The organism is Actinokineospora sp. PR83 (genome assembly GCF_021056305.1).
GTDB lineage: Bacteria > Actinomycetota > Actinomycetes > Mycobacteriales > Pseudonocardiaceae > Actinokineospora > Actinokineospora spheciospongiae.
Genome location: NZ_JAJCXD010000043.1, coordinates 1 through 56799, shown reverse-complemented (window position 1 = coordinate 56799; position 56799 = coordinate 1). Strand labels below are relative to the sequence as shown.

The 56799-nt window shown below is 72.9% G+C and carries 55 protein-coding genes and 1 pseudogene (1 of these 56 only partly in view); 27 read left to right on the top strand and 29 right to left on the bottom strand.

Features of this window, described 5'->3' with window-relative positions:
- The 3 genes in view from L6E12_RS16345 to L6E12_RS16335 are tightly spaced (at most 5 nt apart) and all read right to left on the bottom strand, a layout consistent with a single transcriptional unit that may run on beyond the window.
- Nucleotides 1-68: the start of a VOC family protein gene (locus L6E12_RS16345; protein WP_236228776.1), read on the bottom strand. It extends 343 nt beyond the left edge of the window; only the first 68 of its 411 coding nucleotides appear in the window; it begins with the start codon at nt 66-68; its stop codon lies beyond the left edge, outside the window.
- A gap of 5 nt (nt 69-73) precedes the next feature.
- Nucleotides 74-523 (bottom strand): helix-turn-helix transcriptional regulator, encoded by a 450-nt coding sequence (locus L6E12_RS16340; protein WP_035277719.1) that lies wholly within the window; start codon nt 521-523, stop codon nt 74-76.
- Nucleotides 504-1532, bottom strand: coding sequence for a YafY family protein (locus tag L6E12_RS16335; protein WP_236228775.1), 1029 nt, complete (start codon nt 1530-1532; stop codon nt 504-506). Before L6E12_RS16335 ends, L6E12_RS16340 begins: the two co-directional genes overlap by 20 nt.
- A 61-nt stretch (nt 1533-1593) precedes the next feature.
- Here L6E12_RS16335 and L6E12_RS16330 point away from each other — a divergent pair, with 61 nt between their 5' ends.
- From L6E12_RS16330 to L6E12_RS16320, 3 genes are all read left to right on the top strand, one after another.
- The gene (locus L6E12_RS16330; RefSeq protein WP_236228774.1) at nt 1594-1938 is read left to right on the top strand and encodes a DUF664 domain-containing protein; all 345 of its coding nucleotides are present in this window, start codon (nt 1594-1596) and stop codon (nt 1936-1938) included.
- A gap of 5 nt (nt 1939-1943) precedes the next feature.
- Nucleotides 1944-3056: a winged helix DNA-binding domain-containing protein gene (locus L6E12_RS16325; RefSeq protein WP_236228773.1), complete on the top strand. Its 1113-nt coding sequence runs from the start codon at nt 1944-1946 to the stop codon at nt 3054-3056.
- A gap of 100 nt (nt 3057-3156) precedes the next feature.
- Nucleotides 3157-3732 (top strand): DUF3558 family protein, encoded by a 576-nt coding sequence (locus L6E12_RS16320; protein ID WP_308074921.1) that lies wholly within the window; start codon nt 3157-3159, stop codon nt 3730-3732.
- A 91-nt stretch (nt 3733-3823) separates the two neighbouring features.
- Here the strand turns inward: L6E12_RS16320 and L6E12_RS16315 are convergent, their stop codons facing one another.
- Complete coding sequence (locus L6E12_RS16315; protein WP_236228772.1) at nt 3824-6853, bottom strand: glycine--tRNA ligase; 3030 nt, start codon at nt 6851-6853, stop codon at nt 3824-3826.
- Between the two features lie 409 nt (nt 6854-7262).
- On the opposite strand from L6E12_RS16315, the gene L6E12_RS16310 reads away from it, so the two are divergent.
- Both L6E12_RS16310 and L6E12_RS16305 read left to right on the top strand, forming a co-directional pair.
- Nucleotides 7263-9035 (top strand): ABC transporter ATP-binding protein, encoded by a 1773-nt coding sequence (locus L6E12_RS16310; protein ID WP_236228771.1) that lies wholly within the window; start codon nt 7263-7265, stop codon nt 9033-9035.
- A gap of 232 nt (nt 9036-9267) precedes the next feature.
- Nucleotides 9268-9963, top strand: coding sequence for a DUF5710 domain-containing protein (locus tag L6E12_RS16305; protein ID WP_236228770.1), 696 nt, complete (start codon nt 9268-9270; stop codon nt 9961-9963).
- Between the two features lie 211 nt (nt 9964-10174).
- Here L6E12_RS16305 and L6E12_RS16300 read toward each other — a convergent pair whose 3' ends face one another.
- Together L6E12_RS16300 and L6E12_RS16295 are read right to left on the bottom strand one after the other, a co-directional pair.
- A complete protein-coding gene (locus L6E12_RS16300; RefSeq protein ID WP_236228769.1) occupies nt 10175-10576 on the bottom strand; it encodes a hypothetical protein in 402 nt (133 codons plus the stop codon).
- Between the two features lie 296 nt (nt 10577-10872).
- Nucleotides 10873-12249: an MFS transporter gene (locus tag L6E12_RS16295; RefSeq protein WP_374201889.1), complete on the bottom strand. Its 1377-nt coding sequence runs from the start codon at nt 12247-12249 to the stop codon at nt 10873-10875.
- Nucleotides 12250-12381: 132 nt separating this feature from the next.
- On the opposite strand from L6E12_RS16295, the gene L6E12_RS35115 reads away from it, so the two are divergent.
- The 3 genes from L6E12_RS35115 (at nt 12382) to L6E12_RS16280 (ending at nt 17029) form a co-directional block, all read left to right on the top strand.
- Entirely contained in the window at nt 12382-13053 is a 672-nt protein-coding gene (locus L6E12_RS35115; protein ID WP_304523888.1) for a hypothetical protein, read from the top strand.
- The gene (locus L6E12_RS16285; RefSeq protein WP_236228767.1) at nt 13050-16412 is read left to right on the top strand and encodes an ATP-binding protein; all 3363 of its coding nucleotides are present in this window, start codon (nt 13050-13052) and stop codon (nt 16410-16412) included. The genes L6E12_RS35115 and L6E12_RS16285 overlap by 4 nt, the downstream gene beginning before the upstream one ends.
- Before the next feature lie 119 nt (nt 16413-16531).
- The gene (locus L6E12_RS16280; protein WP_236228766.1) at nt 16532-17029 is read left to right on the top strand and encodes a DUF4240 domain-containing protein; all 498 of its coding nucleotides are present in this window, start codon (nt 16532-16534) and stop codon (nt 17027-17029) included.
- A gap of 133 nt (nt 17030-17162) precedes the next feature.
- Here the strand turns inward: L6E12_RS16280 and lysX are convergent, their stop codons facing one another.
- The 4 genes from lysX to L6E12_RS16260 form a co-directional block, all read right to left on the bottom strand.
- The gene (gene lysX / locus L6E12_RS16275; RefSeq protein WP_236228765.1) at nt 17163-18662 is read right to left on the bottom strand and encodes a bifunctional lysylphosphatidylglycerol synthetase/lysine--tRNA ligase LysX; all 1500 of its coding nucleotides are present in this window, start codon (nt 18660-18662) and stop codon (nt 17163-17165) included.
- Nucleotides 18663-18753: 91 nt separating this feature from the next.
- On the bottom strand, nt 18754-18909 hold the full coding sequence (locus tag L6E12_RS16270) for a DUF397 domain-containing protein (RefSeq protein WP_236228764.1): 156 nt from the start codon (nt 18907-18909) through the stop codon (nt 18754-18756).
- 2 nt (nt 18910-18911) lie between these two features.
- The gene (locus tag L6E12_RS16265; protein WP_236228763.1) at nt 18912-19742 is read right to left on the bottom strand and encodes a helix-turn-helix transcriptional regulator; all 831 of its coding nucleotides are present in this window, start codon (nt 19740-19742) and stop codon (nt 18912-18914) included.
- Between the two features lie 287 nt (nt 19743-20029).
- Nucleotides 20030-20647, bottom strand: coding sequence for a TetR/AcrR family transcriptional regulator (locus tag L6E12_RS16260; protein ID WP_236228762.1), 618 nt, complete (start codon nt 20645-20647; stop codon nt 20030-20032).
- A gap of 92 nt (nt 20648-20739) precedes the next feature.
- Between L6E12_RS16260 and L6E12_RS16255 the strand changes: the two genes are divergently transcribed.
- A complete protein-coding gene (locus tag L6E12_RS16255) occupies nt 20740-21693 on the top strand; it encodes a DAPG hydrolase family protein (RefSeq protein ID WP_236228761.1) in 954 nt (317 codons plus the stop codon).
- Nucleotides 21694-21916: 223 nt separating this feature from the next.
- On the opposite strand, the gene L6E12_RS16250 is transcribed toward L6E12_RS16255, so the two are convergent.
- Genes L6E12_RS16250 through L6E12_RS35745 form a run of 3 tightly spaced genes read right to left on the bottom strand, consistent with a single transcriptional unit; the run spans nt 21917 to nt 24212 of the window.
- The gene (locus L6E12_RS16250) at nt 21917-22447 is read right to left on the bottom strand and encodes a hypothetical protein (RefSeq protein ID WP_236228760.1); all 531 of its coding nucleotides are present in this window, start codon (nt 22445-22447) and stop codon (nt 21917-21919) included.
- Nucleotides 22444-23553 (bottom strand): ImmA/IrrE family metallo-endopeptidase, encoded by a 1110-nt coding sequence (locus L6E12_RS16245; RefSeq protein ID WP_255683230.1) that lies wholly within the window; start codon nt 23551-23553, stop codon nt 22444-22446. Before L6E12_RS16245 ends, L6E12_RS16250 begins: the two co-directional genes overlap by 4 nt.
- 26 nt (nt 23554-23579) lie before the next feature.
- Entirely contained in the window at nt 23580-24212 is a 633-nt protein-coding gene (locus tag L6E12_RS35745; protein WP_374201888.1) for a thioesterase II family protein, read from the bottom strand.
- Here L6E12_RS35745 and L6E12_RS16235 point away from each other — a divergent pair.
- A complete protein-coding gene (locus tag L6E12_RS16235) occupies nt 24100-24909 on the top strand; it encodes an MMPL family transporter (protein ID WP_236228757.1) in 810 nt (269 codons plus the stop codon). The genes L6E12_RS35745 and L6E12_RS16235 overlap by 113 nt on opposite strands.
- Nucleotides 24910-25098: 189 nt before the next feature.
- On the opposite strand, the gene L6E12_RS16230 is transcribed toward L6E12_RS16235, so the two are convergent.
- Entirely contained in the window at nt 25099-26598 is a 1500-nt protein-coding gene (locus L6E12_RS16230) for a hypothetical protein (protein ID WP_236228756.1), read from the bottom strand.
- A 197-nt stretch (nt 26599-26795) separates the two neighbouring features.
- The gene (locus L6E12_RS16225) at nt 26796-27719 is read right to left on the bottom strand and encodes an NmrA family NAD(P)-binding protein (protein WP_236228755.1); all 924 of its coding nucleotides are present in this window, start codon (nt 27717-27719) and stop codon (nt 26796-26798) included.
- Between the two features lie 95 nt (nt 27720-27814).
- On the opposite strand from L6E12_RS16225, the gene L6E12_RS16220 reads away from it, so the two are divergent.
- The 6 genes from L6E12_RS16220 to L6E12_RS16195 all read left to right on the top strand — a co-directional run bounded on the left by L6E12_RS16220 (nt 27815) and on the right by L6E12_RS16195 (nt 33666).
- Nucleotides 27815-28381: a TetR/AcrR family transcriptional regulator gene (locus tag L6E12_RS16220; RefSeq protein WP_236228754.1), complete on the top strand. Its 567-nt coding sequence runs from the start codon at nt 27815-27817 to the stop codon at nt 28379-28381.
- Between the two features lie 269 nt (nt 28382-28650).
- Nucleotides 28651-29430, top strand: a complete 780-nt coding sequence (locus tag L6E12_RS16215) for an SDR family NAD(P)-dependent oxidoreductase (RefSeq protein WP_236228753.1) — start codon at nt 28651-28653, stop codon at nt 29428-29430.
- Nucleotides 29431-29881: 451 nt separating this feature from the next.
- The gene (locus tag L6E12_RS16210) at nt 29882-30655 is read left to right on the top strand and encodes a HisA/HisF-related TIM barrel protein (RefSeq protein ID WP_236228752.1); all 774 of its coding nucleotides are present in this window, start codon (nt 29882-29884) and stop codon (nt 30653-30655) included.
- On the top strand, nt 30652-31923 hold the full coding sequence (locus L6E12_RS34765) for an MFS transporter (protein WP_236228751.1): 1272 nt from the start codon (nt 30652-30654) through the stop codon (nt 31921-31923). Before L6E12_RS16210 ends, L6E12_RS34765 begins: the two co-directional genes overlap by 4 nt.
- A gap of 80 nt (nt 31924-32003) precedes the next feature.
- On the top strand, nt 32004-33311 hold the full coding sequence (locus L6E12_RS16200) for a trehalose-6-phosphate synthase (protein ID WP_236228787.1): 1308 nt from the start codon (nt 32004-32006) through the stop codon (nt 33309-33311).
- Nucleotides 33312-33510: 199 nt separating this feature from the next.
- A complete protein-coding gene (locus tag L6E12_RS16195; protein WP_236228750.1) occupies nt 33511-33666 on the top strand; it encodes a hypothetical protein in 156 nt (51 codons plus the stop codon).
- Between the two features lie 133 nt (nt 33667-33799).
- Here the strand turns inward: L6E12_RS16195 and L6E12_RS16190 are convergent, their stop codons facing one another.
- Nucleotides 33800-36049: an MMPL family transporter gene (locus L6E12_RS16190; protein ID WP_236228749.1), complete on the bottom strand. Its 2250-nt coding sequence runs from the start codon at nt 36047-36049 to the stop codon at nt 33800-33802.
- Nucleotides 36050-36468: 419 nt separating this feature from the next.
- Here L6E12_RS16190 and L6E12_RS16185 point away from each other — a divergent pair, with 419 nt between their 5' ends.
- Complete coding sequence (locus L6E12_RS16185; protein ID WP_236228748.1) at nt 36469-37092, top strand: DUF6801 domain-containing protein; 624 nt, start codon at nt 36469-36471, stop codon at nt 37090-37092.
- Between the two features lie 392 nt (nt 37093-37484).
- A complete protein-coding gene (locus L6E12_RS16180; RefSeq protein ID WP_236228747.1) occupies nt 37485-38285 on the top strand; it encodes an MOSC domain-containing protein in 801 nt (266 codons plus the stop codon).
- Here the strand turns inward: L6E12_RS16180 and L6E12_RS16175 are convergent.
- Entirely contained in the window at nt 38254-38988 is a 735-nt protein-coding gene (locus tag L6E12_RS16175; protein ID WP_236228746.1) for a carbonic anhydrase family protein, read from the bottom strand. The genes L6E12_RS16180 and L6E12_RS16175 overlap by 32 nt on opposite strands.
- 128 nt (nt 38989-39116) lie before the next feature.
- Between L6E12_RS16175 and L6E12_RS16170 the strand changes: the two genes are divergently transcribed.
- The 4 genes from L6E12_RS16170 to L6E12_RS16155 all read left to right on the top strand — a co-directional run bounded on the left by L6E12_RS16170 (nt 39117) and on the right by L6E12_RS16155 (nt 41734).
- Nucleotides 39117-39347: a DUF2630 family protein gene (locus L6E12_RS16170; RefSeq protein WP_236228745.1), complete on the top strand. Its 231-nt coding sequence runs from the start codon at nt 39117-39119 to the stop codon at nt 39345-39347.
- A gap of 113 nt (nt 39348-39460) precedes the next feature.
- A complete protein-coding gene (gene sigJ, locus L6E12_RS16165) occupies nt 39461-40327 on the top strand; it encodes an RNA polymerase sigma factor SigJ (RefSeq protein ID WP_236228744.1) in 867 nt (288 codons plus the stop codon).
- Nucleotides 40324-40782, top strand: coding sequence for a carboxymuconolactone decarboxylase family protein (locus L6E12_RS16160; protein WP_236228743.1), 459 nt, complete (start codon nt 40324-40326; stop codon nt 40780-40782). The genes sigJ and L6E12_RS16160 overlap by 4 nt, the downstream gene beginning before the upstream one ends.
- Nucleotides 40783-40828: 46 nt before the next feature.
- Nucleotides 40829-41734, top strand: a complete 906-nt coding sequence (locus tag L6E12_RS16155) for a hypothetical protein (RefSeq protein WP_236228742.1) — start codon at nt 40829-40831, stop codon at nt 41732-41734.
- Between the two features lie 332 nt (nt 41735-42066).
- On the opposite strand, the gene L6E12_RS16150 is transcribed toward L6E12_RS16155, so the two are convergent.
- The 4 genes from L6E12_RS16150 to L6E12_RS16135 form a co-directional block, all read right to left on the bottom strand.
- Nucleotides 42067-42657, bottom strand: a complete 591-nt coding sequence (locus tag L6E12_RS16150) for a class I SAM-dependent methyltransferase (protein ID WP_240013027.1) — start codon at nt 42655-42657, stop codon at nt 42067-42069.
- Nucleotides 42658-42770: 113 nt separating this feature from the next.
- Complete coding sequence (locus tag L6E12_RS16145) at nt 42771-44405, bottom strand: adenylate/guanylate cyclase domain-containing protein (RefSeq protein ID WP_236228740.1); 1635 nt, start codon at nt 44403-44405, stop codon at nt 42771-42773.
- Nucleotides 44406-44475: 70 nt separating this feature from the next.
- Complete coding sequence (locus tag L6E12_RS16140; RefSeq protein WP_236228739.1) at nt 44476-44955, bottom strand: DUF6328 family protein; 480 nt, start codon at nt 44953-44955, stop codon at nt 44476-44478.
- 71 nt (nt 44956-45026) lie between these two features.
- Entirely contained in the window at nt 45027-45278 is a 252-nt protein-coding gene (locus L6E12_RS16135) for a hypothetical protein (protein WP_236228738.1), read from the bottom strand.
- Between the two features lie 137 nt (nt 45279-45415).
- Here L6E12_RS16135 and L6E12_RS16130 point away from each other — a divergent pair, with 137 nt between their 5' ends.
- A complete protein-coding gene (locus L6E12_RS16130; protein WP_236228737.1) occupies nt 45416-46684 on the top strand; it encodes a sodium:proton antiporter in 1269 nt (422 codons plus the stop codon).
- Nucleotides 46685-46688: 4 nt separating this feature from the next.
- On the opposite strand, the gene L6E12_RS16125 is transcribed toward L6E12_RS16130, so the two are convergent.
- The 3 genes from L6E12_RS16125 to L6E12_RS34760 form a co-directional block, all read right to left on the bottom strand.
- A complete protein-coding gene (locus L6E12_RS16125) occupies nt 46689-47615 on the bottom strand; it encodes an NAD(P)/FAD-dependent oxidoreductase (RefSeq protein WP_236228736.1) in 927 nt (308 codons plus the stop codon).
- Nucleotides 47616-47629: 14 nt separating this feature from the next.
- A complete protein-coding gene (locus L6E12_RS16120; protein ID WP_236228735.1) occupies nt 47630-48367 on the bottom strand; it encodes a maleylpyruvate isomerase family mycothiol-dependent enzyme in 738 nt (245 codons plus the stop codon).
- 365 nt (nt 48368-48732) lie between these two features.
- Nucleotides 48733-49383 (bottom strand): LuxR C-terminal-related transcriptional regulator, encoded by a 651-nt coding sequence (locus L6E12_RS34760; RefSeq protein WP_236228734.1) that lies wholly within the window; start codon nt 49381-49383, stop codon nt 48733-48735.
- A 123-nt stretch (nt 49384-49506) separates the two neighbouring features.
- Here L6E12_RS34760 and L6E12_RS16110 point away from each other — a divergent pair, with 123 nt between their 5' ends.
- Nucleotides 49507-50088 (top strand): TetR/AcrR family transcriptional regulator, encoded by a 582-nt coding sequence (locus L6E12_RS16110; protein WP_236228733.1) that lies wholly within the window; start codon nt 49507-49509, stop codon nt 50086-50088.
- A gap of 64 nt (nt 50089-50152) precedes the next feature.
- Nucleotides 50153-50662, top strand: coding sequence for a hypothetical protein (locus tag L6E12_RS16105; RefSeq protein WP_236228732.1), 510 nt, complete (start codon nt 50153-50155; stop codon nt 50660-50662).
- A gap of 48 nt (nt 50663-50710) precedes the next feature.
- On the opposite strand, the gene L6E12_RS16100 is transcribed toward L6E12_RS16105, so the two are convergent.
- From L6E12_RS16100 to L6E12_RS16090, 3 genes are all read right to left on the bottom strand, one after another.
- Nucleotides 50711-51061 carry a PRC-barrel domain-containing protein gene (locus L6E12_RS16100; RefSeq protein WP_236228731.1) on the bottom strand — a complete coding sequence of 117 codons (351 nt, stop codon included), beginning with the start codon at nt 51059-51061 and terminating at the stop codon, nt 50711-50713.
- Nucleotides 51062-51103: 42 nt separating this feature from the next.
- Nucleotides 51104-51457 carry an STAS domain-containing protein gene (locus tag L6E12_RS16095; RefSeq protein ID WP_236228730.1) on the bottom strand — a complete coding sequence of 118 codons (354 nt, stop codon included), beginning with the start codon at nt 51455-51457 and terminating at the stop codon, nt 51104-51106.
- 71 nt (nt 51458-51528) lie between these two features.
- Nucleotides 51529-52005: an ATP-binding protein gene (locus tag L6E12_RS16090; protein ID WP_236228729.1), complete on the bottom strand. Its 477-nt coding sequence runs from the start codon at nt 52003-52005 to the stop codon at nt 51529-51531.
- 257 nt (nt 52006-52262) lie between these two features.
- Here L6E12_RS16090 and L6E12_RS16085 point away from each other — a divergent pair, with 257 nt between their 5' ends.
- Nucleotides 52263-54263, top strand: coding sequence for a tetratricopeptide repeat protein (locus L6E12_RS16085; protein ID WP_236228728.1), 2001 nt, complete (start codon nt 52263-52265; stop codon nt 54261-54263).
- A gap of 102 nt (nt 54264-54365) precedes the next feature.
- On the opposite strand, the gene L6E12_RS16080 is transcribed toward L6E12_RS16085, so the two are convergent.
- Both L6E12_RS16080 and L6E12_RS16075 read right to left on the bottom strand, forming a co-directional pair.
- The gene (locus L6E12_RS16080; protein WP_236228727.1) at nt 54366-54968 is read right to left on the bottom strand and encodes a DUF6801 domain-containing protein; all 603 of its coding nucleotides are present in this window, start codon (nt 54966-54968) and stop codon (nt 54366-54368) included.
- Between the two features lie 582 nt (nt 54969-55550).
- Nucleotides 55551-56477: an LLM class F420-dependent oxidoreductase gene (locus L6E12_RS16075; protein ID WP_236228786.1), complete on the bottom strand. Its 927-nt coding sequence runs from the start codon at nt 56475-56477 to the stop codon at nt 55551-55553.
- 6 nt (nt 56478-56483) lie between these two features.
- Between L6E12_RS16075 and L6E12_RS16070 the strand changes: the two are divergent.
- A pseudogene (locus L6E12_RS16070) lies at nt 56484-56799 on the top strand (hypothetical protein); the annotation flags it as partial.

The following is a 56799-nucleotide window of genomic DNA, read 5'->3' as shown; positions in this document are numbered from 1 at the left end:
CGGTAGAAGGCCAGCGAGGCCTCCGGGTCGGTGTGCGGGAGGAAGCTGGAGTGGATGGTGATGTCCATGGCGCTCACGCTAGGTGCGGCTCGGGCACCCGCGCTTCTCGATTCCTGACCGGTCTGGTGACCTGCTTCGCCACGCACGACGGCATCCCCGCCGTCGCCTGCGCCGCCTGCCGCCGGTAGGTGCTCGGCGGCACCCCGACCAGCTCGGTGAACCGGGTGCTGAACGTCCCCAGCGACGAGCACCCCACCGCGAAGCACACCTCGGTCACGCTGAGGTCACCGCGGCGCAGCAGCGCCATCGCCCGCTCGATCCGCCGCGTCATCAGGTAGCCGTACGGCGACTCCCCGTAGGCGAGCCGGAACTGGCGGCTGAGGTGCCCGGCCGACATGTGCGCGCCCCTGGCCAGCGCCTCGACGTCCAGCGGCTGCGCGTACTCCCGGTCGATGCGGTCGCGGACGCGGCGCAGCCGCGCGAGGTCACGCAGGTGCCGCGCTTCATCGGGTCTGCTGGTCACGGGCGAATCCTGCCACGTCGTGGCCCGGGGCGGCACCGTCCACAGGCAACCGCCGCCGCGGGTCCCCGGCGTGGGCGTAGCGGCGGGCGAGGTGGGCGAAGGCGTCGCGCAGCTCGGGCGGGCCGACGACCTCGATGTCCGCGTCGAACCGGCCGAGCGCGGCGGCCAGGCCGGTCCAGGACCACGAGCCCAGCAGGAGCCTGCACCGGTCCGGGCCGAGTGCTTCCACGACGCCGTCACCGCTGTAGGCGGACACCACGGAGGCGGGCAGGTCGAGGACGACCTCGCCGCGGCAGGGCCGGCCGCCGGTGGTGTCGGAGCCGCGGAAGCGGTTGGCCACGAAGGCGGGCACGTCGCCGCCGGGCAGGTCGCGGGGGGTGAAGCGGGGGCCGGTGGGGGTGCGCGGGGTGATGCGGTCGGCGCGGAAGGTGCGCCAGTCGTCGCGGTCGAGGTCCCAGGCGAGCAGGTACCAGCGGCCCGCGCGGGTGACGAGGTGGTGCGGTTCGACCCGGCGCGGCGGGGCGTCGGTGCGGTCCGGCGGGTAGTCGAAGCGCAGCACCTCGCGGGCGTGGACGGCGGCGCTCAGCGCGGTGAGCACGGCGCTGTCGACCCGGGCGTCGGACCGGTCGACGGCGGTGACCCGCAGGGTGTCGATGCGGTGGCGCAGCCGGGCGGGCATGACCTGCCGGACGGTGTTGAGCGCCCGCGCCGCCGCTTCCCCGATGTCCGCTCCGGAGGCGGCGGCGAGCTGGAGGGCCACGGTGAGGGCCACGGCCTGGTCGTCGTCGAACAGCAGCGGCGGCAGCTCCGCGCCCGCGTCGAGCCGGTAGCCGCCGTCGGGGCCCTTGACCGCGGTGATGGGGTAGCCGAGTTCGCGCAGGCGGTCGACGTCGCGGCGCACGGTGCGCGCGCTGACGTCCAGCCGCTCGGCCAACAGCGCCCCCGGCCAGTCCCGGCGTGCCTGCAACAGCGACAGCAGTGCCAGCAGGCGGGCGGAGGTTTTCGGCATGTTCCCATCCTGCCCGCAGAAGAGGACAGATCCTGTCCGCCACCCCTGCCACTGTTGCCCCATGCCGAACGACGCGGAGACGACCGCCACCCCCGACGCCGAGCGGGTCGACCTGCTCGCCGCGCTCGCCAAGGCCCGTGCGGCCCTGATCGCCACGACGAGCGGCCTCGACGACGAGCAGGCGGCCGCGCGCCCGACCGCAGGCGAGCTGTGCCTGGGCGGGCTGGTCAAGCACGTCACCGCCGTCCCCGACCTGTCGGTCACCCACCCGCTGCCGGACGCGCCGTGGCACGAGCCCGCCGGGGGCGTGCTCAGCGCGCGCGGGGCGCTGCTGCACGTCCTCGCCGAGACCACCCGGCACGCCGGCATCCTCCGCGAAGCCCTCGACGCGCGGAAGTCGAGCTGAGCGCCGTGAAGACCGATGGAAGCGCCGTGTTGGGCACCCGGGCGCTCAACCGCGCCACGCTCGCCCGGCAACTGCTGCTCGACCGCGCCGACGTGCCGGTCCTCGACGCCGTCGCGCACCTCGGCGGGGTGCAGGCCCAGGAGCCGCAGGAACCGTTCACCGGGCTGTGGTCCCGGCTGCGCGGGTTCAACCCGGCGGCGCTCTCGGACCTGGTGACCGGGCGGGGCGTGGTGCGCACCCACCTCATGCGCCGCACCGTCCACCTGGTGACCGCGGCGGACGCCCTGGCCTGGCGCACCCGCCACGACGCCATGTTGCGCCAACGGGTGCTCGGCACCTACCGCCGCGAACTCGCCGGGGTCGACCTCGACGCCCTCGCGGCGGCGGGCCGCGCGGTCCTCGCCGACGGCGAACCCCGCTCGATGGGCGACCTCGCCCGCGCGGTGGTCGAGCGCTGGCCCGCCGCAGGGGTGCGGCCGCTGGGGGAGGCGCTGGTCGCCGCCCTCGTCCCGGTGGTGCAGTTGCCGCCGCGCGGGCTCTGGCGGGTGCGGGCGGGCGCCCGGTACGCGCCGATGTCCACCTGGCTGGGGCGCGAGGTCGACCCGCTGCAGGATGGCCCCGACCTCGTCGGTCAGGCCCTGGTCCGGCGCTACCTGGCCGCTTTCGGGCCTGCTGCCACGGCTGACGTGCGGGCGTGGAGCGGCCTCGCGGGCCTTCCGACCGCGGTGAAGGCCCTTCGCGGGGAGCTGGTGGCCTTCCGCGATGAGCGAGGCCGGGAACTGCTGGACCTCGCCGACGCCCCGCGCCCCGATCCGGACACCCCGGCACCGGTGCGGTTCCTGCCCGCGTTCGACAACGCCCTCCTCGGCTACGACGACCGGAGTCGCATCGTGGACACCGCGCACCGGGGCCTGTCGGTGGCGGGGGAGCGGGCGGTCCTGGTGGACGGGCGGGTCGCCGCGACCTGGGTGGTGGAGGCGGGCACGGTGGTCGTCAACCCACTGCGCGGCTTCTCGCGGGCCGAGCGGGACGCGGTCGTCGAAGAGGGGCGGGAACTGGCCTTGTTCCTGTCCGACAAGGAGAGTGACCGCGTCCGGATCACCGACGTCGCAGGCTGAGCGCTGCGTCGGCTGCGGTTCGGCAGCGGTCGGTCCGCCATGAGAACTTTGCCGAACAGTGGCGTGACCTGTTCGCCAAGGGAAAGGGGAGCACAAGCGCGTGGTGCTTGCGGATCGGCTGGAGGCCGTGATCGGCCGGTGGGTTGTCGTCGGGCTCGTGGTGGTTGTGGCCGGGTGTTCGCCTGCGGAGACCGATCGGCCGGAGCCCACTCGGGGTGAGACCGCGGCACGGCCGGTGCCGGTGGTGCCTCCGGCCGGGGATGTCAGGCCGTTCGTCGACCGGGCCTGTGAGCTGTTGTCCGCTGAGGTCGCGGTGGGATTCGGGTTGTCCGTGCCCGGTGAGCAGAGCAGCACCCCGGACGGCGGTCTCTGCGTGTGGCAGGGGGAGGTGCGGGTGGGCTTGCAGGTCCGGCCCGGCGGGGATCCGCTCGGCGACAGCTACCGGCGCAGCGGCACCTGGCAGGTCTTCACCCCGCTGACCGTCGGCGGGCAGCCCGCGGTGCTCACCGGGACCGCTGATCCGGGTTCCGGCTGCCACCTCGTCGTCGGGACCGCGCCGGGGCAGGGGCTCGACGTCGACCTGGCCGGGCGGGAGGTGGGTGTCGACTGGTGTCGGCGGCTTATGGGCATCGGGGAGGCGATGATCGCGGAGGTGCGCAACCAGGCAGGAGGGTGAGCGCTCCTCCGCAGGGGTGACGCGGGATCGTGCCGGTCGTGCCGGGCGCGGGCGAGGCGGCACCCGGTCTGCGGGTGCCGCCTCGGGCCGCCTACAGCGCCTTCCAGTCCACCACGCCCTCGGCCAGGGCGGTGATGGTGGCCAGCAGGCCCAGCCGGGCGGCGCGGAGGCGCTCGTCCTCGGCCATCACCATGACCCCGTCGAAGAAGTCGTTGACCGGGGTGACCAGGGGGGCGGCCAGGGTGGTGAAGTCGGCCAGGTCGCGGGGGCGGTCTGCCAGGCGGGTGGCGACGGCGGTGACCACCTCGTGCAGGGCCAGTTCCACCGGTTCGACCAGGTCGCCCGCGTCGTACCGCGCCGAGGTTCCGGTGGGGACGATGCGGCGGGCTCGCTGCAGGACGGCGGTGAGGGCGGCGAAGTCCTCGTCGCCGATGCGCTTCTCCAGTTCCGCCAGGGTGGTGTCGGCGGTGGCGGGGGTGTCGGCGAGGGGGAGGACCGCCTGCACGAGGTTGTGCTCGTGGCCCGCGTCGAGGAGTTGCTGCTCGTAGCGGCGGATGGTGAACTCCCTGGCGTCGGCCAGGGCGTCCTCCTTCAGCTCCACGCCGTGGGCGGTGATGCGGGCGGCGGCCGCGGCCAGGCCCTCGGTGAGGGTGATGGCGGCGACGGCGGGGGTGGCGCGCAGGATGGTGACGACACCGCCCGCCGCGCGGCGCAGGCCGAACGGGTCGGAGCTGCCGGTGGGGGTGGCGCCGATGGCGAACAGGCCCGCCAGCAGGTCGAACCGGTCGGCCAGGGCCAGGACCGCGCCCGCCGCGCTCTCCGGGGGGGTGTCCGACGCGCTGCGGGGCTGCTCCATCTCCGCCAGGGCCTGGGCGACCTCGGGGGTCTCGCCCGCCCGGGCGGCGTACTCGCGGGCCATGGTGCCCGCCAGGCTGGACAGCTCGACGACCATGTGCGAGGCCAGGTCGAACTTGGTCAGGGCGCCCGCCCGCCCCACCGTGGCCCGGTCCTCGGTGGACAGGCCGGCCAGCTCGGCCAGGGTGCCCGCCACCGAGGCGATGCGGTCGGCGCGGTCGGCCATGGAGCCGAGGCGCTCCTCGAAGGTCAGCTTGACCAGGCCGAGGCGGTGCTGCTCCGGGGCGATCTTGAGGTCGGCGCGCCAGAAGAAGGCCGCGTCCTCGTAGCGCGCCCGCAGCACCGCCTCGTTGCCCGCGCGGACCAGGTCGCGGTCGCAGTCGCCGTTGGCGACGGCCACGAAGTGCGGGAGCAGGCCGTTCTCGCCGCGCACCGGCAGGTAGCGCTGGTGCTTGCGCATGACCGTGGTGAGGATCTGCTCGGGCAGGTCCAGGTACCGCTCGTCGAAGGAGCCGAGGATGGTGTTGGGTTCCTCGACCAGGTTGGTGACCTCGTCGACCAGGGCGGCCTCCGCGGTGGTGTCGACCGTGCCGCCGACGGTGGCCGCCAACTCGGCCGCGTCGGCGACGATGCGCTCCCGGCGCTGCCCGGCGTCGGCGACGATGCCGTGGCCCGCCAGGAACTCCAGGTAGCCCTCGGCCGACGGGACGCGGACCTCCGGCTCGGCCGCCGTGCGGTGCACGCGGGTGGTGGTGCCGCTGCGCAGCGACGACACCGCGACCGGCAGCTCCGCCTCGCCCAGCATCGCCAGCAGGTAGCGGACCGGGCGGCTGAACGACAGGCCCGGGTCGCGCCAGCGCATGTTCTTCTCCGCGCGCAGCTCGGTGACCACCTGGGCGAGCACGTCGCTGAGCACGGTCATCGCGCCCCGGCCCACGTCGGTGCGGACGACCGCGACGTGCTCGACGCCGTCGACGTCGACCCGCACCAGGTCGGCGGGGTCGACGCCCTGGCCCCTGGCGAAGCCCTGCGCGGCCTTGGTCGGGTTGCCGTCGGCGTCGTAGGCGGCGGTGACGCGCGGGCCGCGCACGGTGCGCTCGGCGTCGGGCTCGGCGGGCTGCACGTCCCGCACCAGGGCGATGATGCGGCGCGGGGTGGCGTAGCCGCTGATCTCGCCGTGGCCGAGCCGGGTGGCGGCCAGCTTGCCCGCCAGCACCTCGCGCACCCAGGTCGCGGTGGCGGTCACGTCCGAGTGCGGCATCTCCTCGACGCCGATCTCGAACAGCAGGGTGGCGGGCGCGTCGACCTCCGGCAGCGGTGCGGGCACCGAGGCGGGCGCCAGCGGCGCGACCACGCCCAGCGGGTGCTCCAGCTCCTGCCTGCGCTCGGCCCAGAGCTGGGCGGCGCGGCGGGTCAGGGTGCGCATCTGCCCGAACGACTTGGCCCGCTCGGTGGTGCTGATCGCCCCGCGCGCGTCGAGCACGTTGAACGCGTGGCTGCACTTGAGGACCTGCACGTACGCGGGCACCGGCAGGCGCACGTCGAGCAGCCTGCCCGCCTCGGCGGCGTGCTCGTCGAACATCCGCTTGGTGGCCTCGACGTCGGCGTCGTCGAGGTAGTAGCGGCTCATCTCGTACTCGGCCTGCCCGAAGATCTCCCCGTAGGAGATGCCGTCGGCGTAGGCGATGTCCTTGAAGTGGGCCACGCCCTGCAACGCCATCAGGATGCGTTCGAGCCCGTAGGTGATCTCCACCGACACCGGGTCCAGCACCAGGCCGCCCGCCTGCTGGAAGTAGGTGAACTGGGTGATCTCCAACCCGTCGAGCCACACCTCCCAGCCCAGGCCCCAGGAGCCGAGTGCGGGGGAGGCCCAGTTGTCCTCGACGAAGCGGATGTCGTGGGCGCGGATGTCGACGCCGAGCGCCTCCAGGCTGCCCAGGTACAGCTCCTGCGGGTTGCCCGGGTCCGGCTTGAGGATCACCTGGAACTGGGTGTGGGTCTGCAACCGGTTGGGGTTCTCGCCGTAGCGGGAGTCGTCGGGGCGGACGCTGGGTTCGACGTAGCCGACCCGCCACGGCTCGGGGCCGAGCACCCGCAGCATGGTGGCCGGGTTCGCGGTCCCGGCGCCGACCTCGGTGTTGAACGGCTGGGTCACCAGGCAACCTCGCTCGGTCCAGTAGCGCTGCAGTGCCAGCAGCGCGTCCTGCATCGTCGGCGCGCTGTTGGTGCTGTCCACCCGGACGTCGTGCTCGTTGCTGTCGGTCACCGGTTCCGAACCCCTCGTACGACCTGGTCGGTTGAACCTCTCGGTTCATTCAGGAACGGCATTCTGCCACGTGGCGGATCGCCTCCCGGCGCCCGCCGCTGCCGCGCCCGAGCCGGTCACCACCGCCCCGACCGGGGACAACCGACGTCACCGCATCGGACGACCCGGTTCCCGCGGGCGCCACCGCGCGCAACGCCACGACCCGGCGGACCTCGCCCCACCCGGGCACCGCCGCCGGTCCTCGCGCGGCCGGGCGGATCGACGTGGCCGGGCGCGGAGATCCTGTGCCACATTGGGTGGTGCGGGGTTCCCCGTCAGGCCCGACGGCCCGAGCGCCCGGCCGATCGAGCCCCTCGGCCGCACCCAGCGGGCAACCCGCCCACCGACCTCACTCACCCCGAGGACCACAGTGACCACCCGCACCGACAGCCCGTCCGCCCTCAGCGTCCTGGTCGGCTACGCCCGCCCCCACCGCGCGGTCCTGCTCGGCAGCCTGCTGCTGGTCCTCGTCGCGGGGGCCGCGGGGCTGGTCCAGCCCCTCGTCGCCCAGCACGTGCTGGAGTCGCTCGGCACCGAGGGGGCCGTGCTGCCGTGGGTGCTGTTCCTGGCGGCGCTGGTGGTGGCGGGGGCGGTGCTGACCGGCGTGCAGTCCTGGTGGCAGCAGCGGACCGCCGAACGGGTGGTCCGCCACGTCCGGCAGGACCTCGTGTTCCGGCTGATCCGGTTGCGGGTCCCCGAGCTGGACCGCCGCCCGCCCGGCGACCTCACCGCCCGCATCACCTCCGACAGCACACTGGTGCAGAACGCCGCCACCGAGGGGCTGGTGCAGGTGGCCAACGGCGTCCTGATGACCCTCGGGGCCGTGGTGCTGATGGGCGTGGTCAACCTCGTGCTGTTGGGGGTGACCGCGTCGGTGATCCTGGTCGTGGCGGTGCTGCTCGGGCTGGTCCTGCCGCGCATCCGGGCCGCGGTGGCGCGGGCGCAGGAGTCCGTGGGCGCGATCGGGGCGGCCCTGGACCGCACGCTGGGCGCGTCCAGGACCGTCAAGGCCAACGGGGCCGAGGCCAGGGAGACCGAGACCGCCAACGCCGCTGTCGAGCAGGCCTACCGGGCGGGTCTGGTCGGCGCCCGGTACGTCGCCATGGTGAAGGTGCTGTCCGGGGTGGCCATCCAGGCGGCGTTCCTCGCGGTGCTGGGGGTCGGCGGCGCCCTGGTGGCCTCCGGGGACATGTCGGCCCCGGCCCTGATCGCCTTCCTGCTCTACGTCTTCTACCTCACCGGTCCGCTGGCGTCCCTGGCCGGTGGCCTGGGCACCCTGCAACAGGGGCTCGGTGCCGTCACCCGCATCGACGAGGTGGCCAGGATGCCCATCGAGACCGACGTGGACGTCGAGGTCGAGGCGGTGGCCGGGGCCGCGCCGCTGGTCGAGTTCGACCGGGTGGAGTTCGCCTACCCGGGTCGCGGGCCCGCGCTGCGCGGCGTGTCCTACACCGTGCCGCCGGGGACCAAGACGGCGCTGGTCGGGCTGTCCGGGGCGGGCAAGACCACCATGTTCGCCCTGCTGCAGCGGTTCTACGAGCCGGTGGCGGGTGCCATCCGCATCGACGGCGTGGACATCGCCACCCTGCCGCGCGCCGAGGTGCGCAGGCGCATCGCCTACGTCGAGCAGGACGCGCCGGTCATGGCGGGGACCATCCGGGCCAACCTGCTCTACGCGGCCCCGGACGCCTCCGCCGCCGAGATCACCGAGGTGCTGCGGGTGACCCGGCTCGACACCTTCGTCGACCGGTTGGAGCACGGCCTCGACACCGAGGTCGGCGCCCGCGGCGTCACCCTCTCCGGCGGTGAGCGGCAGCGGTTGGCCATCGCCCGCGCGCTGCTGCGCAAGCCGGGGGTGCTGCTGCTCGACGAGGCCACCGCGCAGCTCGACGCGCGCAACGAGCACGCCCTGGGCGAGGTCGTCGACCAGGCCGCGCGCCGGTGCACGGTGCTGCTGATCGCCCACCGGCTGTCCACCGTCACCAGCGCCGACCAGATCATCGTCCTGGAGCACGGCCGGATCCGCGCCCAGGGCACCCATGGGGAACTGGTGCGCACCGACCCGCTCTACCGCGAGCTGGCGGCGACCCAGATGCTCGTCCCCGCCGACCCCGAGCCCACCGGCCTGGCGGGTGTGGGCTGACTCCCGAAGCGGTGGGTGTGCTGTTCGACATGACGCGAGAACCTGAATTCCGGTGGAGTCGGGCCGCGGTCTGTGGTGTGGTCAGTGGCGAGGACTTTCCGTGGGTGGACGGGCGCGGTCCGCGGGGGTTTCTGCCCGAGGGGGGTGCGGGCAGGCACCCCCGCGGACATCCCCACCGCGCGGGCGCCGGCTGACCTGGGGTGCGGTCGGCACACCACGGGAGGCAGCGGCGTTGGCTGAACGCGTCTGGCTGGACGTGCCCTACCGCGACAAGGACGAGGCGAAGTCCGCGGGCGCGCGGTGGGACCCGGCGGCCAAGCGGTGGTACGCCCCGCGCGCCGGGGTGCCGGGCCTGAGCCGCTGGGAGGCGCTGCCCGACGTCCCCGACCTGCTGCCCGGCGAGGACCGGGGGTTCGGCGCGGGCCTGTTCGTCGACCTGGTGCCGAGTTCGTGCTGGTTCACCAACGTCCGCTCCTGCGTCGACCCCCGCGACTGGGAGCGGCTGCGCCGGATGGTCACCCGACGCGCCGGGCAGCGCTGCGAGGTCTGCGCCCGCCCGGAGGCCAGGGCGGAACAGCGCCGGCTGGAGGTCCACGAACGCTGGTCCTACGACGCCACCCGCCGGGTCCAGTCCCTGCGCCGCCTGATCTGCCTGTGCACCGACTGCCACCGCACCACCCACTTCGGGCTGGCCCAGGTCAGGGGAACCGACGGGGTGGCGCTCGCGCACCTCATGGCGGTCACCGGCTTCTCCCGGTCGCGGGCCGAACAGCACGTGCGCGAGGCGTTCGCCGCCTGGGAGCAGCGGTCGCGCACCCACTGGTCGCTGGACCTGGACATCCTGACCGGCGCGGGCGTCACCGTCGTCCCCCCACCGGACCCGGCGGCCCGCTCCCGCGCGGCGGGCGACGCACTCGGGCGCGGCTGAGCGCTCACCCGGTCGCGGCGCGGTGGACGATGCGCGCGACCAGGCCGGGATTGCACGCGCGGCGATCTGCCGTGGGAGCGGGGGGTGTCGAGTTCCGGGTGGACAGCGCAGCGGCCGGTCGGGCGGAGTGCTGGTGGCTCCGCCCGACCGGCCGCTGTGGGCCGGAAGCGTCTCGGTCTCCCCGAGCGGTGTCCGGGGCGCTAGCCGGTGTTCACCCGGCACGGTCCTCCGTGCTGGTGGGCCTGGTGGTGGAGGACGGGCACGGCGCCTCCGAGGACGAGGTCTCGCTCGGTTCCTCGGTGGGCTCCGCCCGTTCGACGTCGGCCGCTCGTGGGCGCTCGGTGAGCCGGACCGGGGCAGGCTCTTCGGCCACCGCGCCCATCCGGGTGTCCTCGTCGTCCTCGTCGTCGTCATCGGACGGTTGGGTGGAGGTGGTGCAGCTCGGCGGGAACGACGACGGTGGGGTGGAGCTGGACGTCGGCGCGGCGCGGTCGAATGCCGTGGGGATCGGGTCCTCGGGCGCTGCCGTGGCGAGCGCGACGGAGACACCGGCCAGGGACACGACGGTCGCGGCGGCGAGTGCGGCGGCGAGCCGGGTGGCCTTACGACTCATGTGGCGGGCCTTTCTCGGTGGTCGGGATCGCTGTCCAAGACCTACCAAGAAGCACGTCCGCCGACGAGTGGATCATCCGGCCGGGCTGCGCTGAGCGTGTGGGTTTCAAACGGGATTTTCCGGGTCTCCGCCTCGGAAGGATGAGGTACAAGGTCCCATTTCGCAGTGCGTGACGGCCTACCCGCAAGGGGGTGCGCATTCGGGGAACTGTCACCCGGATGGTTCGGCTTGGCCGAATTCCTTCGAATCGGGCATCCCGCTTCCGGTGGACGGTGACCCGGGTGGGCGGCGCCGGATCAGTGGGTGGTGGTGGGCCTGCGGCGGTGGGCGGTGTCGATGACGTACTCGTGGCGGTGCCGCCAGCCGGTGCCGGTGCGGACCGCGCCGGTGAGGTGCGGGTGGTCGGCGGGCAGGTCGTCGTGGTGGTGGTCGAGGGGGCGGGGGTCGGCGGCGGGCCAGGTGGCGGTGCCGTGGGCCAGGCCCGCGGCGGCGACGGCGGCCAGGCAGGCCAGGGTGGCCGGGGTGCCGAGGGTGGCGCCGAGGACGCCCGCCAGCAGGTAGGTCACCAGCCACTCCGCGTGGGAGAGGGCGTACTGGGCGGCGAACAGCGCGGGCAGGCCCTCCGCCCGCGCGGACGCCCGGATCAGCCGCCCCACCGGGGTCAGCACCGCCGAGTGGGCCGCCCCGAGCAGCGGCCACAGCCCGAGCAGCAGCCCCCACCGCGCCCCCACCGCCGCGAACAGGCAGGCCCCGGCCGCCAGCACCGCGACCACCCCCACCGCGGCCCCGGTCATCACCGTGCGCTCCGGCAGCCGGTCGAGGAAGCGGGGCAGCAGCAGCGCCGCCGCCATCGACCCCGCCCCGAACGCCCCCAGCGCCACCGCGACCGCCGGGTTCCCCAGCCCGAGGTCGTCGCGCACGATGACCACGGTGTTGACGATGACCACCGCTCCCGCCGCCGACGCGGCCAGGTTGAGGCCGAGCTGCGCCCGCAGCCGTGGTGTGCGCACGTAGGCCCGGATCCCGAACAGCGTCCGTTCGGCGAACCGCGTCGTCCGGTCCACCGCGCCCGCGGGCAGGCGCACCGCCGCCACCAGCGCGGCCGAGGCGCAGAACCCCACCGCGGTCCCGGCGAACAACCCGGAGAAGCTGACCACCGCGAGCAGCGCCGCTGCCAGCACCGGGCTGAGCACGCCTTCCAGGTCGTACGCGAGCCGCGACAGCGACAGCGCCCGGGTGTAGTCGCGTTCGTCGGTCAGCACCAGGGGGATCGTGGCCTGGAAGGCGGGGGTGAACGCCGCCGACGCCACCTGCAGCGCCACGACCAGCACCACCACCTGCCACACCGCGCCCACCCACGGCAGGCACAGCGCCACCGCCGCCCGCACCAGGTCCAGGGACACCAGCAGCGCCCGCCGCGGCAGGCGGGTCACCACCGCGGCGGCCACCGGGGCGACGACGACGTTGGCGACCATCTTCACCGCCAGCACCCCGCCGAGCACCACCCCGGCTCCCGCCCCGGCCAGTTCGTGGGCCAGCAGGCCGAGTGCCACGGTCGCCAGGCCGGTGCCGAGCAGGGCGACGACCTGGGCGGTGAACAGGTTCCGGTACGTGCGGTCGGCCAGGGCGGACACGGTTCCTCCTCGGGTCCGGCCGAGGATAGGTGCAGGCATATGCATGCGACAATGTGTCAGCAGCCAGTCCCTGGCAGGTGCGAACGGGTCGCGTGTCCGGCAATTGACCGGTTTTTGGCATTGGCCCGTACGGGTAACGGTGTTGGACTGGGAGCGATGAACAGCTCTGTGATGGCGGATGTCGATCTCTCGGTCCCGGAACGCACAGCCCTGTGGGTGCTGATGCACTTCGTCGAGGAGGTGCCCAACTCCCGGATCGCCGAGGAATTCGGGTTCACCATCGACGCCAAGGCGCGGGATCGGCTGGTGGAGCTGGGGTACGTCACCTGTCGGCGGGCGACGGGGCCGGGGCGGCCGTTCCTCCACGAGCTGACCGAGGCGGGGTGGAAGCGGTGCGGCACCGAACTCTCCGCCCGCGCGCCCAAGGGCGCCGACAAGGCGTACCGGCTCATGCACCCGGTGCTCAACGACATCGCGCGGTTCCTGGCCCACCACGGTTTCCAGATCGCCGACGTCTACGCCAGCGAGGTCACCCGCGCGCAGGAGCCGGAACTCCCCGCGGTCGACGACCGGATTCGCGCGGCCTACCTGGACTTGGCGGCGGAGCCGGAGGCGTTGGTGAACCTCGACCAGGTCCGCACCGCCCTCGCCGACCTGTCCCGCGAGGAAGTCGACAAGGCGCTGCTGCGCTTGGACCTGCTGCCCGGGGTGTACCTGGTCCCCGAGGACGACCAGAGGTCGCTCTCGGCGCGGGAGCGGGCAGCGGCCATCCGCATCGGTGGCGAGGACAAGCACCGGCTCTGCATCACCCCGTCGGCGGCGGCACCCCACCCGGTGCCGTGAACGGGGCCGAGCGCGCGGCACTCGCGGCGTTGCAGGTCAACTGGTCGCCGACCCGCGAGGACGTGTGGCAGCCGCTGCGCACCCACGTCGACGGCCTCAACGACCTGGTGGCGAACACGGTGCTGTCCGCGTTCGACGCGGCGCACCGCGACTCCGGCGGCGGTGGTCAGGTCGGGGTCGTGATGGTCGGGCAGAACGGCGCGGGCAAGACCCACATGATCCGCTGGTTGCGGGAGCGGGTGCAGCGCGCGGGCGGCTACTTCGTCCTCGTGCACCTCCAGCAGAAGAAGGACTTCTGGCAGAACATCGTCAGTTCCGTGCTGGACGACCTGCGCAAGTGCTCCGCCACCGGCAAGTACCCGCTGTTCGAGCTGGTCGACCGGCTCGCCTGGCACGTCTGCGTCCCGGACGGGGTGGTCGGGCGGATCGTCGAGGCCCCCACCCCGGACCCGGCCGCGCTCGACGAGTTCGTGCACGCGCTGCGCCGCGCCGACCGCCGCCTGGGTGCCGAGTGCAGGCACATCCTGCGGGCGCTGCTGCTGTTCGCCGCCGCCGACCCGGTGGCCCAGGACGAGGGGGAGGCGTTCCTGACCTCCACGGTGCTGCCCGGTGCGGAGCTGTCGCCGTGGGGCGCGCTGCCGGAGCCGCCGCCGCCGGACGCGGTGCTGCGCGGGCTGTCGTCGCTGATGGCGGTCACCGGGCCGATCCTGCTCGCGGTGGACCAGATCGACTCGATCATCGACGGTTCCGACCCCGGCGCGGACGGCGCGGTGGGGGTCGAGCGCGGGGAGCTGGCCGGGCAACTGGGCGGCGGGCTGATGGAGCTGCGCGAGGTCATGCCGCGCACCGTCACCGTGGTGAGCTGCCTGCCCCGGTCGTGGGAGCTGATCCGCGCCAACGGCGTGCACAGCGTCGAGGACCGCTTCCACGTGGCGCCGCGCCTCGACCGCATCCCCTCCGCCGAGGTGGGCCGGGCGCTCGTCGCCGCGCACTTCGCGCCCCGGTTCGAGGTGCTGCCCGACTTCACCCCGCCGTACCCGACCTGGCCGGTGGTGCCCGAGGCGTTCGCCGAGGCGCCCCGGTTCACCCCGCGCGGGCTGCTGCAACGCATCCACCGGCACGTCAAGGCGTGCCAGGCCATCGACCGGTTCGTGCCGCTGGCCGACCTCGGCGACGCCACGCCGACGGCGCCGGTGGAGCCCGCGCCGCCGCCGCCCGCCGGGGCCGCCGAGGTCGCCGCCCTGGACACCCGGTTCGCCGCGCTGGTCACCGACGCCGACGTCACCGCCGCCCTCGACGGCCGCACCGAGAACGTCGAGATGACCGCACTGTTGGGCATGGGGTTGGAGTTCTGGGTCGACGAGCAGGACACCGACCGCCAGTCCTACTCCGTCGACGGGTCGACGGGGAGCAAGCCCGCCCTGCACGCCAGGCTGCGCAAGACGATCGACGTGGAGACCGAGGACCAGGTGCACTGGTCCTTCCGCTCGATCGCCGCCACGCAGGCCAACGCGGTCCTCGCCCGGCTCAACCGGGCCTGGGACGTCGGCGGCCTGGACCCGGCCGTGCCCAAGCGCAAGGTCTACCTGCTCAAGCCCGGCACCTGGCGCACCGGACCGGTGACCGAGGCCAGGATCGCGGAGTTCACCAAGGCCGGTGGGGTCGTGCTGCCGGTGGACGTCGGGGACCTGCGGGTGTTCGCCGCACTCGGCGCGCTGCGGAAGCTGAACCCGCCCGGGTTGCACGCGTGGACCCGGCTGCGGCGGCCCGCGGGGAACACCGCGCTGCTGCGCGCGGTGTTCGGCGACCCCGCGCCGGGATCGGAACCCGCACCGCCGCCCACCCCGGAACCGGAACCGCTGCCGGAGCCGGGGTCGGCCGAGTTCGGCTGGCCGAGCCACGACCCGGACGGCAGCCGCGACCACCCCGGACTCGCTCCGGAACCGGACCCCGGTTCGGAAGTGGCTCCCGCTCAGGGAAGGGCGGCCCGCTCGGGAGACCGATCCGGCCCGGGAGACCAGCCCGGCCCGGGAGAGCAGCCCGGCTTGGCCGGAGCAGGCGACATCGGCGGGGGAGCAGGCCCGGGAGGGGAAGCCGCGGCGCAGGCGGCGGGGGACTCGGCGGCGGTGCTGTCCGTGGGGACGGCGATCGAGACCGGCGAGAGCGTGGACCTGCCGTTGGAGGCGCTGCGCAAGCACGCCGTCGTGTTCGCCGGGTCGGGGTCCGGCAAGACCGTGCTGCTGCGCAGGCTGATCGAGGAGTGCGCCCTGCGCGGGGTGTCGAGCATCGTGCTCGACCCCAACAACGACCTGGCCCGGTTGGGCGACGCCTGGCCGACGCCGCCGGAGGGCTGGGGGCCCGGTGACGCCGCCAGGGCCGAGGACTACCTCGCCAACACCGACGTGGTCGTCTGGACGCCCCGGCGCAGCCTCGGCCGCCCGCTGACCTTCCAACCGCTGCCCGACTTCGCCGCCGTCCTGGACGACGCCGACGAGTTCGCCCTGGCCCTGGACACCGCCGTGTCCGCGCTGGCCCCCCGGGCCCGGGTGGACGGCGGGACCGCCAAGGCCGAGCGCGGGCGGGCGGTGCTGCGCGAGGCGCTCTCCCACTTCGCCGAGAACGGCGGGTTCGGGCTCAAGGCGTTCCTGACCCTGCTCGGCGACCTGCCCGAGGACGTCACGTCGCTGAACAAGGCCACCGGCATGGCCGCGGACATGGCCGACACGCTCACCGCCGAGATGATCAACGACTCGATGTTCGGCGGTTCCGGCACCGCCCTGGACCCCGGTGTCCTGCTGACCCCGCCGCCGGGCAAGCGGGCCAGGGTGTCGGTGATCAGCTTCATCGGGCTGCCGACGAACGAGCAGCGGCAGGGCTTCGTCAACCAGTTGCAGATGGCCCTGTTCGCCTGGATCAAGCGCAACCCGGCGGGCGACCGGCCGCTGGGCGGGCTGTTCGTGATGGACGAGGCGCAGACCCTGGCGCCGTCCGGGCGGATGACCGCGTGCACCGAGAGCACCATCGCCCTGGCCGCGCAGGCCCGCAAGTACGGGCTCGGGCTGGTCTTCGCCACGCAGGCCCCGCGCGGCATCCACAACCGCATCGCGGGCAATGCCGCCACCCAGTTCTACGGCTTCCTCAACAGCCCCACCCAGATCGAGGTGGCCAAGGAGTACGCGCGGGCCAAGGCCAGCGGGGTCCTGGACATCTCCCGGCTCGGCGCGGGCCAGTTCTACGCGGCGGGCGAGGGCACCGCGTTCCGCAAGCTCGCCACCCCGCTGTGCCTGAGCCACCACCCCAAGAGCGCGCTGACCGCCGAGGAGGTCCTCGCCCGCGCCGCCGCCGACCGCGAGGACTAGGGAGTGTCCTGCAAGCGGTTGGTCCGCGGGTCTGCTGCGTGTGGATGATGGTCGGTCAGGGTGAGGGACCGGAGGTGGGCGGCGATCGCACCACGTGGTCGTCGCTATCGTGCGCCTGCATGGACGACGAGCAGTACTGGGCACTGGTGGAGCGGGCCCGGGAGGCGGACCCCGGCGACGTGTCGGGGTCGGTGGTGGGGGTGTTGCGCGGGCTGTCGCCCGCCGAGGTGGTGGCGGCCGACCTCGCCTTCCGGCGGATCTCGGCGACCGGCTGCACCTGGGCGCTGTGGGGCGCGGCGCACCTGATCACCGGCGGGTGCTCCGACGAAGGGTTCGACTGCTTCCGCGGCCAGTTGGTGGCGCTCGGGCGCGAGGTGTTCGAGAACGCGGTGGCGGACCCGGATTCGCTCGCCGACGTGGTGGGCGCCGACGGCGTGGACTCGGCGTTCGACGAGGGCGTGCTGGACGCGGCGTGGACGGCCTACCGGGCGTTGACCGGGGAGGATCTGCCGATGCGCCAGGGAGTCCGGTACCCCGCCCTCGGCGAGGGCTGGGACTTCGGCGACGACGCGGAGATGCGCGCCCGCTACCCGAGGCTCGCCGCGGTGTTCCTCTGACGCGGGCCCGCGTGGTCGCCTGGCGGGTGTGACAGATCGGCCGATGGCGATCCGGGGCGGCCCCGTGGCGGTGCGGGACGAGGACACCGGTACCGGTGCCCTCTGTCCACTGCGGCCGGGAGCCGCCCCGCGCTCAGACGGGTTTGACCATCGGGAACAGGATCGTGTCCCGGATGCCCTTCCCGGTGAAGGCCATGATCAGGCGGTCGATGCCGAGCCCGGCGCCCGAGGTGGGCGGCATGCCGTACTCCAGCGCGCGCAGGAAGTCCTCGTCGAGCTGCATGGCCTCGGGGTCGCCACCGGACGCGAGCAGGGACTGCTCCGTGAGCCGACGGCGCTGCTCGACGGGGTCGACCAACTCCGAGTAGCAGGTCCCGAGTTCCATGCCGAACCCGATGAGGTCCCACTTCTCGGTCAGCAGCGGGTCGTCGCGGTGCTGGCGGGTGAGCGGGCTGGTGTCCACCGGGAAGTCGCGCACGAAGGTCGGCTGGATCAGGGTGTGCTCGACCAGTTCCTCGAACAGGTGCTCGACCAGCTTGCCCGGCCCCCAGGCGGGGTCCCAGGTGATCTCCCGGGAATCGGCGTGCTCGCGCAGCCGCTCGACGGGTGTCCGGGAGTTGACCTCCGCGCCGAGGGCGTCGGACACCGAGCCGTGGAGCGTGATCGACGGCCACTCGCCGCCCAGGTCGATGTCGCCGTGCTTGGGGTTGCGCACGACCGTGTCGCCGAACACCGCGGTGGCGGCCCGCCGGATGAGGTCCTGCATCAGGGCCATGCCGGTGTTGTAGTCGCCGTAGGCCTGGTACCACTCCAGCATGGTGAACTCGGGGTTGTGCGTGGAGTCGGCGCCCTCGTTGCGGAAGTTGCGGTTGAGTTCGAAGACCTTCTCGATCCCGCCGACCACCAGCCGCTTGAGGTACAGCTCCGGCGCGATCCGCAGGTACAGGTCGAGGTCGTAGGCGTTGATGTGGGTCGAGAACGGCCGCGCCGTCGCCCCGCCGTGGACCTGCTGCAACATCGGGGTTTCCACTTCCAGGAACCCGCGTTCGAGCAGCCCGGACCGGATGGCCTGCACCGCGGCGGCGCGCTGCTGGACCATCTGCCTGGCCTCGGGGTTGACGATCAGGTCCACGTAGCGCTGCCGGACCCGCGCCTCCGGGTCGGTCAGGCCCTTGTGCTTCTCCGGCAGCGGGTGCAGGCACTTGGCGGTCAGCGCCCAGCTCTCGGCCATGATCGACAGCTCACCGCGCTTGGAGGTGATGACCTCGCCGGTGACCCCGACGTGGTCACCCAGGTCGACGTCGCCCTTCCACGCGTCCAGCGACTCCTGGCCGACCTTGTCCAGGGAGAGCATGATCTGGATCGAACCGGAGTCGTCCTTGATCGTGGCGAAGCACAGCTTGCCCCCGGTCCGGTACAGCATGATGCGCCCGGTGAGAGCCACCTGCTGCCCCGTGGCCTGGTCGGGGTCGAGGTGCCCGTGTTTCTCGCGGACCTCGCCGATGGTGGCCGTGCGCGGGTAGCCGACCGGGTAGGGGTCGACCCCGGCGGCGCGCAGCCGGTCCAGCTTCTCCCGCCGGATGCGCAGTTGTTCGGGCAGGTCGTCGTGGAAGCTGTCTTGCTCGTCACTCACACGGCCGAGTCTATCGACCCAGATCAGGCGCCCGAACGGCAACCGCCCGGAGGGGGCCACCGCGGTGCGGTGGCCCCCTGTGAAGCGCGGCTCAGCGGCTGAGCTGGGCGATCAGCTCGCGGACGGCGGTGCGGGTGACCGGGAGGGTGACGCCGGGGCGCTTGCTGTCCCGGACGGCTGCGAGATCCTGCCGCAGCTCGACACAGTCACTGGTGTTGCCCGAGCGGGATGACTTGCGCCACTCCATGATCACAACCTTTCTCGTAGTTGCTCGATCATACTGCGGCTTTCCGCAGTTGACAGGGCCATACGATCGAGCATCGAGCGCATGTTCTCATAGCTGTCCACCTCGTCATCGTGCAGATAAACACTGCTTCCGTTCAGTTCGACGTGGAGCACCGGAGGCGCGTCCGGGAAATGCAGTAGGAGCCATGGGTGCAGCAACAACTGGTGCGGCACGCGCCCGCGCACGATGCGGACAGCGTGGCCTCGGGTGGATGCCTGCGCCAAGTGGCCCAACTGCTCCCGGAAGGCGTCTACGCCGCCGAAGGACATGTGCAGTGCGCTCTCGTGGAGGAAGGCCACGTAGTCGACCGTGGGCAACACCTCCTGCCGACGCAAGCGGGCGAGCCAGCGCATCTCGACGTCCTGTGGTTCCGCGCGGTCATCGGTCATCAAGCCCGTGGCATACCGCTCGGTTTGCAGGAGTCCGGGGATGAAGCTCAATGACCAGTTCGTGATCGCGTTGGCCGAGGCTTCGTAGCTGGCCAGGGTGCCCACGTCCGGCAGCACCCCGGGCAGCGGTCGCGACCACCACCCGGCCTGCACGCCCGACCGGGCGCTCTCGATCAACTCCTCCCGCTGCGCCATGGGAACGCGGTAGGTGGTCAACACCATCGCCACGTCCTCACTGGTGATGTGCCGCTTCCCGTTCTCGGTGCGGCTCAGCGTCGCCGCCGACCACCCGATCGCCTGGGCGGCGGCCTCCAGGTTCAGCGAAGTCTGCTCCAACCGGACGGCCTTGAGCTGCGCGCCGATGGTGCGATCGCGCGCCTGCGGGTTCTTCCTCTGACCGGACACGTCTTCCTTTCCACCCCCGCAAGGACGAGTGTGCGCCGAAACGGGGGATCTACGGTGTGGGACGCATCCGACCGGGGGCGGTCGTGATCGAACACCTGACAACCGAACGCAGTTGCACCCTACGCAACACGTGCAGACTAGGAGAAACCACTACGGCACAACGGTTTGACGGACCAACCGAGTTCCGGTTTCACCCGATCGAGGGCTGAGACACTCGGCGAACTCGGGGGAAACCCTTACGGCGGCGGCAAATCCGTGCTCCGCGGCAAACGCGGGTCGTGCTGCGCTCAACCCGTCCGGTTCGGCGCGGTGCCGGGTCCGTCGCCGCTGAGCGCGAAGAGCACGCCCCGCAGGGTTCGCTCGACCGCGTCCTCCGGCAGTGGTTCCGCCACCGCCATCACCTGCCGGTGCAGGAGGCCGTCGAGCGTGCTGACCAAGGCGTCCGCGTCGCCCCCGGTGGCGGGGGCGCCGACGCGGCGCAGGGCCCGGCGGGCGAGGTCGACGAAGGCCGACCGCTGGGCGCGGAACTGCTCGGCGAGTTCGGGGGCGCGCTGGGCCTCGGCGAGCAGTTCGTAGCGCGCCACGACGCGGTGCCGGTGCGGCTCGGCGGTCATCAGGCGCACGAACGCGCCCAGGTCCTGCGCCACGCGTTCGGGGGTCGCGGGGTCGGCGGCGCGGCCCAGGGCGGCCTCGGCGACGTGGGCGTCCTGGGCGAACAGGGACTCGGCGGCGCAGGCCACCAGCGCCTGGCGGGTGCGCGCGTAGTAGGACACCGAACCCGGGGGCAGCGACGCCTCCGCGTCCACGGCGCGGTGGGTCAGCGCTCGGCCACCCCCGTGGGCGAGCACCCGCAGGGCGGCGTCCCCGATCGCCGCGCGCCGTTCGGCGTTGGGTTTTCCGGCCACCGCGTGATCCTAACGGCGCTTGACATCCCCCCGACGGCCGTCGAAGCTGATCGCGGAACAACTTACTACACCTGTAGAGGAATGGGGTCGGCATGGCGATCACCCGCCGGACTCTGCTGCGCACCGCCACGGCGGGGGCGCTGGTCGCGGGCACCGGGGTGGCCGTCAGCCCCGCCCAAGCCGCCACGGCCGCGCCGGGTTCCGGGCTGCCCTCGACCATCGACGTGGACGAACCCAGGTACCTCGGCTACAAGCCCGCCGACCGGGCGAAGCCCTACGCCAAGTACATGCGCCCCTCGACGCTGCCCGCGCAGCAGCACGTCGCCGACGCCTACTTCGGCGACCCCGTGCCCGCCGACCGCATCCCCGCCTTCGACCGGCTCGCCGACGACCTCAACCGCACCGGGTACTCACCGGTGGAAACCGGCTACGGCACCCTCGCCGACGGCCGCACCGTGTGGGCGGCGGCCCTGACCACCATGCCCGGCGTCACCGCCGCCATGTGGGACTGGTGGTTCGGCTGGCACTCCGCCGAGTCCGCCCGCTACCGGCTGTGGCACCCCGACGCCCACGCCTACGCGGCCCTGCTGCACGACACGACCACAGCGCCCGGCCTCACCGACCGCCAGCGCTACGTGGGCAACACCAGCTTCGTCGACGAGTTCATCGGCGGTCAGCTCGAACAACTGGCGATCACCTTCCTGGACCCGGCCGAAGCGGGCCTGCGCACCTCCGACACCACCACCGTCATCCACGGCCGGGTCGCCAGCGCCCAGCTCCCGGTCTCCCTCGGCTACCTGTCCCACCAGGTCCGCCCGGCACCGGGCGGCGCCGAGATGCGCTCGCGCTTCTACCTCAACCTCCCGGGCGTGAACCCGGTCGACCTCCGCGCCGCCCTCGCCGCCCACAACCGCGGGGAGGGCCCGGCCCTGGCGCAACCGCTGCCGTTCACCGCCGAGTTCGGCCGCAGCCTCATGGAGCACTGCGGCCGGGAGATGAACCACCTCGCCTCGTTCCTGCCCCAGCTCTACGCCGATCACCACTGACCAGCCCGAACCCCGCGCTCAACACCAGCGGGTGGGGGCAGGGTCGGCCGACCGGAGGTGGACGGCTGCATGGTGGCTGCTGAGAACAACGGTTGGCGTGGTGAGGACAGTGCGGTGAGGACAGTGAGGTGGCGAAGCGGGCTTTCGAGGGCGGTGGTGGAGTTGCGCGGGCTCAGGGCGGTGCCGGGTGAGCTGATGGTGATGTGCACCGGCGGTACCGACGTCATAGCAGTGTGTTCTGCCGCGCCCATGCGCAAAACCCGTCGGGCATCTTGGGGTAGCGCATGCCCGAGTCGATCAGCGATCGGACGAAGTTGTCGGCGGTGGTCTCTCCGCGCCCGCTGTCCCGGACAGCAGTGGCAATGACCCACAGGCTTCCGTGGACGAGGATGCCCGATGTTTTCGCGACTTTTCGCGCGTCCGCGTCGTCGATGATCGCAGTGGCACCATGGATCTCCGCCCAAGCGCAGACGCTGGTTTCCCCGAGGTTGAGACCAGTTTTCGTGTTGACACCGAGGAGTTGGGCCCACCGGACGAGAGCGGTCAGTTCGTCCAATTCGTCGAGTTGTACGATCTCCAGCCACGATAGGTCGGGCTCGATCCGGTTGCGCGCGAGTTCCTTGACCACCGGCCCGGTCACCACGTTTCGCCACTCTCGCCCGGGTGTCCCTCTGGCGTAATCCGCCAGAACGTCGAGGCGTTCGGCGAGTGCCGCGTGCATCAACGGAGAAGTGTCCCACACGAGCACGGTCACGGGATGACGTCCGCCTCGTTGCGCACAGGCAATTCGTCGATGCTCGTTGCGGCCCCGTGCAACAACTCCAGTGCGCGAGCGCCGGTGATGCTCGCCGAGGTGTAGGCGCTGAGGACCGCTTTCTTCCACTGGGAGGACGTCGCCCCCAACGGGAGGTCGGGCTGCGGTACCGCGCCCACGACTGCGAGGAAGTCGCCCCGGACCGGTTGCCGTGCGCGCAGCTTCTGTGCTTCACCCTCATCCACCAGTCCGAGCGCGGCGGCGGAGCGGACCACGACAGACCAGGAGACGCGGTAAGACGCGGCCAAGCGGACCGCAGCAGCCCACTGGTCGTCCGTGCCTGCCATCTCTTGACGGACATCTTCTCGGGGAAGAAGCAGTTCCTGGGCGAACGCGTTGATGGTCTGCTCTCGTTCATCCCTGCTGACCGCGAGGCCGGCGTCATTCGAGTACGGGTCTTGCAGGATGTGATGGCCGAGTTCGTGAGCTGCGGTGAACCTCCTGCGGCCGGGGTCGACCCGCCCCCCGATGACCGCCGCCCCCACACCCGGGTTGTTTTCCACCTGCATGCTCGCCCCGTCGGCATCGCGATCGACCACCAACAGGTGCAGACCCCAGTGAGCACAGAAGTCGATCAGGTTGTCCAGTGGACCGGTTTCACGTCCCACGCCTCGTCGGACCAGGCGTGCGTGTTGCCTCGCCCTGTCGTGGTCGAGTCGGCCCGGCAGGTCCCAATCCGCCACCCTGGGAGGAGGGAGGAATCCTCCTCCTGCTAACCAGGCCACGTCTCGGGCGTGCGAGTCCAGATCGACATCGAGTCGCCACACCTGGCGTGCCGCTTCGTCGGGCTCCTCGGGTTCGGGTCCTCGGCGCGAGACGACAACGGCAGGCGGGGTCATCACGAAGTACCCCAGTGGAACGCCGAACAGTTCGGCCAGCGCGCCCAATTCCAGCGCCGACACCTTCCGGGCACCGGACTCGATGCGCATCACAGCGGTGCGGTCGACGCCGAGCCGGGAGGCGACCTGGTCCTGGGACATCCCGCACTGCGTGCGCGCTGTCCGGACCCGGTTGCCGACCTGCGACCACCCGCTTTGCTGAGGCATGGAGCGATTTTTGCACATTCCGCAGCTCAAGGCCACTGAAGGGTGGCTGCTGCCGGGGGAACTCGGCTGTTCGTCCTGTGGGCGAGTCGGGTCGGACGCGTGCAGGTCAGCCGACGGAGACCTGGGTGTGGCGGCGGGTGGGGGTGAAGACCTGGTCGCGGAGGTCGGAGTCCTCCCCAGTGACCATGAAGTGGCCGCTGGGGAGGAAGGTGAGGCCGAACTCGGCGGCGGTGTGGTCGCTCCAGGCGGCCAGTTTCTCCATCGTCACCAGGGGGTCCTGGGTGGCGCCGAAGGCGTGCAGGGGGATCGGCAGGGGAGCGGCGGCGGAGGAACTCCGGGTGCATTCCGTCGATGTCGCACAGGCCCAGTTCGAGGCTGCGCTGGGTGAGGCGGTAGGCGATGAGGGCCCATGCTGTGTCCAAAAGGACGTGTGGACTCGCCAGGACGGGTTCCAGCTCCGGTAACAGCGACTCGACGAGGGTGTCGAGGTCGGTGTGGCGGGGTTCGGCGATGCGGCTCTCCCGCCCGGGTAGCTGCACCGGGTGGATGTCGAAGTCGTCGGGGGCGTTCTTGCGCCAGTCGCGGAACGTGGACGCCGTGCCGCCCGCGTGGTGGAAGCAGACCAGGGTGGGGCGCTGGCTGGGCCTGGGTCTGTCCATCGACTTCAGCCTGCTCATCGTCTCCCGCTTCCGCGAGGAACTCGCCCAGAGCCACTCGACGGCGGATGCCCTGCGCCGCACCGTGAACATCGCGGGCCGCACCGTCGCGTTCAGCTCCCCGACCGTCGCGGCGGCCCTGGCCACCCTGACGATCTTCCCCCGGTCCTACCTGCGCTCCACGGGCCTCGCGGGCGTCATGACCGTGGTGTCGGCGGCGGTGTTCGCGCTGCTGGTGCTGCCCGCCCTGGGCCACCGCGTCAACTCCCTGGCGCCGAAGCCCTGGCAGCGCGGCGCCGAGCGCGCGGACGAACAGGGCCGCTGGTACCGCGTCGCCACCGCCGTCATGCGCCGCGGCGGCCTGTTCACCGCCCTGTCGGTGCTGATCCTGCTCTTCGCCCTGGCGTTCGGCCTCTCCACCGACTACACCCCCTTCCTCCTCGGCCGGGTCGAGGAAGCCCGCGACAACGGTGTCGGTGACCGCGAGGCGGTGGCCCTGGGCATCGAGCGCACCGGCCGCATGGGCACCTCGGCGGCGGTCCTGTTCTGCATCGCCGTGGGCGCGCTGATGTTCTCCCGCATCACCCTGATCGCGGAACTGGGTTTCGGCGCCACCCTGGCGGTCCTGATCGACGCCACCATCGTCCGGGCGATGCTGGTCCCGTCCTTGATGGGCCTGCTGGGCGAGTTCGCCTGGTGATCCCCGAAGCCGCTGCGCGCCCTGCACAGCAAACTGGGCTTCGACAAGCTGGAGAAGCACGACGAACACGCCGCTGCGGCCCCCGAGTCCGACGTCACGCCGGAAGCGGAGTCCGACAAGAAGCTCGCGGGCGTGTAACCCCGATTGCGCAAAAAGAAGCCCGCCCGGCGACCACACCGGGCGGGCTTCTCATTTTCCGCCGGAACCGGCGACGAGCGTCCGGATCCTCCGCGCGCCCTTCCTGAGCACTTCGGCGTTCCCACTTCCCTGCTCCCCGTTCTCGACGATGCAGGCGATGGCATCGAGCAGTGCCGCGGTGACCGCGCAGGAGGCGGGGCTGTGGTCGACCTGTTCCAGGAGCGATTGGCGGGCGTGCAGGAGGAAGAGGGAGGCGTACGCCTCGTTGTCCGTCAGCTCGGCGTGGACGAGGTGTTCGGCGTGCCGGGTGAGCAGCCGGGCGACCGACAGCCCGTAGCCGGAGTGGTGGGACGCCACATCCGGCTGCGCCCGGGTGACGTCGCGGATGACAGGGTGCAGGGCGACGCAGGTGGGCAGCTTGCCGCCGCCGACCGAGCCCAGCAGGCCCGCTCCCCGCAGCCGCGCCAGCGTGGTCGCCATCGTGCGCGCGGTCAGTCCGTGGAACACCGGCTCGGCGGCCAGCACCTGTGCGTCGAGCACGTCGTGCGGGATGGGTGCCGGGGAGAAGAAGGAGAGCAGGCGCAGGATCGGGCGGGCGTACTCGTGCCCCTGATCGGCCAGCAGTTCCAGGGAGATCTCCCAGGCGCTGCTCAGCTGGGCGCGCGGCCCCGCCGACCTGTCCACCTGGTCGGTGAGTTCCACCGACCGGTCGCGCCACGCCGCCTCGTACTCGCCGAAGGTGCGGGGGACGTCGAGCCCGGGCACCAGGGGGATGGTCCGCGCGTTGCGGAGGTACCTGCCCGCCAGCCACAACGCCAGGGGGAGGTTGCCCAGGCAGCGGGAGAGCGAGCCCGCGGCCAGGTCGTCACCCGCGGTCGGGCACAGCCCCTTGAGCATCGCTGCCCCGTCGGGCTCCGGCAGTTGGTGCAGCCGGTGCCGGGCGGCGCTTTCCGGCCACGGCTCGGGGCGGCCGTCGCGGGTCGTGATGAGCAGGGTGCAGCCCGGCGGGGGTGTGCGCAGCCAGCCTCGACCGTCGATGAGGCCGTCGGGGCCGGTGAGCACGGAGAGGTCGTCGGTGTTGTCGAGGACGAGGAGCCAGGATGGGCTCGCCGTGCTCAAGGCGGCCCAGAGGACCGCGGGCGCCGATGCCCGCCCGTCCCAGGCCTCCCGCACCCGCCGGGGTTCGGCGCCCGCCGCCAGCGCCACCTCGCGCAGTCCCTCCAGCAGGCTCGATGAGGTCGAGGCGTCGACCCACCGGACGGAGAAGGCATCGCGCACCGCACGGCACACGGACAGGGCGACGGTGGTCTTGCCGTACCCGCCACCCGCGTGCAGCACAATCACTGATGGTTGCGCGGATCGGACTTCCGCCACCAGGTCCGCCACGATGCCGTCGCGGCCGTGCACCTGCCCGGCCAGCCGGGCCCAGGGGGCCTCGGCCGATCCGAAGCCCGGGCCACGGGCAGCGCCGCCGAAGCTGATGGTCCCCGCGTGGACCGAGTGCGCTTGGAGCACGCCGCCGCTGTCGCCCGTGACGTTGTTGCTGTCCACGGGGCCAGTGTCCCCGAAGCCGGGCGGCTCGAACCGCGGGAAACAGGCACTACGCCCGAATGCCTCCGGAACCACCCCGGGCAAGCACGGTGGACCCGCCGCTGTCGTCCCCGGGGCCGACGTCAAGTCGTAAGCGGAGTCCGACAATAAGCTCGCGAACGTGCAACCCCGACCCCGCAACGCAGAGACCGCCCGGGTCAGGCCGTGGTCCGCAGGTGTTCCCGCGCCCACTGCTCGAAGCTGGTGAGGGGGATGCCGAATTCCCTGGCGTACTCCGGGCGAGCGGGCTGGCCGACCGCGTTCAGCCACTCGTGCGCTGCTCCCATCGGGGGCATCCCGGCGGCGAGGGCTTCCTCCACGGTCATGTCCGGCGGTGTCAGTTCGACGCCCAGGGCGCGGGAGAGGACGTCGGCGATCTGCGCCATCGACAGGCGGTCGCTCGCCAGTTCCAGTTCGACGCGGTCGAACCGCTCCGGTGCGGTGAGGGCCGCGGCGGCTGCCGCGCCGATGTCGGCCGCCGCCACCAGGGACAACCGGGTTTCGGGCTTGACGACGCTGACCAGGCCGCCCTCGATGCCGCGCGGGAACAGGAAAGCCGTGGCGGGCAGGAAGTTCTCCATGAAGAAGCCCGGCTTGAGCAGGGTCCAGCGCGGGAAGCCCGCCGCGCGGAGCCGGTCCTGGATCGCGCTCTTGGCTCCCAGGGTGGGTTCCATCGCCGCCCAGCGGCCCTCGGCCCAGCCGGGGGCCGCGGTGTGGTGCCCGGCGCCGGTGACCGACGTGTGCACGAACTGCGGGACGCCCGCGGCCTTCGCGGCCTCGATGAGGTTCACGCCCTGGGTCACCTCCCCGGCGAAGTCGAAGCCGTCCTCGGTCAGGGCGGGCATCTGCACGGAGAACACGGCGCGGGCACCGCGGGCGGCCCGTTCCACGGAGTCGCGGTCGTGCAGGTCGCCGGGGACCAGTTCGGCGCCGAGGGCCGCCACGGCCCCGGCTCGTGCGGAGGTCGGGTCGCGCACCAGGGCGCGGACGGGGACGCCCGCCGCGAGCAGGGAGCGGGCGGTGGCGCCGCCCTGCCTGCCGGTGGCGCCGGTGACCAGGACGGGGGCGGGGTCGGTGGGCATGGGGCTCCTCGCGGAAGGCAAACGGCGGGGCCCGCCGTTTTGCTCCCGGTACGATACGGCGGGCCCCGCCATTTTGTCGAGCCGGAGGTGACGACATGCCCGAGTCCCGGCGCGCGGACGCCCGGCGCAACCACGCGCGCGTCCTCGCCGTGGCCGAGGCGGAGGTCGCCGCGCACGGCGCCACCGCCTCCCTGGAGCAGATCGCCCGCATCGCCGGGGTCGGCTCGGCCACCGTGCGCAGGCACTTCCCCACCCGCCGCGCCCTGCTGGAGGCGGTGTCCCGCACGCGGATCGAGGCCCTCAGCGCCCGCGCGCGCGACCTGATCGGGGAGGGCGACAGCCGGGCGGCGCTGCTGGCCTGGCTGGACGACGTGGTCGCCTACTGTGTCACCGCCCGGGGACTGGCGGCCGCGCTGACCTACGACGGGTCCACACCCGACCCGGTGCACCAGAACTCCTGCTCGACGGCCCTGGAGGTCGCGGGGGCCCCGCTGCTGGAGCGCGCCGCGCGCGACGGCGCGGTGCAACCGGGGGTCACCGTCGCCGACCTGATCACCCTCGCCGTCGGCATCGTCCTGGCCACCGAGCACCACCCCGACCCGGCCGCGCGGGCCGACCGGCTGCTCCGGCTGGCCGTGGCGGGGTTGAGCCCGCAGAGCTGAGGGGAAAACGAAGAGGACCGCCGAAGCCCTGGGCATGGGTGGAACGAGAAGCAAGCCAGGTTCGCATGTGTACAGTCCAGGTGGCCAAACACGCTCACAGTGGCGCGTGTCACGTCCCAAGTGGATTATTCTGTGAACCATCTGGAGATTTCTCCCCCTACCCGCCGGGGTGGGGTTCGGCAGGCACCCCTGCGGAGAGAGGGGTCCTCGGTCAGGATGGGTGCGCGGGCCGCGCACCGGGTGCGGCCCCCGACCCACGGGAGCGCGCGGTGCGGCTCGACCTCAGCGGCAAGACGGCCCTGGTGACCGGATCCACCCAGGGCATCGGCGAGGCCATCGCCGCGGGCCTGGCCGAGGCGGGGGCGAGAGTCGCCGTCAACGGCCGCTCCGCGGACAAGGTGCGGGCCACCATCGACCGCCTCGACGGCACCTTCCTCCCCGCCCCCGGCGACCTCACCACCGCCGAGGGCACCGCCGAGGTCGTCGACGCGCTCCCCGCGGTCGACATCCTGGTCAACAACCTCGGCATCTTCGGCGCCCAGGACCCCCTGTCCATCACCGACGACGACTGGCGCCGCTACTTCGAGGTCAACGTCCTCAGCGCCGTCCGCCTCACCCGCGCCTACCTCCCCGGCATGATCGCCGCGGGCTGGGGCCGCGTGCAGTACATCGCCAGCGACTCCGCTGTCGCCGTCCCCGCCGAGATGATCCACTACGGCATGAGCAAGACCGCCCTGCTCTCGGTCTCCCGCGGCTTCGCCAAGGCTGCCAAGGCCACCGGCGTCACGATCAACTCGGTCATCGCGGGCCCCACCCACACCGGCGGTGTCGAGGACTTCGTCTACAGCCTGGTCGACAAGGACCTTCCCTGGGAGGAGGCCCAGCGCGAGTTCATGCGCCTGCACCGCCCCCAGTCCCTCCTCGGCAGGCTCATCGAACCCGAGGAGATCGCCAACATGGTCGTCTACCTCGCCAGCCCCCACGCCTCCGCCACCACCGGCGGCGCCCTCCGCGTCGACGGCGGCTACGTCGACTCCATCCTCCCCTGACCGGCGGTGACGACCCGGGAAGTGAACCCCGCTTCGGGCCATCGGGAAATCCGTGCTTCCCTCGGCGGGAACCGTTCCGCGGGCGTGGTGGAACGCCACGGAAAAGCCCGTGGTGCGGTTGCGGGGCGGGCGGTGTCGGGGAATCCGGCAAGCTGTTGTGGTTGAACCGTCCACCATTGTGGCGCCACTGGCGCTGAGCTGGCGCTTCCCGCATGGTGGGCGGGGTTTTCGGGGCGGGTTGCGGGCCCTACTCTCGGCTCTGACGGCCATGGTGATGGGGCCGGGGGTTTCGCTTGCGCGTTTTCTTGGACATTCTCTGACGAAGAATTGACCTTTTCCGTATTGCGTCGCCCTGTTCGGTTCGACCAGGCTGGTTCAAGGAAATCGCCGGTGTTCGGGGCGTGCCTGCTCCTGAACCCGTCGACCGGTCTTTGCCGAAAAGGGGAACAGCATGACATTGGTCGAAGAGGGTCGGGTCGAGCACCTCGCGGAACCGTGGCTCACCATCGGGGGGCACTCCTTCCGGTCCCGGCTGATCGTGGGGATCGAGCAGTACGACTCCGTCGACGTGGTGCGGGACGTGCTGGCGGCGACCGGGGCGGACGTGTTCATCACCACCGTCGACCCGGACAGCAGGCGGTCCAGCCTGCTGCTGTCCGACCTGGACGACGCGATCTCGCTGGACGAGTTCATCTGGGTCGGCACCACCTCGTTCTCCCGGTCGCGGGAGAGCGCCGTCCGCACCGCGCACATCCTGCGCGACACCATGGGCATCACCATCCTCAAGCTCGACGTGCGCGGCGCGGACAACCTGCCCGACAACCGGGGCACCGTCGAGGCCGCGCGCCAGTTGCGGGCCGAGGGCATGGAACTGCTGCCGTTCATCCTCCCGGACCTGGAGACCGCCCGAGCGCTGCAGGCCGAGGGCTGTGCCGCGCTGCGCGTCATGGCCTCGCCGGTCGCGTCCGGTCGCGGCATCGACGACCTGCGCGCGGTGAAGGAGATCATCGACGGGGTCGGCATCCCGGTCGTGGTCGAGGGCGGACTCGGCACCGCCAAGCACGTCGCGGTCGCGATGGAACTCGGCGCGGACGCCACGCTGATCAACACCGCCCTGATCCGCGCGCGCGACCCGCTCAAGATGGCGGTCGCCATGCGGCACGCAGTCGCGGCCGGGCGCCTGGCCTACGAGTCGGGTCCGATGGCGGAAACGCCTGCGGCGTGAGCACGCCCACCGCCAGTCCTCCGGCGTTCGACCGTCCTGCCCACAGCGGCGCGCTCGGCCCGCTGGTCCTCGGCGCGGCCATCGGGAGCACCGGGCTCGCCGCGGGCGGCACCGCGGGCGCCCTGCTGATCGTCGACCTCACCGGCAGCGCCGCGCTCGCCGGGGTGCCGACCGCCCTGCACCTGGGTGGGTCGGCCGTCGGGGCGCTGCTCGTCTCCTGGGAGGCCGCCCGCGGCCACCGCGGCCGCGGGCTCGCCCTCGGCTTCGGGGTCGGGGCGCTGGGCGCCGCGCTGGTCGTCGTCGCTGCCGCCCTCGGCAGCCTGGCGCTGGTCCTGCTCGGCAGCATGCTGCTGGGCACGGCGAACTCGTCGATCTTCCTGACCCGCTACGCCGCCGCCGTGGGCACCACACCAGGCGGCCGGGGCAAGGCGCTGGGCCGGATCTTCCTGGCCACCGCGGTCGGGGCGGTCATCAGCCCGCTACTGCTGGGGCCCAGCGGGCGGTGGGCGCGGTCGCTCGGCCTGCCGCCGCCTGTCGGGCTGTACCTGGTGGCCCTGCTCGCCTTCGCCGCCTCGGCCCTGCTCTACCTGGCCGCGTCGAACCCCAGGGTGCCGGTGCTGGGGCGGGCGGCCGTCGTGCTGGGGCCGTCGCGGGTCGAGGCCGAGCGGGCGCCGCGGGCCACCGGGCTGCTGCGCGACCGGGGCACCCGGACCGCGCTGCTCGCGCTGGCCCTGACGAACCTGGTGATGGTGGGAGTCATGACCATCGCGCCGATCCACCTGGTCGCGCACGGCGCGGGTGAGGACATGGTCGGCGGGCTGATCGCGCTGCACGTGCTCGCGATGTTCGCCGTCGGTCCGATCAGCGGGGCGGCGTCCGACCGCTTCGGCCCGAACCGGGTGGTGGCCGCGGGCGCGCTGCTGCTGGCGGTCGCCGGTGCCGTGGGCCTCCTCGTCAACGGGCACGGCGTGTTGGCCATGGTGGTGCACCTGGTGGTTCTCGGCGTCGGCTGGAACTGCGGTGTCGTCGGTGCCAGCGCGCTGCTGGTGGCCGCCGTGCCCGGACCGCTGAGGCCCAAGGCCGAGGGCATCGGCGAGGTCACCATGGGCTTGGGCGCCGCGGCCGCGGCGCCCGCCGCCGGGGTCGCCGCCGACCTGGGCGGCTACTCGGTGCTGGCCGCCGGGGTCTGCGCCGTCGCCGTGCTGGGCGGTGCTGCTCTGCTCACCCGCGGCAGCAACTCGCGACGACACCCGGGAGCGACCGGATGAGGATCCTCACCTGTAGCAACAGTTGTCCGAAGTGGACTGACAACGGGCTGGTGCCGCGGTCGCCGGGCGGCTTGGTGCCGATGCTGATCGACCTGCTGGACACGCACGGCGGTGACTGGATCTTCACCGCCCCGATCGGGACGCCCGGCACCGGCCCGGTGTCTGTGGGTGCGGGCGTGCGCCTGCACCCGGTCGACCTCGACGAGCGGCTGCGCTCCCAGCACTACGACACCATCTCCATCAACCTGATCCTGGGCATGTTGCACTACCTGCACGACACGGCCACGCAGCCGGTGTTCGACCAGGCCATGGTCGAGGCGTGGGTGGGCTACGAGACGGTGAACCGGATCTACGCCAAGCGGCTCGCCGAACTGGTCGAGGACGTGGACGACGAGCTGATCCTGATCAACGACCCGCACCTGATGCTGGTGCCCGAGCACTTGGCCGAGGCCCGGCCGCGCACCAGCGGCAAGCTGGCGTACTTCCTCGGCACCCCCTGGTGCGAGCCGGACTACTTCGGACTGATGCCCGAGTGGACCCGGGTGCGGCTGCTGGAGAGCCTGCTGCACTGCGACGTCGTGGGGTTCCACTCGGGACGGTGGGTGGACGCCTTCCTCGCCTGCTGCGCGCGGAACCTGCCCGATGCGCGGATCAGCGGCCGGGTCGTCCGGTACCGGGGGCGCACCACCACGTTGGTGTCGGTGCCGTTCCCGCTCGACGTCGACGTGCTGGAGCAGATGCGGGGCGAGGAGGCCACCCTGCGCTGGGCGGGCAGGCTCGCCGAGTTGGCGGGCGGCCGCCGCACCGTGGTCCGCGCCGACCGGTTGGACCTGTGGAAGAACCTGCCGCGCGGGTTCCTCGCCTACGAAGCGCTGCTGGAGCGCGACCCGGCACTGGCCGAGGAGTGCCTGTTCGTCTCCGTCGTCACCACGCCGAGCCGGGCCGCACCGCGCCACCAGGCATACCAGGACGCCACCGAGGCGATCGTGGACCGGGTGAACCGGCGTTTCGGCGCTCCCGGCCGCGACGCCATCGCCCTGGTGCGCCCGGGGAGCGGCGGCGATTCGCGCAACGCCGTGGTCGCCGCGCTGTGCTCGGCGAGCGCCGCGATCGTGAACTCCACCTACGACGGGCTCAACCTCTTCGCCAAGGAGGCGGCGTACCTGCTCGCCGAGGACAGCCCGCTGCTGGTGTCGGCCAACGCGGGTGTGCACGAGCAGCTCGCCGGGCTGGCCACGACGGTCGACCCGTTCGACATCGACCAGACCAGCAGGCTGCTGGAGGCGGCGTTGCGCGGCACCGGCCGGGCGGCGGGCCGGGCCGAGCGGCACGCGCTGCTGCGCGCGGAGAGCACGACGGGCTGGCTGGCGGGGGTCTTCGGCAGTTAGGCACCTGCGGTGTGGTCGACGGCGGTGGTGGTGTGAAAACGCCGCCACCGCCGTTGTCGTGGCCGCTGGGAATGCTCCGAACAGTGGGTTTCCCGGATCTGACACAAGTGCGCAATTGTGAACTGGCCTGCCTTGGCTTCACCCGGAAAAGCGAATAGGACAGTAGCTCCCGTCTCGCAGCTCGCTCCCGCACGAGTGCTTGGCCGCCCTGGACATGCCGGGTGTGCGCGGGGACCGGCGGGCAGCGCTGCGTCCTCGCCGCCCCGCGATGGCGCTGAACACGATGGTGGCGCAATTGCTGTGGTGGGCCGACGCCCTGCGCGTCGCCCGCGCCACCGAGCCCCGCGCCGCCTGACTGGCGGGGAGATCAGGCGTGCGGGCACCGAGGCCCGGGCTGCTCGGCTCGGTCGATGGGTGGCGTCGTTCGCAGCCCGGGTCTTCTCGGTGCCAGGGTGGGTGGATGTGCGTGGCCGGGTCAGGGGCACGGCCTAGCCGACCTGGCCGGTGAGCTGCTTGGGTTCGGACTGCTCCTCGGCGGCGGGGGAGAACCAGTCGAACGGGCCGGGGGGTTCCTCGTCGTCCTCCAGGCGGTGGCTGTGGCCGGTGCCCTCGACGTCGAGGCGGGGGAGGATGCGGCCCGCCCAGCGGGGCAGCCACCAGTTGGCCCTGCCGAACATGGCCATGATGGCCGGGACCAGGGCGATGCGGATGACCACCGCGTCGAGCAGGACCGCGACCGTCAGGCCGAGGCCGGACTCCTGCACGACCCGGTCGCCGGTGGTGACGAAGGAGATGAAGACCAGGGCCATGATCAGGGCCGCCGCGGTGATGGTGCGGCCGGTGGCGGCGAGGCCGTTGACCGTGGCCTCCACCGTGTCGCCGCGGCGGTGGTACTCCTCCTGGATCCGGCTGACCAGGAAGACCTCGTAGTCCATCGAGAGGCCGAACAGGCCCGCGAAGAGGAACACGGGGATGTACGGCTCGATCGGGCCGGTGCCCGCGATGCCGAACCAGCCCCACTGGAACACCGCCACCAGCACGCCGAACATGGCCGCCGCGGCCAGCAGGTTCATCACGGCCGCGGTCAGCGGGATCAGCACGCTGCGGAACACCACGACCAGCAGCAGGAACGAGATGGCCACGACCGTGCCAAGGAACAGCGGCAGCCGGTCGGTGATGGCGCGGGCGAAGTCCGACTGCACCGCCGTGGAGCCGCCGACGTAGAGCTGGGCGTTGGTGCCGTCGGTGGCCCGGGGGATCACGTCGGCGCGCAGGGAGTCGACCAGGGCGTCGGTGGCCTCGTCCTGGGGGGAGGCCTTCGGGTAGACCACGACGGCGGTGATCTGGCCGCCGCCCTTGGTGGGGCTGACGACCGGGGGCACGGCCAGGGCGACGTCGGGGTGGCCCGCGAGTTCGGCGTGGACCTCCTCCGCGGCCCGGCGCTCCTCGTCGGAGTCGGCGCGGCCCACCACGACCAGGGGGCCGGTGAAGCCGGGGCCGAAGCCCTTGGCGAGCATGTCGTAGGCCTGCCGGGTGGTCGCCGTCGGCGATTGCAGGCCCGCGTCGGGGATGCCCAGGCGCAGGGAGAACACCGGGACGGTCAGGGCGCCGATGATCAGCAGCGCGACCACCGTGCTCCACACCGGCTTGCGGGTCACCACCCTGGCCAGCGCGCCCCAGCGCCTGCCCTCGGGCAGCACCTTGCGGTGGCGCAGGGTCAGGTCGCGGCGCACCGAGGCCGACAGGATGCGGATGCCGAAGAGCCTGAGCAGCGCGGGCAGCAGCGTCAGCGCGGCGAACATGGTCATCAGCACCGCGATGCTGGAGCTGACGGCGATGCCGTCGAGGAAGCTGATCCCCACGGTGAACTGCCCGAGCAGCGACACGCAGACGGTCACCCCGGCGAAGAGCACGCTGCGCCCCGAGGTCGCCGCGGCCAGGCCGAGCGCGTCCTCCTGCCGGGCCCCGCCCACCAGGGCCTGCCGGTAGCGGGTGACCACGAACAGCGCGTAGTCGACGCCGACGCCGAGGCCGAGCAGCACCACGATCTCCTGGCTGACCGTGGGCACGTCCATCAGGTGCGTCAGCAGCCCCACCACGCCGATCGCGGTGCCGACGGAGATGATCGCGGTGAGGATCGGCACCAGCATGGAGAACAGCGAGCCGAAGGTGAACAGCAGCACCAGGGCCGCGGCCAGCAGGCCCAGCCCGGCGTCGTCGAGGTCCGGCGGGGCCAGGGTCCGCCCGGCCACCGCGCCGTCGACGGCGATCTTGAGCACCCCACCCTGGGCCTTGGTGGCGACCTCGACGAACTTCTTGGCCTCCTCGATGGTCAGGTCGTCGGCCTTGACGTCGAAGGTGACGGTGGCGAACGCGACCTGCCCCTGCGGCGACACCTGCGCGGCGCCCTGCGGGCTGTAGGGGGAGACGACGGTCTCCACGTGCGGCAGCGCGGCGACCTCGGCGAGCATCGGCTCGATGCGCCCCTGCACGGACTGGTCGGACACCGACACGCCGGTCGCCTCGAAGACTACCCGCTCGGTGGCGCCGCTGACCCCGCCCGCGCTCTCCTGCAACAGCTCCTGCGCTGTCGTGCTGTCGGAGGTGGGCAGCGCCAGGATGTCCCGGAAGCCGACCCCCGCCGACTGGGCCCCGAAGGTGACCCCGGCCAGCACGGCGAGCCACAACACGATGACCAATCGCGCGTGGCGGAAGCAGAAGATCGCAAGAGCCCGCACCCGCCCAGCCTAGTTGAGCTGGGGATTCGGGAATACGCACGGGGATGACAAAACTGCGCGCACGACTTGTGCGGACCCGATCGCCGGTGGGGGTCGGGTCCAGTCTGCCGCTCCCGCCCGGAAAAGTCACCCCGTGAGGTCGATGGTCGACGGCTCATTCCGCGGCGGGGCGACGGTGCTGTGGTCGGGGCCACATTTTGCTCCCGGTGCGATGAGGTGGCCCTCACGCGGTGACAAGGAACCCGCGGGCGGTTTTTCGCGATCCGCCATCGGTTGGTTTTCCCTTGCCCGTCCGGCTATTGCGTGGTTACGCTCCATTTGCACGCCGACCCGGTCGGGTTCGGTCCGGCGTCCACGCTCCCGCTCATCCCCCGCTGTTCTTTCCGTTCGCTTCGTGCGTATTCATCGAGGAGTTTCGCATGTCCCGGAACGTTCGTGTGAAGAGATTGCTCGCCCTCGCCGCGGGCACCGCCGGTGCCGTCGCCATGGTCGTGGCGCCCACCACCGCCCAGGCCGACCCCGTGCACACCACGGCCGTGGTGACCAAGAACGTCACCTTCAGCTGCGCGTACCCGCTCATCGGCAACCGCGACGTCCCGGCGACCGTCACCGCCACCTTCCCCGACAGCGTCGCCGTCGGCTCGCCCATCAACACCACGAACTTCTCCGTGGCGGTGTCGCTGGACGCGCTGACCCTGCAGGCCCTGACCCTGATCGGCTCGGCCACCGTCGAGGGCACCACCACCGCCGGGGTCGAGCTGGACGTCAACGGCACCGAGCTGGGCGTCACGCTGCCCGGCCTGAACATCCCGGTCACCAACGTCACCGGCGCCGCCCCGGTCACGCTGAACATCAACGGCCAGGTCCCGTCGCTGACGGTCAAGGCCCCCGGGCAGGTCGACATCGCCATCGGCAGCGCCTTCTCCGGGAAGATCACCCCGAAGCGCGCCGACGGCACGCTCACCGGGCTGGGCACCTTCGACCTGAACTGCTCGATGCTCCCGGGCCAGGACCCGTCACTGGTCTCGATCCCGGTCGTCTGACCGATCGGGGAAGAAAAGGGCCTCCCGGCGGCGCGGCCGGGAGGCCCTTTCCTGTGCGGTCATTTCCCGAGATCGCTTCTACCGGGCCCGCCTTTTCGTTCACGCGCTCCGTCGTCCGATTCCCCGGACGGCGGAGCGCGATTCCCGCGGGCGGTCCACCCCGGGGCACTGAGCCCCGGCCTGGGTCTCAGGTCGGGTTCGGCGGCTGCGGGGTGGGCGGCACCGGCGGCTCGGTGGCCGGTTCCGGGATGGGCTGCCCCGGCTCGGGCAGTCCCGGGTCCGGCACGGGCGGCGTGGGTACGGGGTTCGGTGTCGGCTGTGACATGGGTCTCGGGTACCCGTCCGCCACCGTCCGAACCCTCCACCCGCGACCCGATCGGTACAGTCCACCCGTGCTGACGGTCGCCGGGCTGAACACCTTCCCCGTCAAGGGATGCGCCCCGGTCCCGCTGACCCGCGCCAGGGTCGGTCCGGCGGGCCTCGAACACGACCGGGCCTGGATGGTCACCGACCTCGACGGCACCTTCCGCAGCCAGCGCCGCGACCCCCGCCTGGCCCTGGTCCACCCCAGGGTCGCCGACGACGTGCTGGTCCTCTCCGCGGTGGACGCCCCCACCATCGAGGTCGAGGTGGACGACCACGCCCCCGCCCGCCCGGTCACCCTCTTCGGTGAACCCTTCCGCGGCATCGACCAGGGCGACCCCGCCGCCGACTGGCTCACCCGGGTCCTGGGCCGCCCCAGCCGCCTGGTCCGCGTGCCCCCCGACCACGACCGCGCCCCCACCGGCCTGACCCCCGGCACCTCCGGCTACGCCGACAGCAGCGCGGTCCACCTGCTCGGCCTGGCCTCCCACACCGAACTCAACCGCAGGCTGGCCACCCCGGTCCCGCTGGACCGCTTCCGGGCCAACGTCCTGGTCGCGGGCGGCACCCCGCACGCCGAGGACGACCTCCGCGCGATCACCGTCGGCGGGGTCGCCCTCGGCTACACCAAACCCGCCATCCGCTGCGCGGTCACCACGGTCGACCAGGTCACGGCCGCGCGCACCGGCCCCGAGCCCCTGCGCACCCTGGCCACCTACCGCAGGACACCCGACGGCGTGGCCTTCGGCGTCAAGTTCGCCGTCACCACCCCCGGCTGGGTCGAGGTCGGCGACGAGGTCACGGGTGCAGGACCACCGTCCGCCCGTTGAGCGGCTGGGTCCCCCGGGAGTTGCCCGCGACGAACAGGTGCTGGAAGCCGGACACGGTCGCGGCCGTCACGTGCTGCTCGGGCATCAGGAACCACAGCACGCCCTCGGTGAACGGCGCGGTGGTCAACGACCCGGTGTAGCGCGCGGTGAGGTGGCTGGCGGGCAGCAGCGCGTTCAGGTCGATGTCGTCGAGGTGCCGGGGCGTCGCGCACTCCGGCGTCAGCCCGCTCAGCACCTTGTCCACAACGGACGGTGCGCCGATCCGCAGCGGCACCCCGATCACCAGCACGCCCCCGGCGGCGCTGCGGTGCACCAGGTGCATCTCCAGCGGGTCGTGGTGGCCCTGGAAGGTGTGCTCCGAGGGGGTGTGGAAGTGGAACTGCACCAGGTCGTAGCGGGTTCCGGCGTAGGTGACGTGCGCCGAGCCCGGCACCACGTCCCCCTCCTCGGTCTCCTCGCCGCCCCGGGTGCCGCAGTCGGCGTCCTTCTGCACGTAGACCAGGTCCACCGCCGAGTGCCCGTAGTGGATGTCGAGCGAGGGGGCGAACGGGTCGAACCGGACGGCCGAGGGGGTGACGTCGATCGGGCTCTGCCCCGGTGGCGCGGACTCCGCCGCCGGTGCGCCCGCGGCCAGCAGCGCCCCGACCGCCGCCAACGGGACCAACAGGGTGAGAGCTGCTTTGCCGACCACGGAGGACCCCACTTCACGAAGGGATGGTCCGGACCACTTTCCTCCCCGGCGCCCGCGCCCCCAATCCCCTGATCTTCGCGAAGTCGGCGAAGCGGACGAACGAGTCGTGATCTCCGACACCGGGGACTACGTTGGGCCCCATGGACGACAACGAGATCCACGCCCGCATCAGCGCCCTGGTCGCGGAGGAGCACCGCCTGCGCTCGGGCACCCCCTCCCCGGAGGAGCACACCCGGCTCTCGGAGCTGGAGGTGGCGCTCGACCAGTGCTGGGACCTGTTGCGCCAGCGCCGCGCCCGCCGCGACGCGGGGGAGAACCCGGACGACGCCCAGGCGCGGCCGGTGGGTGAGGTGGAGGGCTACCGCCAGTAGACCGACCCGCCGCCCGGCTCGCGCCGCTCCCCGGTCGGGTGACCGTGGGCACTCCGCCGACCTCGTCCACCCGGGGGCTGTCACATTCCCGGGGGCTGTCTCGTCCTCCTGGTGTGGAAGAAGAATTCGCCCGAGCGCGGGAGCGGCTGCTGGCCGTTGCCTACGGCATCACCGGTGACCGGGGAGCCGCCGAGGACGTGGTGCAGGAGTCCTGGCTGCGCCTGGTCTCCACCCGCGACCCCGTCGACGACGTGACCGGCTGGCTGGTCGTGGTGACCTCCCGGCTGGCCCTCGACGTGGTGCGCTCCGCCCGCCACCGCCGCGAGCAGTACGTCGGCCAGTGGCTCCCGGAGCCCCTGGTGGAACCCGACGCCGACCCGGCCGACCGGGTCACCCTGGACGAGTCGGTGACCCTGGCGCTGCTGGTGGTGCTGGAGACGCTCTCGCCCGCCGAGCGGACCGTCTTCCTCCTGCACGAGGTCTTCGGCCTGCCGTTCGCCGAGGTGGCGGGCGTGGTGGGCCGCACCCCGGCGGCCGTGCGGCAGCTCGCGTCGCGGGCCCGGCGGCACGTGGCCGACCGGGCACCCCGGTTCGAGCCGGACCCGGTCCGGCAGCGGGCCGTCGTGTCCGCGTTCGCCACGGCCTGCGCCGGGGACGACCTGGGCGCGCTGCTGGCCCTGCTCGACCCGGACGTGGTGCTGCGCAGCGACGGCGGCGGGTTCGTCTCCGCCGCGCGCAACCCGGTCGTCGGCGCGGACCGGGTGGCCCGGTTCCTGGCGGGGGTGCAGCGGCGCAAGCCCGCCGAACTGCGCCCCGTCCGGGTGAACGGGTGGGCGGGCCTGCTGCGGGTGCACCAGGGTCACCCCACCGGCGTCATGGCCCTCACCGTCGCCGACGGACGGGTCACCGCCGTCGACATCGTGCTCAACCCCGAGAAACTGGCCCGCGTGCGGGCCGCCCACGTGGAAGGAACACCGTGAACACCACCCCCCGGCTCGACATCTCCGGCCCCGCCGCCGAGGCGTACAAGCACATGTACGGCCTGGAGCGGTTCCTGGCGGGCAGCGCCCTGCCGAAGACCACCCGCGAGCTGGTGAAGCTGCGCGCCAGCCAGCTCAACGGCTGCGCGTTCTGCGTCGACATGCACGCCCACGACCTGCGCGCCGACGGGGAGACCGACGAGCGGCTGTTCTCCGTCGTCACCTGGCGGGAGACGCCGTTCTTCACCCCCGAGGAGCGGGCCGCGCTGGCGCTGACCGAGGAGGCGACCGTGCTGGGCCGCGAGGGCGTGCGCGACGAGGTGTGGGAGGAGGCCCGCAAGTACTACGACGACGAGCAGTTGGCGGCGCTGGTCGTGGCCATCGCCACCATCAACGCCTGGAACCGGTTCGGAACGATCTTGCAGCTCGTCCCGGGGTCGATGCGGAAGAAGTGACCAGTGCATTCACCTGATCGCGGGTGGACCGTTACGCTATGTACCCGTGACGGACCTCAATACCCCCGAATGGGCTAATAGCGCGAAGCTCGCCGTCCGCCCGCGATCGGCGGGCACCGCGCTGCCGATGTTCCCGCCCAAGCCGGAGGACACCGCCCGGGGCCCGCTCATCGTCAGCGCGCTGCCCGCCGAACTCCCGCGCTCCCTGCGCGCCGCCGCGCCGATCCCGGTCGCCGTTGCGCTGGGACGCCCGTCGACGGAGCAGGCTCCGCCCACCGGGGGAGGCTCGCCCGCCGGAGGAGTTCGGCGTGGCGGGGCGGACCGGTCCACCGGGGAGGATCGGCGCCGTGGGGTGGCGCGGTCCGCCGGGTGGCGGCGCAAGTCGGTGGCGGCGGGTGCTCTGCTCGCTGCCGCCGTGGTCGCGGTGCTGGTCTCCTGGGTGCTCCCCGCCGATGAGCCCGCTCCGCGCGCCGCCGCCGCGCCCGCGCCGGTGGGGGAGTTCGACTTCCACCGCCTGCCGGACACCGAGGAACCCATCCACGACAGCGACTGCGCGCCGCACGCCTACGGTCGGACGCAGGAGTTCCTCGTCGCCAACCGCTGCCTGCAACTGACCCGCGCGGTGTACTCGGCCGCGCTCCCCGGTGGGCGGACCGCGTTCACCTCGGTGGCCGTCGTCCGGATGCGCACCGAGGAGGCGTCGGTCCGGCTGACCGAACTGGTCCGGCTGGAGGGCACCGGGAGCGTCACCGACCTGCTCCGCGACCAGGTGGTCACCGTTCCCGGCCTCGACCGGCTCAGCCGTGGTGGGTTCGCCGCCGAGCGGGCGGGGCGGGACGTGGTGATCGTCGAGTCCGACACCGTCGAGCGGGACCCGGACCCGGTCCTGCACCGGGCCGTGATGAAGCGGATCAGCGCGGACGCCGTGCGGCTGGGCGCGGAACTCCGCTAGGCCGTGTCCTTGTTCAAAGCCCGGGATTTTTGGGGGCGTGCCCGGGTGGGTGGATCTGCTTGGGCGGGGCCCCTACGCCGATCATGTGCCCAGTGTGACCGAGTGGGGCGAAAAGAGTGCCCCACAGCCCAGGCAGGCTTGCACATGATCGGCTCCCCCACCCAAGCAAATCCACCCACCCGGGCATTTCCGTAGCCGGGCCGGCGGTTGCGGGGGTGGCTGGTTTTCGCTGCGCCTGTTGGGGTTGGGGTGGCTGGCCGCCTGGCCTGCGGTGGGCGAGGTGTGGTCGCCTGCTGTGAGGACAGGCCCCAGGCCGTGCCCGGCCCGGGCCGTCAGCCGGTTCCGCGCATCAGCAGGTGGCCTCGGCGGAAGCGCTCGCCCTCGCACGGTTCGCGCAGCACCCGGCCGACTTCGGCGAACCCGGCCTCGCCCGCCATCTCGGCCAGGGCGTCGATCGGCCACCGGTAGGCGGTCGTCACCTTGTGGTCGAACGGGGTGGTGGGTTCGCCGCCCGACTCGAAGAAGGCCAGCAGGAGGTGGCCGTCGGGGGCGAGGACCCGGCGGAACTCGGCGAGGTAGGCGGGCAGTGCCCGGGGTGGGGCGTGGATGATCGAGTACCAGGACACGATGCCGCGCAGTCCGCCGTCGGGCAGGTCCAGGGCGTCCATGGAGCCGATTTCGAAGCGCAGGTCCGGGTACGCCTCGCGGGCGAGGTCGACCATCACCGGCGACAGGTCGACGCCGAAGACGTCCAGGCCCAGGTCGCGCAGGTGGGCGGTCACCGGTCCCGGGCCGCAGCCCAGCTCGGCGACGGTTCCGGGGCCGTCGGCCCGCGCGGACTCGGCGAAGGCGGCGAGCACCGCCCGGTCGAGGGGGAAGCGGGCGAGGTCGTCGCGGGGGAGTGCGGCGTAGCGGGCGGCCATGGCGTCGTAGGCGTCCGCTGTCGTCCGGTGGTGGGGGGCGGTCACAAGCGGAGGACTGTAGGGCCGCTGAGTTGATCTTTTCAACCGCGGTGGGGCGTGCCGCGCGGGTGGTCTCAGGGTTGGCCGACCGGGTCGTCCACCGAGGCGACCGGGTCCGATCCGGCTGCCGCGGTAGGGTCTGTCAGGGCGTCCGCCGCGTCGACCGGGATGACCACGGTGGTTTCCTGGGTGCGGCCGCGCAGGGTCACCGTGTCCGCCGCCCGCCAGCGCCCGGCTTCCTCGGGGGAGGCCGCGGCCAGGGTGTGGGCGGAGGCCACCAGCTTGCCGGGGAACGACTTGGCCAGCTCCGTCAGCCGGGCAGCCTCGTTCACCGGGTCGCCGATCACGGTGTACTCGAAGCGGCGGGCGTCGCCGATGTTGCCCGCGACCGCGGGGCCCGCGGCGACGCCGATGCCCGCCTCGCACTCGGGCACCTCGACCGGCAGTCGGGCGGCGATGGCCCTGGCGGCGGCCAGGGCCCGCCCGGCGTGGTCGGGCAGGTCGACCGGGGCGCCGAAGATGGCCAGCGCGGCGTCGCCGACGAACTTGTTGACCAGGCCGCCGTGCGCGTCGATCTCGTCGACGACCACGGCGAAGAACCGGTTGAGCAGGTCCACCACCTCGGTCGGCGGGCGGGTGGCGGCCAGCGTGGTGGACCCGACGATGTCGACGAAGATCACCGCCACCTCGCGCACCTCGCCGCCGAGGCGCTCCACCCCGGCGGCGACCGCGGCCTCGGCGACCTTCTGCCCGACGTGGCGGCCGAACAGGTCGCGAATGCGCTCGCGCTCGCGCAGGCCCGCCGCCATCCGGTTGAAGCCCGCCTGCAGCAGGCCCAGCTCGGTGCCGTCGTAGACCGGGATCTCGCTGTCCAGGTCGCCGCGCTGCACCCGGGCCAGGCCGTCGCGCACCGAGTCGATGGGGGCGATGGTGGCCCGCGCGTTGAAGATCATGACCAGCAGCCCGAACACCAGCACCACGCCGCCGAGCACCACCACGGTCACCGCGAGCTGGTTGGTGGTGACGTTGCCGCGCACCATGGCGAACAGCGCCACCATCACCACCCCGGCGACCGGGACGCCGGTGCCCAGGCACCAGAACAGCAGCATCCGCACCTGCACGCCCGCGCCCACCACCCGCTGCGGCGGGTCGTCCTGCAGCGCCCGCGCCGACACCGGGCGCAGGGCGAACTCGCTGAGCAGGTACGCGTTGGCGCAGACCACGATGCCCGCGAACGCCACGGTGAACCCGACCGCGAAGACCAGCTCGGGTTGCAGGAACGCCACCAGCACGGTGAACAGCACCGTGGCCGCGCCCCAGAGCGCGGCCTGCATGAGGGTCAGGCGCAGCGGCACCCTGATCGTGGCGTGGCGGTCGGCCTCGGTCGGTTCGCGCTGGTCGATGGCCCAGCGAAGCTGCCGCAGCGCCCGCCCGGTGCCCCAGACGACGCCGACGACCAGCGCCGCGAGCACGTACGCGGGGACCGCGATCACCATGGCCAGCAGCGTCGACCCGGTCATGTCCGGACCGGGGATCACCACCCCGGAGAGCACGACCACGACCGCGGCGCCGATGACGTTCGCGGTGATGAGGGTGATCGTCAGCAGGCTCTGCACCCGGATGCGCAGCGCCAGCCCGTGCTGCCCGGCCGGGCCGAGCAACTTCGACCCGAAGGGGGCCGCCGTCCCGGGCCGTCCCCGCTCAACCATGCTGTGTCCCCCAGGGCCGACGAGTTACCTACTCATGAGTAGGTTAGCCCGGTTGTCAATCCGGGTCACTCTAGTCGTCCCAGTGCCGCATCGGGAGCACGAACCACAGCACCCCCACGACCACCGCGCACACCCCCGCGATCACAAACGCCAGCGCCCCGCCCACGACCATCTCCGAGAGCAGCAGCAACGACGCCGTCACCGCCAGCGACAGGCAGATCAGCCCGGCGATCGTCGTGCGCGTGGCCAACCGCATGATCTCCTCGCGCTTGCCCTGCCCGACCAGGATGCGGTGCCACGCCGCGGGCGCGGTCAGCAGCGCCACCGCCCCCACGGCGAAGAACACCGCCACCATGTGGGTCGACCGCTCGAACGCCGCGGTCTCCTCCTGGTACACGTCGGTGAACGTGATGGACAGCAGGAAGCCGAAGAGGATCTGCACGCCCGCCTGCGCCACCCGCAGTTCCTGGAGCAGTTCGTTCAGGTTGCGGTTCAGCTTCTCCCGCGGGTGTTCGTCGTGCTCGGGGTGCTTCGGGGTTTCCTCGGTCATGGGGGGAGAGCCTGCCCGACACCTCCCGTTGACCTCCGCATCCCGCGCCGCACGGCGTCCGAACGCCCCGTTCACGCGCCCATCTGGCTCAACTGGACGTCCAACTGGGCTGCGACCTCGGCCAACTCCCGGTCCTGCGGAGCCGCTCCACCCAGGCGGTTGTCGAGTTCCTCGCGCGTGGCGATCAGCATCGCGCCCGCGTAGTCGGGGCGGCGCAGCACGCTGCCGTCGACGACCTGGGAGCGGCCCTCCAGGAACAGCAGCACGGGGTCGGGCAGGTCGGAGTCGAGCAGTTGGTGCAGATCGTCCTTGGTGATGGTCACGGCAGCGAGGTACCCCCGGTTGTTGACTGCTACACCACTCGGCGGAGTGGCCGGGGGGTCGCTGTCCGCAACCGGCAGGCCGGTTGTTTCACCTGGTCGGGTGGTGGGGTAGCCGGGCGGGAGCAGAAGGAGGTCCCGTGGGGGCTTTGATCTACGCGGCGGCCGGTGTCGCCACCCTGGGGGCGGCCCTGCTGCCCAGGGTGCTCGGCCGGGTGCCCGTCTCGATGCCCATGGTGTTCCTCTTCGCCGGTGCGCTGGCGTTCGCGGTCATCCCGGCGCTGCCCGACCCCGTGCCCGCCGAGCACCCCGAGGTCGCGCTGCACCTGACCGAGCTGTGCGTCATCGTCTCGCTGATGGGCGCCGGGCTGGCGCTCGACCGGCGGGTCGGGTGGCGGCGGTGGTCCACCACGTGGCGGCTGCTGGGGATCACCATGCCGCTGTCGATGATCGGGGTGGCGCTGCTGGGCTGGGGGCTGGGCCTCGGCGTGGCCGGGGCCGCGCTGCTGGCCGCCGTGGTCGCCCCCACCGACCCGGTGCTGGCCACCGAGGTGCAGGTGGGCGAGCCCGCCGACGGGTCGGGGGAGGACGAGGCGCGGTTCGGCCTGACCTCCGAGGCGGGCCTCAACGACGGCCTGGCCTTCCCGTTCACCTACGCCGCCATCGCCATCGCCGCCGCGTCCGCCGCCGCCCCGGCCGCCTGGGTGCCGCACTGGCTCGGGGTCGACGTGGCGTGGCGGCTGGTGGCCGGGGTCGCCCTGGGGCTGGGGATCGGGTGGGCGCTGCGGAAGATGTTCTTCTCCGCGCCGTCGGAGGCGTTCCGCCTCGCCGAGCACGCGGAGGGCTTCGTCGCCCTCGCCGCGACCTTCCTCGCCTACGGGGTCACCGAACTGGTCAACGGCTACGGGTTCGTGGCCGTCTTCGTCTGCGCGTGCACGATCCGGGCCGCGGAGCACTCCCACGGCTACCACAAGGTCCTGCACCAGTACGTGGAGCAGGTCGAGCGGATGGTGACCGTGCTGGTCATCTTCCTGCTCGGCGGGGCCGCGGTGAGCGGGCTGTTCGCGGGCACCACCTGGCTGGAGGTCGGTGCCGTGGCCGCGGTGCTGCTGGTGGTGCGGCCGGTCGCCGGGCTGATCGGGCTGGCGGGCGGCAAGACCGGGCCCAGGGAGCGGACGGTGATCGCGTTCTTCGGCGTGCGCGGGGTGGGGTCGCTGTTCTACCTCGCCTACGCCCTCGGCGAGGTCGAGTTCACCGACCCCGACCGGCTGTGGCGGCTGGTGGGGCTGGTCGTGGTCGGGTCGATCCTGATCCACGGCGTCACCGCCACACCGGTCATGCGGTTCCTCGACCGCAAGCGCGAGCACGAGGCGCCCAACGACGAGGCGGTGGAGCGGACGCCGGTGTGAGCGGTCACAGACCGTCCACAATGGCCCGGCCCAGGGCGGTCCCGGACAGCCACGCCGTCTCCACCCTCGGCCTGCCCCAGGCGTCACCGGCGATCCCGATGCCGTCGGCCAGCAGGAACGGCGCGTCGGCCGGGGCGTTGGGCGTGGCGTAGGTCCAGCGGTGGACGTGGGCGTCGGTGGGCGCGGGCAGGTCGAACAGCGCCCCCACCGCGTCCGCGATCTCCGCGGTGGCCGCGGCGGGGGACTCCAGGTGGCGGGCGGCGAACTCCGCGGTGGTGTGGGCGACCAGGACGGGGGCGTCGTCGCCGCGCCGGGAGCCGTCGTCGAAGACGGTGCCGAGGGTGGGGTGGTCGTTGACGAACGCGCCGTGGAAGGCGGGCCACGCCCTGGCCGGGTAGCGCAGCGTGGCCACCAGGGCGGGGGACCAGGACTGGTGCGCCGCCGCGTGCCGGGCCGGGGAACCGGTGGGCAGCAGGCGGGCCGCCTGCGGGCCGGGCATGGCCAAAACCACCGCGTCGGCCCGCTCCCCGTCGACCAGCCCGGTGTCCACTGTGGTCACCGGGTGCTCGGTGGCCACCTCCAGCCCCTCGGCCAGGTCGGCGACGAGCGAGCGCAGGCCGCCCGCGGCGGCGTAGCGCACCGGACCGGAGGTCGGCGCCCGCTCGGACCCGTCCACCGCCAGCAGCGTGTCGGTCCACGGGCGGGCCAGGCCGCGCTCGCACCACGAGGCCACCACCGCGCCGAAAGCCCCGTCCCGGGCGGTGAAGTAGCCCGCGCCGATGTCCGCGGGCCGACCGTCGTAGCGCTTGGTGGCCATCCGACCACCCACCGCCCGACCGCGTTCCAGCACCCGCACCGGCACCCCGGCCCCGGCCAGCACCCCGGCGCAGGCGATCCCGGCGATGCCCGCACCCACCACGACAACAGCCATGCCCGAACCCCGGCTCAGAACGCCAGCTCGGCGACGAAGGCGTCCCACACGGCCCGGTCGCCGATCACCTCGACCGAGTCCGCCGAGGCCCGGCCCAGCGCGACGAGCAGCAGGTCCGCCGAGTGCCCGCGCAGGGCGACGTCACCCTTGCCGTGGCCGTGCTCCCAGCGCAGGCCGCCCGCACCCGAGGTGATCAGCCACTCGCCCGCGGCGCCCAGGCCCTCGTCGTGGGCGTGCAGGTGCACGGTGGCCTCCGGCAGCGCCCGCTGCTGGGGGATCTCGGCCACCAGGGTCAACCACTCGGACAGGGCGTCCGCGGCGACCTCGGGTTCGACCTCGTAGGGCACCCCCGCGGCGAGGGCGGCGTCGGCGAGGTGGACCACGGTCTCGTGCAGGCGCCTGCGCACCCACCACCCGGCCGGGCGCGGCCCGGTGAACGTCCACACCGGCACCTCCGCGCCGGTGTGCGCCACGGCGTCGAACAGCTCGCGCGGGCCGTCGCCGAGCCACTCGACGAGCCCGCCGTCCCCCGGCTTGCCGCCGGGCACGGCCTTCGGGTCCAGCGGGGCGGTCGCCCGCTCGCGCACCATGGTCGCCGCCCAGCGGTCACCGCGGCCGACGTGCTTGCCGAGCTGGGTCAGGGTCCACCCGGGGCAGGTGGGGACGGGGGCCTGCGGGTCCCCCGCGGCGACGACCGCGGCGAGGCGGCGGTTGTACTCGGTGAACGCTGCGGCGTGGTCGAGGTCGGTCATGCCCCTGATCCAACCGCATCGGCCCGGTCTCCCGCCCGGTCATCCCGGGAGGGCCCACGGCCAATCAGGCGGTGACCCGGGTCCCGCGGCGGGGGGAGCGGTGGGTAAGCACGAGGGCACGGCCGGTCCCCTTCCTCACCGGGACCCGCCGGTGCTCGCGGGGACGGGTTCCGAAACCGGGTTGGGGGACATCTGCGCTCCGATCCGTGGGTTCGGGGGACGGCGCCGGTGCGGGGACCGCAACGCCTGCGGGGAGCCGACCGGGTCACCGGTCCACCCCCCACTGCGTGAATCGTGCACAGAGGACGGTCCGTTGACCAGGGCGCCACCGCGGAACAGGGGTGTTCTGGCGCAAGTGCGCCGTACTACAGCCAACCCCGCTGCGCGGCCTGCACACCCGCCTGGAACCGGGTGGTCGCCCCCAACCGCTCCTGCAACACCGCGACCCGGCGCACCACCGTCCGCCGGGACAGGCCCAGCCTGCGCGCGATCGCGTCGTCGGTGGCGCCCGCGGCCATCAGCGTGACGATCCGCCGGTCCCGCTCGGCGAGGTCCCGGTCCCCGGCCACCGACACGGTCACCGGCACCGCCAGCGCCCACAGCGACTCGAACGTCCGGGCCAGCGCGGTCAGCAGCGCCGGATCACCCACCAGCAGGCTGGTCCCGTCGACGTGCACCAGCGCCCGGTCGTCGTCGGCCACCAGCAGCCCCAGCGGCGGCGCGGCCAGCGTGCGCAACTGCTCCCCGGACACCGGGGCGATGCTGTCGGGGGTGTACCCGGGGTGGATCGTGCGGTAGCGCACACCCGCGGCGATGCGCGCGGTCCGCGACTCCGCCCGCAGCTCGCGCAACCCGGGGGCCGTGCACGGGGTGCCGGGCCGCGACGGGTCGCACCGCTCGATGGAGCGCACCTGCACCCGCGCCCCGGCGTGCAGGGAACGCAGAGCGGCGAGCTGGTCCCCGGGGTCGGACAACGTCTCGACCGCGGGGTCCCGGGACAGCATGTGGGGGTCCACGCCGCCGGTAACCTCCCGGAACGCAAAGTGGATACGCGGATGTATCGGGCACCGTAGGCGGGAACCCGCCGCGGGTCAACAACCCGGCCTCGCCGCGGCCCCATACCCGGTACGGTCACGGCCATGCCACGCGTCACACGCGCCGAGGTCCGGGACCGGGTGGTCGAGGCGGCGGCCACGGTCTTCGCCGAGAAGGGCATCGCGGCCACGCGCATGCAGGACGTCGCCGCCACCGCCGGGTTCACCAGGGGCGCGGTCTACTCCAACTTCGCCGACAAGGCCGACCTGCTCGCCGCGGTGGTCGACGCCACATCGGACCGGATGGCCGTCGACGGCACCGCCGTGTTCGACCCGGCCGTCCCGCCGAGCGCGCTGCGCGCGGGCATCGGCCGCCTGGTGGCCGACTGGGTGCGGGAAGTGCCGGTGCACCGCAGGCTCCAGTTGGAACTGGTGGCCCAGGCCACCAGGGACGAAGACCTGCGCGCCACCCTGGTCGAGCCGCGCCGCCGCAGGCGCCGTGCCGTCGCCGCGGCGGCGACGGCCTACTTCGACAGCCGGGGGATGCCGCTGCCGCTGCCCGCCGACGTCTTCGCCACGGCCCTGCTCGCCGTGGTCAACGCCTTTGCCATCGAACTGCTCATCGACCCCGAGGGCACCACCCCGACCGCGGTGGCCGACGCGCTGAGCGTCCTCGTCCCGGGGTGACCCGCCGGTAGCGATTCGGCCTCGATCGGCCGGGGAACGCGCGGACGACCGTAGGATCTGCGCCGTGACCGACCGCAGCCCGCTGCTGGACCCCCTGGGCTGGCCCCGCTGGCTGGCGCGCGACGCCGAACGCCGCCGCCTGGTGGAACCCGAGGCGCTGGCCAGCATCGAACAGTCCGTTCGGGATTTCCCCGCAGCAGCCTTCACCGCGGGCCTGCTGCCGATCCCCCTGCCCGTGGAACGGGTGGAGAAGCTGCCGCGCGGGGAGGTCCGCGACACCGCCGACGGCGTGCGCATCCGCTTCCGCGCGCAGAACACACCGAGCGAGACCCGCGGCTGGGTGCTCGGCAACGGCCTGGTGATCGGCATGAACCAGGCCACCATGCGCCCGCTCTACGTCCCGGTCGCCCGTGGCGACAGCGCCGCGCTGCGCCTCGACGGCGTGGTGGTGCGGGCGCTGATCAGCGGCTGGCAGCCCTACCCGCCGCCGGTCGAGGTGGAACTGGAGCAGAACCGCTCCGTGCCCACCGACGAGTACCTGCGGCGCGTGCTGGCGGGGCGGGGACGTCCATAGAGGTCCGACCCCGGTCCGTTTCCCGCGAGGCAGCCTCGGAAAAGCCGGTCAGCGACGGGCGAGCCTGCGCTCCACACCGGAGCCGTAGTCCAGGCCGAAGTGCGCGAACAACTTCGGCTCGTCGGCCGCCAGCAGCTCGCCGTCGGTGTCGATCGACGGCGAGTTCTTCACCAGGTCCTTGGGGAAGCGCACCCGGATGAACTTCGGCGCCACCGTCGCCCCCACCGCCGGGGCGAAGGCCAACCGGTGCTTGCCGATGAACCCCACCTTCACCGTGAGGAAGCTCGGCTCGTCGGTGATGGTGTCGACGTACACCGCCTCCAGCGAGCCGATGGTCTTGCCGTCGGGGTCGACGACGTCGTAGCCGACCCAGTCACGCAGGTTCTCCGCGGGAAACATGATCCTCGGCTTCCCGCCCCGACCGGCGGCCAAACCCCGACTTCACCGCGCCAGGGCGAGCAGCCCGTCCGCCACCGTGTCGACCACGGGCAGCGCCTCCAGCACCCCGGAGACCAGCAGGGTCCGGTGCGCGGCCGTGCCGGGGCCCGCGACGACCACGAACCGGCCGCGGTCGCACGCGGCGAGCAGCACGGTCAGCCCGACCGAACCGAAGAACCCGACCCCCGTCAGGTCGCACACCACGCCGGTCACCCCCGGCCGCGCGGCGAGCTCGGCCAGTTCGGCGTCCAACTCCGCGCCGGTGTTGAGGTCCACCTCACCGGTGGCGCGGAAGACGACGTCCTCGTCGGCGTGGCCGACCCGGAGGACCTGGGTGGTGAGCAGGTTGGTACGCATGGGAGCCCCTCCGTCGCGCGGTGGAATAGCCACCGGGCGGCTGGTTGCTCAACCGATCCCGAGACCCCAGCCTAACCCCTCCACCCGGGGTCCCGCCGGAAGTGCGCTGTGACGGTGGTCCTCCCGTTGGCGTGCACCACGTCGAGCCGCTCGGCCAGACCCGCCATCATCTTCAGCCCCCAGCCCCGCGCGTCCTCCCGGCCGGGCGCGGGCGGCTTCCAGGCGCCGTGGTCGACGACCACCAGCGTCACCGACTCCTCCAGCACCGTCACCGTCACCCCGACCAGACCGCCGGGCCGCTCGCGGTAGCCGTGCTCCACCGAGTTGGCGACGGCCTCGTCCGCGGCGAGCACCACGTCGTCGCGCAGCAGCCCGCCCACCCCGCGCCCGTCCAACCACCGGCCCAGCCGCCCGCGCAGGCCGGGCAACCGGGTGCTGTCCGCGGGCACGGTCACCGCCAGCACCCTCGGATCACCCGCGGCCGGGTCGGCCCCCGCCACGCCCCCGGTGCCCGGGTGCTCCGCGTCCGGGGTGTGCGCGTCGATCATCGACAAGTCCCTTCCCCGGTCCGCCGCGGTCACCGATCACCGTACCGCCGGGTGGCGGTCCGACCACCCCGAGCGGCCGCGAGTGCGTACGATTCGGCGACTCGACCGGCGCGCCGCGCCCCGGTCGAATAACGATTCAGCCCGAGCGCCCGCGCCCGCCCGTCTGGGGGTGGTGTCCCCGCCCCGTTGCTCCCACGATGGGACAGGGTGGGAGTGGGCGTGACGGTGTGGTGGGCGAGTCGAGGAGGAGGGGCGGGATGCGGGGCTTGAGGCGCCTCGGCAGGCGCGGTCGGGGGCCGCGGGTGCGCGACCTCGGACCCGAGCAGCTCGGGGCGCACCCCGCCGCGCCCGCGCCCGGTGCCGCCGCCGGTCCGCCGCCGTACGTGCCCCGCGACGTCGACCCCGAACTCGACGCCCTGCTCGTCGACGGCGGCCTGGTCGTCGTCGAGGGCGACTCGGCCTCCGGCAAGACCCGCACCGCCGCCGAGGCCGCCCGCCGCACCCTGCCCGACCGCACCCTCGTCCAGCCCCGCGACGCCGCCGACCTGCGCGCCTGGGCCACCACCGACCCGGCCCCCACCGACACCGTCGTCTGGCTCGACGACCTCGAGCGCTTCCTCGTCCCCGGCGGCCTCGACCAGGACCTGCTGACCCGCCTGGTCCCCGCCGGGCGCACCGACGTGCTCCTGCTCGCCACGCTGCGCTCCCGGGCCAGGCTCACCCTCACCGCCGCCGGTTCGCAGGCCGAGGCCGAACTGGCCCGCCGCGCCGCCGACGTCCTCGGCCAGGCCACCACCGTCACCCTGCGCCGCGCCTTCTCCGCCGCCGAACTCGACCGCGCCGAGACCCTGCGCGCCGACCCGCGCATCGCCGACGCCCTCGACCGCAGCGAGGACGACGCCCTGCCCGAACGGCTGTGCGCGGGCCGCTCCACCGCCGCCCGCTGGCACCGCGGCTTCGACTCCGACGACGTCACCGCCCTCACCGGCGCCGCGATCGTCGCCGCGGCCGTGGACGTCAAGCGGGCCGGGTGCACCACCCCGGTCAGCCGCAAGGTCCTCGCCGAGCTGTACGGGCACTACCTCGACAACGCCCCCATCGGCCCGGCCGCCTTCGACGCCGGGCTGGCCTGGGCCACCCAACCGGTGCGCGGCACCGGCGGCTGCCTGCTCACCCGCCCCGACGACACCTTCGAGGCGTTCGACTACCTCGTCGACGGGGCCGAGGCGCCGGTGCCGGAATCGGTGTGGGAGGTGCTGCTGCGCCACCTGGCGGCAGCCGACCTGCCCCTGGTCGGACTCGCTGCGCACCGCGCCAAGCAGGAGGACATCGGCCGCCGCATCCTCGTCCGCTGGGCCGACTCCTCAGCCGACCCGGCGGTCTGGAGCCTCGTCGGCGCCATGCTCTTCCGCGGCGGCACCGACGTCTCCCTGCCGCGCCGGGCCGCCGAGGCCGTCCCGTGGCTGGTGCGCGCGGTGGAGGCGGGCAACGCCGACGCCGCCGGGCACCTGGTCCAGCTCTACCGCGAAACCGGCGACGTCGACTCGATGGAGCTGTGGGCCCGCCGGGGCGCGCACGCGGGCAACGCCGAGACGATGGTCGCCCTGGGCCGCAGGCTCATCGAACGCGGCGAACGCGGCGAAGCCGACCGGTGGCTGCGCAAGGTGATCGAGGGCACCCGGCTGGAGGTCGAACTGCTGCCGCTGACCGAGGGCCTGCCCCTGGAGGTGCCCGCGGGCTCAGCCCGCCCCGGCGTGGTGGCGGGCGACTTCCTGGAGTTCTCCTGCCCCCGCTCGGACGCGATGATCCTGCTCGGCATGCTCCTCAACCGCCCCGGCCGCCACGACGAGGCCGAGCACTGGCTGCGCCGCGCCGCCAACACCGGCCTGATGGATGCCCTGCTGGTCTACGGCCACTTCGCCAACGACCGCAAGGGCCGCGTCGCCCTGGGCGAGTGGTGCGAACTGGCCCACCGGCTGGGCAGGTCGGACGCGGTCGAGGAACTGGGCGTCCGCCTCCGCAAGACCGACACCTTCAGCGCCCAACTCCTCTTCCTCTCCGCCGCCGACGCGGGCAGGCTGCGGGCGGTGGGGTACCTGGGCCAGATGTCCGAACAGCGCGGCGCCTTCGACGAGGCCGAGGCGTACTACCTGGAAGCCGAGGGCGAGTACCCGGAGGTGTCGCGGTTCCTGGCCCGGGTGCGGGCGGCCCGGGCGCAGAACCCGTGGCCCCCCATCAGGTTCCGCCTCCCGCAGTAGCGCCAGGCGAACGGCGGGCACGGTCTCCCGTGCCCGCCGTCCCCATCGGAATCACACACTCCCGCCGTGCCGCCCCGGGGCTTCGTCGCCCCGGGGTGTCGTTCAGCTGGTGATGTTGCTGGTCCCCAGGGTCGTGTTCTGGGAGGCCGGGCTGAGCGTCAGGGCGACGTCGAACGCGCCCAGGGCGCTGTTGGTGACGATGTGCGACGACGCGTTCGGGTTGACCGACACGGTGGCCGGGCCCGTGGCGGCGCTCGCCGGGAGGGCGAAGGCCACCGAGCCGGAAGCCGTGAACGTCAGCGGACCCGTCGCCGGGACCGGGGTCGCGCCGATGGGCAGGGAAACCGGCACGTTGTACACCGTGCCGTTGCTGGCCTTGACCGAGACCGAGGCGCTGATGGTGCCCGAGATCTGGGTGGCACCCACGAGCCGCAGGCCGTCAGCCGCGGTCTGACCCGCGTTGACGTCGATGCTGAACGGCACCGTCACCGTCGTCCCGCGCTTGACCGACGCGGGCACGTTCACGTGGATCACCGTCGCCACGGTCTGCGTGCCGATCAGCGGGAACGACCCGGAGAACGTGAGGCTCTTGTCAACGGCAGAGGCGTTGCCGGCCCCGAGAAGAGCGAGGGCGAGAGCGGTGAGCACGGCGACGATGCCGCCGCCGGTCACCGCACGCTTCGCCTTGGCCACAGTGGTCGTCACTGGCAGGTCCTCCTCAACACTGAGTGAACAGACGAGTGATGCAGGGGTTGAACACACAGGTGGAACCGGTGAGTCCCGCGCGCTGGGCCACCGAAAGTGAGAGTAAGTCAACCTCACTGACTGTGACAAGGTGAACATTCTCCGTCACTGGAAAATCTTCAAATCTTGTCATCGAGGTCTCATGACGGCGATGGGGCATTGAGCGGAGATGAGCAGAAGGAGTGGGGGTGCCCACCTGCTCGACCGCCACGCAGCGGCCTGCCACCTGTCCACCCACCGACCACCCCGAAGCCGACCGGCGCAGCGGCCACCCCCACGCAGATCCCGGGCTCCGAACGCGCACCCGGCCGCAAACCCGCCCACCGCCACCAACTCCGGCGATCGACGGCGCCTGAGCAGGCTGGCCCGCCCCGTGCCGGATCAGGTCGGCGAGCCCGGCCCAGCCCGCTCAGAGCCGTGCTGAATCGGGCCTGCGAGCTGGGCCCGGCCTGCGCAGAGCTGTGTCGAATCAGGTTTGCGCAGGCCGGGCCCAGTCTGCTCAGAGCCGTGCCAAACCAGGTCTGCGAGCCGGGCCCGGCCTGCTCAGAGTTGCGGCGCGACCTCGGCGGCGACCAGGTCGAGGTGCTCGAGGTCGGACAGGTCCAGGAACTGCAGGTACAGCTTGCTGATCGCCGTGGCCTCCCGCCAGCGGCCGATCCTGTCCACGACCTCCCCGACCGTCCCCGCCACCCCGTTCTCCCGCAGCTCTGCCGGTTCCCGCCCGATCGCGGCCGCGCGCCGGACGAACTCCGCCTCGTCGCGCCCCACGCAGACCACCTGCGCCACCGATCGCTCCAACGGCCCCCGCCCCGCGGCGGCGCAGGCGGCGTCCACCCGCGCGAACTGCTCGACGCACGCGTCGATCCCCGCGAACGGCAGGTTGAACTCGTCGGCGTACTCCGCGGCCAGCCGCGGTGTGCTGCGCGCCCCGAAGCCGCCGATGATCACCGGCGGCCCGGGCCGCTGGGCGGGCTTGGGCAGGGCGGGGGAGTCGGTCAGCTCGTAGTGCTTGCCCCGGAAGGAGAACCGCTCCCCGTCCGGCGTGCGCCACAACCCGGTGACGACCGCCAGTTGTTCGGCGTAGCGCTCGAACCGCTCACCCAGGTCCGGGAACGGGATGCCGTAGGCGGTGTGCTCGTCGCCGTACCAGCCGCTGCCGACACCGAATTCGACGCGCCCACCGGACATCCGGTCCACCTGGGCGACCGAGATCGCCAGCGGACCCGGCAGGCGGAAGGTGATGGCCGTCATCAGGGTGCCCAACCGGATGCTGCTGGTCTCGCGGGCCAACCCGGCCAACGTGATCCAGGCGTCGGTGGGCCCGGGCAGGCCGTCGGCGCCACCCATCGGCAGGTAGTGGTCGGACCGGAAGAACGCGTCGTAACCGGCGTCCTCGGCCCGGCGGGCCACGGCGAGCAGGTCCGCGTAGTCCGCGCCCTGCTGGGGTTCGGTGAAGACGCGCAGGCGCAGTGGGGGGTGTGCGGTAGTCACCCGGCCACGCTAGTCCGCCCGGGCGAACAGCGCCGGAACCGGCACCCACTCCGTGAACCGCCCACCACCGCCGCGCCCACCGCCGCCCTCGACATCGCCACTGCCGCCGAAACCGCTGGCGACCCCCGCGCCGCTGCCTCTCCTGCCACTGCCACCACTTCGCTCGCCGCTGCGCCTGTCGCCGCTGCCACCGACCGCGCTCCCGGCCCCGGCAGCAGCGCCGAAATCGAAACCACCGCCACCGAAACCACCGCCACCGAAACCACCGCCACCGAAACCACCGCCACCGAAACCACCGCCA

Coding starts and splice junctions, on each gene's coding strand:
- L6E12_RS16335 (WP_236228775.1), bottom strand. CDS start 1,532: ATGCCGAAAACCTCCGCCCGCCTGCTGGCACTGCTGTCGCTGTTGCAG.
- L6E12_RS16330 (WP_236228774.1), top strand. CDS start 1,594: ATGCCGAACGACGCGGAGACGACCGCCACCCCCGACGCCGAGCGGGTC.
- L6E12_RS16300 (WP_236228769.1), bottom strand. CDS start 10,576: ATGAGTCGTAAGGCCACCCGGCTCGCCGCCGCACTCGCCGCCGCGACC.
- L6E12_RS16295 (WP_374201889.1), bottom strand. CDS start 12,249: ATGCCTGCACCTATCCTCGGCCGGACCCGAGGAGGAACCGTGTCCGCC.
- L6E12_RS35115 (WP_304523888.1), top strand. CDS start 12,382: ATGGCGGATGTCGATCTCTCGGTCCCGGAACGCACAGCCCTGTGGGTG.
- L6E12_RS16280 (WP_236228766.1), top strand. CDS start 16,532: ATGGACGACGAGCAGTACTGGGCACTGGTGGAGCGGGCCCGGGAGGCG.
- L6E12_RS16270 (WP_236228764.1), bottom strand. CDS start 18,909: ATGGAGTGGCGCAAGTCATCCCGCTCGGGCAACACCAGTGACTGTGTC.
- L6E12_RS16255 (WP_236228761.1), top strand. CDS start 20,740: ATGGCGATCACCCGCCGGACTCTGCTGCGCACCGCCACGGCGGGGGCG.
- L6E12_RS16245 (WP_255683230.1), bottom strand. CDS start 23,553: ATGCCTCAGCAAAGCGGGTGGTCGCAGGTCGGCAACCGGGTCCGGACA.
- L6E12_RS16235 (WP_236228757.1), top strand. CDS start 24,100: ATGTCGAAGTCGTCGGGGGCGTTCTTGCGCCAGTCGCGGAACGTGGAC.
- L6E12_RS35745 (WP_374201888.1), bottom strand. CDS start 24,212: ATGGACAGACCCAGGCCCAGCCAGCGCCCCACCCTGGTCTGCTTCCAC.
- L6E12_RS16225 (WP_236228755.1), bottom strand. CDS start 27,719: ATGCCCACCGACCCCGCCCCCGTCCTGGTCACCGGCGCCACCGGCAGG.
- L6E12_RS16220 (WP_236228754.1), top strand. CDS start 27,815: ATGCCCGAGTCCCGGCGCGCGGACGCCCGGCGCAACCACGCGCGCGTC.
- L6E12_RS16210 (WP_236228752.1), top strand. CDS start 29,882: ATGACATTGGTCGAAGAGGGTCGGGTCGAGCACCTCGCGGAACCGTGG.
- L6E12_RS16200 (WP_236228787.1), top strand. CDS start 32,004: ATGCTGATCGACCTGCTGGACACGCACGGCGGTGACTGGATCTTCACC.
- L6E12_RS16185 (WP_236228748.1), top strand. CDS start 36,469: ATGTCCCGGAACGTTCGTGTGAAGAGATTGCTCGCCCTCGCCGCGGGC.
- L6E12_RS16170 (WP_236228745.1), top strand. CDS start 39,117: ATGGACGACAACGAGATCCACGCCCGCATCAGCGCCCTGGTCGCGGAG.
- L6E12_RS16150 (WP_240013027.1), bottom strand. CDS start 42,657: ATGGCCGCCCGCTACGCCGCACTCCCCCGCGACGACCTCGCCCGCTTC.
- L6E12_RS16145 (WP_236228740.1), bottom strand. CDS start 44,405: ATGGTTGAGCGGGGACGGCCCGGGACGGCGGCCCCCTTCGGGTCGAAG.
- L6E12_RS16140 (WP_236228739.1), bottom strand. CDS start 44,955: ATGACCGAGGAAACCCCGAAGCACCCCGAGCACGACGAACACCCGCGG.
- L6E12_RS16125 (WP_236228736.1), bottom strand. CDS start 47,615: ATGGCTGTTGTCGTGGTGGGTGCGGGCATCGCCGGGATCGCCTGCGCC.
- L6E12_RS16120 (WP_236228735.1), bottom strand. CDS start 48,367: ATGACCGACCTCGACCACGCCGCAGCGTTCACCGAGTACAACCGCCGC.
- L6E12_RS16110 (WP_236228733.1), top strand. CDS start 49,507: ATGCCACGCGTCACACGCGCCGAGGTCCGGGACCGGGTGGTCGAGGCG.
- L6E12_RS16100 (WP_236228731.1), bottom strand. CDS start 51,061: ATGTTTCCCGCGGAGAACCTGCGTGACTGGGTCGGCTACGACGTCGTC.
- L6E12_RS16095 (WP_236228730.1), bottom strand. CDS start 51,457: ATGCGTACCAACCTGCTCACCACCCAGGTCCTCCGGGTCGGCCACGCC.
- L6E12_RS16090 (WP_236228729.1), bottom strand. CDS start 52,005: ATGATCGACGCGCACACCCCGGACGCGGAGCACCCGGGCACCGGGGGC.
- L6E12_RS16085 (WP_236228728.1), top strand. CDS start 52,263: ATGCGGGGCTTGAGGCGCCTCGGCAGGCGCGGTCGGGGGCCGCGGGTG.